This window comes from Sphingomonas sp. LaA6.9, assembly GCF_022601895.1.
GTDB lineage: Bacteria > Pseudomonadota > Alphaproteobacteria > Sphingomonadales > Sphingomonadaceae > Sphingobium_A.
Genome location: NZ_JAKVIO010000021.1, coordinates 1 through 56,403, shown reverse-complemented (window position 1 = coordinate 56,403; position 56,403 = coordinate 1). Strand labels below are relative to the sequence as shown.

Here is a 56,403-nt window from a genome sequence, read left to right as displayed (position 1 = left end):
GCCGCGCCGCACCTGAAGGCGCGCGGCGGCGGCGCGATCGTCAACACCAGTTCGGTTTCCGCCTTTCATTCGGGCTATGCGCCGACCACCTATTCGGTCGCCAAGGCGGGCGTGCTGCACCTGACGAAGATCGCGGCGGCCGACCTTGCGCAATACAGGATCCGCGTGAACGCGGTGGCGCCGGGCTTCATCCTGACCAACATCTTCACGGGCACGCTTGGCCTCAGCGGTGAGGACAAGGCAAAGGCCGACGCGATGATCGGGCAGATGTCGATGCACGCCCAGCCGGTGGCGCGTTCGGGAAGCCCGCGCGATATTGCCGAGGCGGTCGCCTATCTCGCCTCCGATGCCGCGGCGTTCGTGACGGGAACCGACCTGCTCGTCGACGGCGGGATGCTGATCGGTCCGCGACACAGCTGGGATCCGGCAACACCGGGCATGTTCGACCTGCTGGCACCCCAGCCGTGATCGCAGCCCGCGTCCCCTTTGCAACCAAGCTGAGCTACGGCTTTGGCGCGGTGGCCTATGGGATCAAGGACAACGGCTTTTCGGTCTTCCTGCTGCTCTTCTACAATCAGGTCGTCGGGCTGCCCGCCGAACGCGTAGGCCTTGCGATCATGATCGCGCTGCTCGTCGACGCGTTCATCGACCCCGTCGTCGGCCATCTGTCCGACCAGACGCATACGCGCTGGGGACGGCGGCATCCCTGGCTCTATCTCTCGGCGATCCCGATCGGGCTCGTCTGGCTGCTGCTCTGGAATCCACCCGAAGCCTCGCCCGACATGCAGTTCGCGTATCTTGTCGGCATCGCGATCCTCGTGCGGGCGGTCGTATCCTGCTACGAGGTGCCTTCGCTCGCGCTCGCGCCCGAGATCACGCGCGACTATCACGAGCGCACCGTCGTGCTGCGCTACCGCTTCCTGTTCGGCTGGGCGGGCGGGCTCATCATGCTGGTACTCGCCTTTGCGGTGCTGCTGGTGCCCGAGCCGGGCTATCCCGTCGGCCAGCTCAACCCCAATGGCTATCACCGCTTTGCGGTAGTGGGCGCCGGCATCATGATCTTCGCGGTGCTCGTCTCGGCGATTGGCACGCACCGCGCCTATGCGCGGCTGCAGGCGACCGCGCCCGAACGGCTGCCGCTCGTCCCGACCTTCCGCGCGATCATCACGACGCTGAAGAACCGCCCCTTCCTGATCCTGATGGGCGCGGCGGTCTTCGCGTTCGCCAATCAGGGGCTGGCGTTTGCGCTGAGCAACTATCTGCTGCTCTTTGTCTGGGAATTTCCGCAGATCGCATTCATCTTCTATGCGGTCGCGCTGTTCATGGGGGTGGTGCTCGCCTTTTTCTGCGTGCCCGCCATCTCGAAGCGGCTTGGCAAGAAGGAAGCCGCGGCGACGCTCGCGATCGTCACGCTCGTGCTGGGAACGCTGCCCTATTGGCTGCGGCTCGCCGGACTGTTTCCGGCCATTGGATCGCCGCTGCTGATGCCCGCCTTTCTGAGCTTTGCGGGCCTTTCGACCGCGGCGGCGGTATCGGTGATGATCCTGACCACATCGATGATGGCCGACGTGACCGAAGCCTCCGAGCTCGAGACGGGCAAGCGCACCGAAGGGCTGTTCTTTGCGGGCTTCTTCTTCACGCAGAAATGCGTGACGGGCATCGGCATCTTCCTGTCGGGCGCGATGCTGAGCGCGATCGGCTTTCCCGAGGGCGCACAGCCCGGCGCGGTCGCACCCGAAGTGGTCGACCGGCTCGCGCTTGCCTATGCGGTGCTCGGCGTGGTGCTCGGGCTGTGCGCGGCCTGGGCCTATACCCGATTTCCCTTCGGACGCGCTGAGCACGAAGCGCGGCTCGCCAGGCTCGCCGTAGCGTCCGCCGCAGAATCGCTTGAAAAAGCTGAGGTTTCACGTCCCGTCGGGCTGGCAAAATCCGATTTCGCCTGACACAATCGCATCAAAGATACGGAGAGAGCGCCATGGATTTCACCCTCAACGAACGCGAGACCTACTGGCGCGACCGGGTAAGGGACTTCATCGAGAAGCATGTGCGCCCCCGCGATCATGACTATCACGCGCAACAGGCCGAGGGTGGGCGCTGGAAGGTCCTTCCCGTCATCGAGGACGCCAAGCAGAAGGCGAAGGAAGCCGGCATCTGGAACCTGTTCATGCCGCCTTCGTCGGGCCGCGTTCCGGTGGACGACAGCTTCGCATTCGACGGCCCCGGGCTCACCAATCTCGAATATGCGCTGTGCGCCGAGGAAATGGGACGCATCGGCTGGGCGTCGGAGGTCTTCAACTGCTCCGCGCCCGACACGGGCAATATGGAGGTCTTCCACCGCTACGGCACGCGCGAACAGAAGGATCAGTGGCTCAGGCCGCTGATGGACGGCGAGATCCGCTCGGCCTTCCTGATGACCGAGCCCGCGGTCGCCTCGTCCGACGCGACCAACATCGAGACGCGGATCGAGCGCGATGGCGACCATTATGTCATCAACGGCACCAAATGGTGGTCGAGCGGAGCCGGCGATCCACGCTGCAAGATCGCGATCGTGATGGGCAAGACCGATTTCGAGGCCAAGCGCCACCAGCAGCAATCGATGATCCTGATGCCGCTCGACGCGCCCGGCGTGAACATCCTGCGCCACCTGCCCGTCTTCGGCTATGACGACGCCCCGCACGGCCATATGGAAATCGAGCTGAAGGACGTGCGCGTGCCGGTCGAGAACATGCTGCTCGGCGAAGGCCGCGGCTTCGAGATCGCGCAAGGGCGGCTCGGGCCCGGCCGCATCCATCACTGCATGCGCACCATAGGTGTCGCGGAGGAAGCGCTGGAGAAGATGGCGAAGCGGCTGCTCACGCGCGTCGCCTTCGGAAAGCGCATCGCCGACCACAGCATCTGGGAACAGCGCATCGCCGCCGCGCGCATCGATATCGAAATGAACCGTCTGCTCTGCCTGAAGGCCGCCGACATGATGGACAAGGCGGGCAACAAGGCAGCGCAGGGCGAGATCGCGATGATCAAGGTCTCGGCGCCCAACATGGCACTGCGCGTGATCGACGATGCGATCCAGGCACATGGCGGCGCGGGCGTGTCCGAGGATTTCGGGCTCGCAAAGGCCTATGCGGGCATTCGCACGCTGCGCCTCGCCGACGGTCCCGACGAGGTCCACAACCGCGCGATCGCACGGCTCGAGTTCGGCAAATATGGCAACCGGGAATCCGCCGCGATATCGAGCGGTGACGTGGGAGTGTCGCGATGAAGGCAGCCGTCCTCTATGAGACAAAGACCCCCCTCGTCATAGAAGACGTCACGGTCGACAAGCCCGGTCCGCGCGAGGTGCTGATCCGCACCGCCGCGGTGGGCGTGTGCCGTTCGGACCTGCATTTCATCGATGGTACCTATCCGCACGCGATGCCCTGCATCCCCGGCCATGAGGCCGCGGGGATTGTCGAGGCGGTGGGCGACGGCGTCACGATGGTGAAACCGGGCGATGCGGTCATCACCTGCCTGAGCGCCTTTTGCGGACACTGCGAGTTCTGCGTCACCGGACGCATGTCGCTCTGCATGGGCCGCGATACCAGGCGCCGGCCCGGCGAGCCGCCCCGCCTCCGCATGGGCGAAACCGTGGTCAACCAGATGCTCGACCTCTCGGCCTATGCCGAGCAGATGCTCGTGCACGAGCACGCCTGCGTCGCGATCAATCCCGAAATGCCGCTCGACCGGGCCTGCGTGATCGGCTGTGCGGTGACGACGGGTGCGGGCGCGGTGTTTCGCGCCGCCGATGTGACACCGGGCGATACGGTGGCGGTGATCGGCTGCGGCGGGGTCGGCCTTGCGGTGGTCAACGCCGCGAAAATCGCGGGCGCAGGCCGCATCATTGCGATCGATCCGGTGGCGGACAAACGGCGGCTCGCCGAGAAGCTCGGCGCAACCGATACCGTCGATCCGATGGTCGAGGGTGCGGCCGCCGGAGTGATCGAAATGACCAAGGGCGGTGTCGATCATGCGATCGAGGCGGTTGGACGCCCCGCATCGGGCGAAATGGCGGTCACGCTGCTTCGGCGCGGCGGCACCGCGACAATCCTCGGCATGATGCCCCTAACGGAAAAAGTGGGTCTGGGCGCAATAGACCTGCTTTCGGGCAAAAAGCTGCAGGGCGCCAAGATGGGGGCCAATTGCTTCCCCGTCGACATACCGCGGCTCGTCGATTTCTACATGCGCGGGCTGCTCGATCTGGACACACTGATCGCCGAGCGCATCCCGCTCGAGCAGATAAACCATGCCTTTGACGAGCTTCGCAAAGGTGACTCGGTTCGGTCGGTGGTGACGTTCGGATGACCGGGACAGGCGGCGCCGACACGACGATGGTGGGAACCACCGACGTACCCGAGAAGGACCGGCTCGACGAGGCCGCGCTGACCACGTGGATGCAGGCCAATGTCGCGGGCTTCAATGGGCCGATCCGGCTGTCAAAGTTCAAGGGCGGGCAATCCAACCCGACCTACCGGATCGACGCGACGAGCGGTGCCTATGTCCTGCGCCGCAAGCCCTTCGGTCCGCTGCTCCCCTCCGCGCACGCGGTCGACCGCGAATACCGGCTGATCGCGGCGCTCCATCCCACGGGCTTTCCCGTCGCGCAGCCTTACGGTCTGTGCGCCGATGACGGCGTCATCGGGTCGATGTTCTACATCATGGCGCTGGTCGAGGGGCGCAACCTGTGGGACGGATCACTCCCCGGCATGGCGCCCGCCGAGCGCACGGGCATCTACAATGCGATGATCGACACGCTCGCGGCGCTTCATAATGTGGATCACGAGACCGTGGGCCTTGGCGACTATGGCAAGCCCGGAAACTATTTCGAGCGGCAGGTTGGCCGCTGGACAAAGCAGTATCGCGCCGCCGAGACCGAGACGATCCCCGAGGTCGATCGGCTGATCGAATGGCTGCCCAGGACCGTGCCCCAGCAGGACCGCGTCTCGATCGTCCACGGCGATTTCCGTATCGACAACATGATCTTCGATGCGAACGAGCCAAAGGTGCTGGCCGTCCTCGACTGGGAACTCTCGACGCTCGGCGATCCGCTCGCCGACTTTTCCTATCTGCTGATGAACTGGGTGACCGAACCCGAGGGACGCTCGGGGATCGCGGGACTCGATCTCGATGCACTCGGCATTCCGACGATTGAGCAGGCGGTCGCGCGCTACTGCGCCGCGACAGGGCGCGACGGCGTTCCCGATCTCAACTGGTATTTCAGCTACAACCTCTTCCGGCTGACGGGCATCGTCCAGGGAATCAAGAAACGCATCATCGAGGGCACGGCATCGAGCGCGCAGGCCGAGGCCACCGCGGCGCGCGTGCCGGGACTCGCGAGGGCAGCATGGCATTTCGCCGAACTCGCCGGCGCGCGCTGACAGGAGAGGTTCAATGTCCCAGTTCGACATGACCGGTAAGGTCGCGGTCATCACCGGCTCGACGCGCGGCATCGGCAGGGCGATCGCCGAGGAAATGGCGGCGAACGGCGCCAGGGTCGTGATTTCCAGCCGCAAGCAGGATGCCTGCGACGAAACGGCGGCCGAGATCAACGCGCGGTTCGGCGAAGGCACCGCGATCGCCGTTGCCGCCAACATTTCGAGCAAGGAAGCCTTGCAGAACCTGGTCGATGAAAGTCGGAGCGCGTTTGGCCGTATCGACGTGCTCGTCTGCAACGCCGCGTCCAATCCCTATTACGGACCCATGGCGGGGATCGAGGACGATCAGTTCCGCAAGATCCTCGAAAACAACATCGTCGCCAATCACTGGCTGATCAACATGGTACTGCCCGAAATGATCGACCGCAGGGACGGCTCGATCATCATCATTTCGTCGATCGGCGGCATTCGCGGGTCCGAGGTGATCGGCGCCTATTGTATATCCAAGGCTGCGGACATGCAGCTCGCGCGCAACCTCGCGCGCGAGCATGGCCGCCACAATATCCGCGTCAACTGCATCGCGCCGGGTCTGATCCGCACCGATTTCGCGCGCGCGCTGTGGGAGGATCCCGACACGCTCAAGGCATCGACCTCGACCGCCGCGCTGAAGCGCATCGGCGAGCCGCACGAAATCGCGGGGACGGCGGTGTTCCTCGCCTCCCCCGCCTCGACATTCCTCACGGGCCAGACCATCGTCGTCGATGGCGGGCAGACGATCTAGGAGACCAGATATGGCCGGAAGGCTCGAGGGAAAAAGCGCGATCATCACGGGTGCGGGTTCGGGGATCGGCCGCGCCACGGCGCTGCTGTTCGCGCGCAACGGCGCGCGGCTCGTGATCGGCGACAAGGCCGAAAGCGTGCACGAAACCGCGAAGCTGATCCGCGACGAAGGCGGCGAGGTGAGCGCGCTGCAGATGAATGCGGGGAAGGAAGAGGACGTCCAGAAGCTCGTCGAAACGGCGCGGCTTTCCTATGGCGGGCTCGACATCGCCTATGCCAATGCCGGCATCTCCGGCGGCCTGACGGGCCTGTTCGAGCATACCGCCGACGACTGGCAGCAGATATTGCAGGTCAACCTGATCGGCCCGTTCCTGCTCATCAAGCATGCGGGCCAGCAGATCATGAAGAAGGGGTCGGGCTCGATCATCTGCACCGCGAGCGTCGCGGGGATCCGTTCGGGCGCGGGCTGCCCCGCCTATTCCGCGTCCAAGGCGGGCGTGATCAACCTCGTCCAGACCGCGGCACAGCAGCTTTCAGGCACGGGCGTGCGCGTCAATGCGATCTGCCCCGGACTGATCGAGACCGGGATGACCGAGCGCGCTTTCACCTATGCGCGCGAAAAGGGCGTCGAGGAAAAGATCGGCCGCCTCAATCCGCTGCGCCGCGCGGGACAGCCCCAGGAGATCGCCTTCGCGGCGCTCTTCCTCGCCTCGGACGAATCCTCCTATGTCAACGGGCAGGCGATCGTCGTAGACGGCGGCCTTTCGAGCTCGCACCCCGTGACTCGCCAGGAAACCGGAAAGACCGCTGCATGAACGAAATGGCGCCGCTCAAGGCAGAATTGAGCATTTCCGATCCGGCTGAACTCGGGTTCGATCCCGCGCGGCTCGCCCGTATCGACGCGCATCTCAAGGCCAGATATCTCGACACCGGGCGGCTGCCGCATACCGCCTTGCTGATCGGTCGTGGCGACGAGATCGCGCATCTGTCGCTGCAGGGCGACGCGCGCGCGGGCGAAGCACTCAGGGGCGACGCGATCTTCCGGATCGCCTCGATGTCCAAGCCGATCACCTCGATCGCGTTCATGCAGCTTGTCGAGGAAGGCAAGCTGGCGCTTGCCGATCCCGTGACGAAAGTGATCCCCGAATGGAAGGATCTGGGCGTGTTCGTCGCGGGCGGAGGCAACGTCCCCTTTGTCAGCCGCCCGGCCGCCACGCCGATGCGGATGATCGACCTGCTGCGCCACACCGCGGGGCTCACCTACAGCTTCCAGGAACGCACGCCGATCGACGCGGCCTACCGCAAGCTGAAGCTGGAGGCGTTCTCGGGCCCCGATCTGGAAGAGATGATCCGCATCCTCGCTGGCGTCCCGCTCCAGTTCGATCCGGGCACATCATGGAATTATTCGGTCGCGACCGACATCCTCGGCGCGATCATCCAGCGCGTCGACGACAAGCCTCTCGACGAGGCGATCGCGGACCGGGTCACGCGCCCGCTCGGCATGGCCGACACGCATTTCCAGGTGCCCGCCGACAAGCTCCACCGCTTGCCCGACTGCTATGCCTTCCACCCGAGCGAGGTGAAGAAGCTCTATGATCCGGGCGAAGGCAGCGCGTGGGGCCGCAAGCCCAACCAGCTTTCTGGCGGCGGCGGGCTCGCCTCGACGCTCGCCGACTATCACCGCTTCTGCCGGATGCTGATCAACGACGGTGAACTCGACGGCACGCGCATCATCAGCCGCAAGACGCTGGAACTGATGACCGCAAACCACCTGCCCGGCGGCGGCGACCTGACGCAACACTCGACCGCGCTGTTCAGCGAGGCGGAGAATGCCGGGGTCGGTTTCGGGCTCGGCTTTGCGACGACGCTCGATGCCGCCGCCACGATGATCCCCGGATCGAAGAGCGATTTCTACTGGGGCGGGATGTTCTCGACCGCCTTCTTCGTCGACCCCGTTGAAAACATCATCATGATCTTCATGACCCAGTTGATGCCGTCGAGCACATATCCCGTGCGGCGCGAGATCAAGACCATGCTTTATTCGGCGCTAGCCGACTGACCATCAGGAGGAACCAATGTCCGTCATCACCACCGAACGCCACGGCGACATCCTCGTCATCGTCTCCAACAACCCCCCGGTGAACGCGCTGGGCGCCGAGGTACGGGTCGGCATCGACAAGGCGATCAGGGAAGCCGCGGCCGATGACTCGATCAAGGCGGTGGTGATCCGCTGCGACGGCCGCACCTTCTTTGCGGGCGCCGACATCACCGAGTTCGGCAAGCCGCCCGTGGAGCCCTGGCTGCCCGCGCTGGTCGAATCGATCGAGCTGTCTGAAAAGCCCGTGATCGCCGCAGTCCACGGCACCGCGCTGGGCGGTGGCTGCGAGGTCGCGCTCGGGTGTCACTATCGCATCGCCGTCCCCTCGGCGCAGTTCGGCACGCCCGAGGTCAAGCTGGGCCTGCTTCCCGGCGCGGGCGGCACGCAGCGCCTGCCGCGCGTGGCGGGCGTGGAGCTGGCGCTCGAACTGACGTCCAAGGGCGATCCGATCCCCGCGACTAAGGCAAAGGAGGCCGGGCTGGTGGACCGGCTTGCGGGCGAGGACAGCCTCGTCGCCGACGCGATCGCCTTTGCGGGTGAGGTGAAGGATGTACGGCCGATCCCGCGGATCCGCGACAGGACCGCTACCGCCTCGCCCGAGCTGTTCGACGATTTCCGCAAGGCCAATGCCAAGCGCTTCCGCGGCTTCGACGCGCCCGAGGCGAACATCAAATGCGTCGAGGCGGCGACGAAGCTTCCCTTCTCCGAAGGCCTAGAGTTCGAACGTCAGGAATTCACGAAGCTGATGTTCGGCACGCAGTCCGCGGCGATGCGCCACATCTTCTTCGCTGAGCGCAAGGCCGCCAAGATCGACGGCATCGCCTCCGACATCGCGCTGCGCCCGATCAAAAAGGTCGGCATGATCGGCGCGGGCACGATGGGCGGCGGCATCTCGATGAACTTCCTGTCGGCGGGCATCCCCGTGACGATCGTCGAGATGAAGCAGGACGCGCTCGACCGCGGCACCGGCATCATCCGCAAGAATTACGAGGCGACCGCGGCCAAGGGCCGGATGAAGCCCGAGCAGGTCGAAAAGGCGATGGGGTTGCTCACCCCCACGCTCAGCCTTGAAGACCTGGCGGACTGCGACCTCATCATCGAGGCGGTGTTCGAGAATATGGACGTCAAGAAGGAGGTCTTCGGCAAGCTCGACAAGATCGCCAAGCCCGGCGCGATCCTCGCCTCCAACACCAGCTATCTCAACATCGACGAGATCGCCGCATCGACGAGCCGCCCGCAGGACGTTCTCGGCCTGCACTTCTTCTCGCCCGCCAATGTGATGAAGCTGCTCGAGGTCGTGCGCGGTGCGAAGACCGCCGACGACGTGCTCGCGACCGCGATGGACGTCGCCAAGAAGATCAAGAAGGTCGCGGTCGTGGCGGGCGTGTGCGACGGCTTTATCGGCAACCGCATGCTGAAGCCCCGCCAGTTCGAGGCGATGAAGCTGCTCATGGAAGGCGCGACGCCTGCCCAGATCGACAAGGTTCATGTCGATTTCGGGATGCCGATGGGTCCCTTCCAGATGAGCGATCTCGCGGGCGTCGACATCGGCTGGCACCGCGATCCCACGCGGATCGAGAACATCCGCGACGCGCTCGCCGCGATCGGCCGCTGGGGCCAGAAAACGGGCAAGGGCTTCTATGACTATGACGAGAAGCGCAATCCGAGCCCGTCTGCCGAGGTCCAGAAGATCATCGACGACTTCGCCGCCAAGTCGGGCGCAACCAAGCGCGAGATCAGCGACGAGGAAATCATCGAGCGCACGCTCTACACGATGGTCAACGAAGGCGCGCTGATCCTCGAGGAGAAGATGGCGCAGCGTGCGTCGGACATCGATGTCGTCTGGATCTACGGCTATGGCTGGCCGATCTATCGCGGCGGCCCGATGTTCTGGGCGGATCTCGAGGGCGCGGACAAGATCAAGGCCGGGCTGGACAAGCACGGCTTCGAAGTCGCGCCGCTGCTGGCCGAGAAAGCCGCGAGCAAGGGCCGCTTCAACTGAGCAGCTTCTCCGCGCGGGCGCGCCAGCTCGTTGCAAGCTGATCCATCAGGGCGAGTTCGCGCAAGGCCGCGGGCTCGCCCTTTCCCTTTCCGCCGATCAGCAGTCCGAAGACGCGCCCGACGCTCCATTGCGGCAGCGGACGCGCGACGAGCGCGAGCGTGTCGCCCGCGGCAACCTCGCCCTCCTCGATCACGCGGTAATACCAGCCACTGCGCCGCGTCTTCACCACCGTCGCGGGCACGCTCGCAATGCCGAAGCGGTGGCCGAGCTTCCAGCAGGGCTGGCGGCCCTGCGAAATCTCGACCAGCGCGCTGCCAAGCCGGTAGCGGTCGCCGATGCACGCCTCGGTCTCGATCAGCCCTGTGGTCGAGATATTCTCGCCAAAGGCGCCGGGCGTGCCGAGCAGCGCGTGCCCCTCAAGCCTTTCGGTCCAGAAGGGATAGTGATCGCGCGGATAATGGTGGATCGCCTTGTCCGGCCCGCCATGCACCGTCGGGTCGCCCTGCTCGTCGCCCTCGATGCCCAGCAAACCGACGCGACGGCCCCCGTCAACGCGGGTCTTGGCGATCGCGCTCGGCTCGCCCTTGTCGCCAAAGGCGCGCGCCTTGCCCGTCATCACCGCATCGATCGTGACACTCATCATCCAAGCCTTTCACGCAGCTCGCGCTTCAATATCTTGCCGATCTCGTTGCGCGGCATCGCATCGACCACATGCACCGCCGAGAGGCGCTGGGTCTTGCCGAGCTGTGCATTGGCGAACTGGCGCAGCGCCTCGGGGTCGGGGTTCGTGCCCGGAACCGCGACGACGAAGCCCACTGGCGTCTCGCCCCAATCCTCCGACGGCGCGCCCACGACCGCAGCCTCGGCGACATCGTCATGCGCCATTAGCGCATCTTCCAGGTCGCCCGGATAGATGTTGAAGCCGCCCGAAATGATCATGTCCTTGGCGCGGCCCAGCAAGGTGAGGAAGCCGTCCGCGTCGAACGCCCCGATGTCGCCCGTGCGGATGAAGCGGTTGCCCTCGGCGTCGAACCATTCGGCCTCGCGCGTCTTGCCGGGCTGGTTGTGATAGCCCGTCATCATCGCCTCCGACCGGCCGACGACCTCGCCCTTTTCGCCGGGCGGCAGCGGGTTGCCCGCCGCGTCGATCACGCGGACGTCATGCCCCGGTGCGGCGCGGCCGACGGTATCGAGCTTGTCGGGATGTTCATGCGCCAGCAGGATGCACGTCCCGCCACCCTCGGTCATGCCGTAATATTCGACGAGCCCGCCCGGCCAGCGCGCTAGGATATCTGCCTTGAGTGCAGCCGAAAAAGGCGCGCTCGTGCAGAATTTCACGCGGTACGCGCTCAAGTCGAAGTCGTCGAAATCGGAGCGCTCCATCAGTCGCTTGTACTGGACGGGCACCAGCATCGCGTGCGTGACCCGCTCGGCCTCGGACAATTCGAGGAAGCGCCGCGCGTCGAATTTGCGCATGATGACCGCGGTGCCGCCATGCGCGAGCGTCGGCACGAAGGCGACGAGCGTTGTGTTCGAATAGAGCGGGGTGGAGATCAGCGTCACCGCATCGCGACCATAGCCCGATGCGCCCGCGCGGCGGATATGCCCCCAGCGCATCCGGTGCGACTGGACGATTCCCTTGGGATTGCCCGTCGTCCCGCTCGAATAGATGATGTTGAAGGGGTCGTCGGGGCCGACCTCGACGCGCGCCGGCGTCGCGCCTTCATCCTCGATCCAGCCTTCCAGCGGCGTCCCGGCCGTATTCAGGTCGAGCGCGATCAGATCAATCCCCGCGGGCAGGTGGACGTCCTTCAGCGTCTCCGCCATCTCCGCATCGAGGAACAGATGCGCGGTGCCGCAATCGGCGATCATGTTGGCGAGCGCCGCGGGCGCCGCGGATGCGGTCAGCGGGGTCGCCGCCCCGCCCGCGCGGAGCGCCCCGAGGAAGACGAGCGCATAGTTGGCCGAGGGCATCGCCCCGATCGCGACCGCCTGCCCCCGCTTCAACCCGTCGCGCTGGAGCGCGGCGGCGATGCGGTCGACCATGGCATCGACGTCGGCATAGCTCAGCCGCTGGTCGTCATCGACCAGCGCGACCGCATCGGGGCGCTCTGCCGCATGGGCTGCAATAAGGTCGGAGAGCAGCGCGAAATCGCTGTCGAGCAATGCTTGTGCGGTGGTCATGGCTCAGGACTTATCTCAATGCGCCGCACGATCAACCCATGTGGGGGGCTGGCGGCTGCAACGGGCCTTCCTATATCCTCCGCCGGGTGTGGAGCGTAACCCGAGTGCGGAGAATGAAATGGCAATCGACCTTTACTACTGGCCGACCCCCAATGGCTGGAAGATCACCATCGCGCTTGAAGAGATGGCGCTCCCCTACAAGGTTCACACCGTCAATATCGGAGAGGGCGAACAGTTCGCGCCCGAATTCCTGAAGATCAGCCCCAATAACCGCATGCCCGCGATCGTCGATCCCAACGGCCCCGACGGGCATCCGATCTCGGTGTTCGAGTCGGGGGCGATCCTGCTCTATCTCTCGCGCAAGACAGGGCTGTTCGGCGGCGCGAACCTGCGCGAGCGCGCCGAGGTCGAGAGCTGGCTGATGTGGCAGATGGGTGGCCTCGGCCCGATGTCGGGCCAGGCGCACCATTTCCGCAACTATGCCCCCAGGATCGAACCCGACCCCAACCGGACCGAATATGGCGCGACGCGCTATACCAATGAGGTCAACCGGCTTTACGGCGTGCTCGACAAGCGCCTTGCCGATCGCGAATTCGTCGCGGGCGACCTCTCGATTGCCGATTTCGCGATCTGGCCGTGGATATTGCCCGAGGGACAGGGACAGAATCTCGACGATTTTCCGCATCTGAAGCGCTGGCACGAACTGTGCGGCGCGCGCGAAAGCTTCATCAAGGGCAAGGCAGTGTGCGAGGAATTGCGCAAGCCGCTCGAAGCCGACAGCGAGGAAGCGGAAAGGGCGCGGCAGGTGCTCTTCGGCCAGACCGCGCGCGCCTGATCGACGGACGCGGCACGGCGGGGCTTCCGCGGGGCTTTGACCGGCCTTACAGACCTGCCCCATGAGTGCCGCGCTACCCAACCCCCGCATCCCGCTTTCCTCGCTCTCGGCAGCCGCGATCGCCGCGCTGGTCGGCTTTGGTGGGACCGTCGTGCTCGTCGTGCAGGCGGGGCAGACGATTGGCGGTTCAGCCGCGCAGATCGGGTCGATGGTCACCGCGCTCTGCCTCGGCATCGCGATCGCGGGCGCTGGGCTCAGCTATCGGCTGAAAATGCCCGTCGTACTTGCCTGGTCGACCCCGGGCGCCGCGCTGATCGCGGCGAGCAGCACGGGCGCAAGCTGGCCCGTCGCGATCGGGGCGTTCATCGCCGCCGCCGCTATGATGGCGCTGCTCGGCCTCGTCCCCGCGCTCGGCCGGCTCGCCGCGCGGATTCCGCCTGCGGTCGCCTCGGCGATGCTCGCGGGGATCCTGCTGCCCTTCTGCCTCGCGCTGTTCCGCACCTTCCAGTCCGACGCGGTGCTCGCGGGGCTGCTGCTCGTCATCTTCGTCGTCGCGCGCCAGAAATTCCCTGCCTATGCGCTGCTGATCGTCCTCGTCGCCGCGATCGCGCTCGTGGTCGGGCGCGGCGACATCGCGCCGCATGACGGCGGCACGATGTTCGGCGGAATGAGCGCGACGCTGCCCGCGTTCGACTGGCGCGCTATCGTCAGCCTCGGCGTGCCGCTCTTCCTCGTCACGCTCGTCTCGCAGAACCTGCCCGGCTTCGTCGTGCTGCGCTCGGCCGGCTATCAGCCCCCTTCGCAGCCGATCCTGTTCGTCACCGGCATGGCCTCGCTGCTGCTCGCCCCCTTCGGCGCGCACAGCGTCAACCTCGCCGCGATCACCGCGGCGATCTGCACCGATACCGACGCACACCCCGACCCTGCGCGCCGCTGGCTGGTGGGGATTTTCTATGCCGGCTTCTATCTGCTGCTCGCGGCCTTCGCGGTGCCGCTGGTCGGGCTGTTCATGGCGATGCCGCACGAGACGGTCGCGGCGATCACCGGGATCGCGCTGATCGGCCCGCTGGTCAACGCGCTGGGTGGGATGCTTGCCGAATCCCACGACCGCGAGCCCGCGGTGCTGACCTTCGCGGCCACAGCGTCGGGGATGACGCTGCTCGGCGTCGGATCGGCATTCTGGGGTCTCGTCGCGGGCTTTCTCGCGCTCGGCGTCCGGCGGCTGTTTCAGGCGATGCCGTCGATCCAGTCCGCAAGCTCGCCCAGCGCCGACAGCTCCGCAAAGCGCGGGTGATCCGCGGGGGCGTCCGCCGCCTCATGCGCCCAGACCAGCGGATAGGGGATGAGCGCCGCCCAGCTTCCTGCTTCGAGCGCGGGGAGCACGTCCGAACGCACCGAATTGCCCGCCATCACCGCCTGCTCCGCCGCGCCGTGGTGCGCGAAGATGCGCGCATAGACGTCGGCGGTCTTCTCGCTGACGATCTCGACGCCCGAGAAGAACGAGCCCAGCCCCGAGGCGGCGAGCTTCTGTTCCTGGTGGAACAGATCGCCCTTGGTGATGAGCACCAGCTTCGCGCGGCCCGCGAGCGTCTCCAGCGCGTCCTCGACGCCGGGCAACGGCTCGATCGGGTGGTGCATCATCTCGCGCCCCGCCGACAATATCTCGGCCAGCACTTCGGCGGACACGCGCCGGTCGCTCACCTCCAATGCGGTCTCGATCATCGAGAGCGTGAAGCCCTTGGCGCCATAGCCATAGGTCACAAGGTTGCGCCGCTCGATCGCGGCAAGCTCGGCCTCGATCGCGTGCGGCTCCGCGAAGTCGCCGAGCAGCTCGTTGAACCGCGCATGGGTCATCCGGAAGATCGTCTCATTGTGCCAGAGCGTGTCGTCGGCATCGAGACCGATGATCGAGATGGGCATGACGCGACTCCTATTACGATGCGGCGCCGCGATAGCCGCCCGATCCGGCATGGAGCAAGCCGCCCTTTCCTCATCGGCGATCCTGTTCTAGCTTCCCGCCTATCCGAAGCGCCCGGTGCGGGCGCGCAGCACAGAGCCGATCGCTTCATGACCTTGCGTAAGATTGTGTCCACCACCCTGCTCGCCGCGCTTGCCGCATGCGGCTCCGCAAAGAACGAGAACACCGCCGCGCCGCAGGCCGCGCCCGTGCTGTTCACCGAGGATGCGAAGGACACGCACAGCTTCGCGCGACCCGAAGAGGCGCGCGTCAGGCATGTCTCGCTCGATCTCACGACCGATTTCGACACCAGGGTGGTGCAGGGCACCGCGACGCTCGACATCGAGACCGCGCCGGACGCGAAGGAGGTCGTGCTCGACAGCAAGAGCCTCAATATCAGCCGCGTCACCGATACCGAGGGACGCGCGCTGCCCTTCGCGCTCGGCAAGGGTGACGAGGTCCACGGCCAGCCACTTACCGTCCAGTTGGGCGGCGCAAAGAAGATCGTCGTGCATTACGCCTCGGCGCCCGGCGCTGCCGCACTGCAATGGCTTTCGCCGTCGCAGACCGCGGGCAAGAAGCTCCCCTATCTGTTCAGCCAGGGTCAGGCGATCCTCAACCGGACGTGGATCCCGACGCAGGACAGCCCCGGCATCCGCCAGAGCTGGGATGCGACGATCACCGTCCCCGAGGAACTGACCGCGGTGATGAGCGCCGAGATGCTGACGCCAGAGGGCGAGGAAACCGACGGCGGCCGCGTCTTCCGCTTCAAAATGGACAAGCCCGTCGCCCCCTATCTGATCGCGATCGCGGTGGGCGATCTCACCTTCAAGGAAATCGGCCCGCGGACCGGCGTGTGGACCGAACCCGCAATGCTCGAAAAGAGCGCGTGGGAGTTTGCCGATCTGGAGAAGATGGTTTCGGCCGCGGAGGGGCTTTACGGACCCTATCGCTGGGGCCGCTACGACCTGCTCGTGCTGCCGCCGAGCTTTCCCTTTGGCGGGATGGAAAATCCGCGGCTCACCTTCCTCACCCCGACCGTGATCGCGGGCGACCGCTCGCTCGTGTCGCTGATCGCGCACGAACTCGCGCATAGCTGGTCGGGCAATCTCGTCACGAACGCCACCTGGGACGATTTCTGGCTCAACGAGGGTTTCACGACCTATTTCGAGAACCGGATCATGGAGGCGATGGAGGGCAAGGAGCGCGCCGCGATGCTCGCCGATCTCGGCTGGTCGGACATGGAGCAGGCGTTCACCGATGTCGGCGGCTCGCGCTCCAAGGATACCCAGCTTCACCTGAACCTCGACGGCCGTGATCCCGACGACGGCATGACCAACGTCGCCTATGAAAAAGGCGCGGTGTTCCTGCGCACGATCGAACAGACCGTCGGCCGCGAAAAATGGGACGCGTATTTGAAGAGCTATTTCGACCGCTTCGCCTTCCAGCCCCAGACGAGCGCCGGCTTCATCGCCGATCTGCGCAAGAACCTGTTGGGCGGCGACGCGGCGCTGGAGAAGAAGATCGGCGTTGAAGAGTGGATCTATCAGCCCGGCGTTCCCGCCAATGCGGTCCATCTGAAGGCCGCGAGCTTCGCTGCGATCGACCAGGCGGCGAAGGCCTTCTCGGGCGGCCAGCCCGCCTCCTCGATCGATGCCTCGAAATGGTCGACGCAGGAGCGCGTGCGCTTCCTCAACGCGCTGCCGCGCAGGCTGACGCCAGCGCAGCTCGCCGATCTCGATGCGACATGGAAGCTGGGCAGCACGGGCAATGGCGAGATCCGCTTTGCCTGGCTGATGCTCGCGGTCGCCAACCGCTACGACCCCGCGGCGGCCTCTGCCGAACAGTTCCTGACCGCGCAGGGCCGCCGCAAGTTCGTCAGCCCCTTGTTCGAGGCGCTCGAGAAGCAGGGCGAATGGGGCAAGCCGATCGCCGCCAGAATCTACGCCAAGGCGCGCCCGGGCTATCATTCGGTGACCGCCGTGACCGTCGACAAGATGCTTGGCTGGAAAGCCTGAATTCGTGATCCCGGCCGCAATTGCGGCCGGGATCACCGTTCGTCGACACCTCATCGCGGAGTCGTAACAACTCGCCGCAAAGGTTGAGCTGCGTTAACCCGACCCTATTCCGCCTTGCACAAAACCCCTCCATGAGAAGGCCATAGGGGTCGCACAGGGGGTTTCATGATTTCGCGAGCGAAGCGCGCAGCAGCAGGCATTGCCATGCTGATCGGCATGACGATCGCCTCGATCGCCCCCGCCGCGGCCCAATACTGGCAGTGCGCACCCTATGCGCGTTCGATTTCGGGCATCGAGATCTACGGCAACGCACACACCTGGTGGGCGCAGGCCGAGGGCAAGTACGATCGCGGCAACGTGCCGCAGGTCGGCGCGGTGCTCGCAATGAAATCCTCGGGCAAGATGCGCCTCGGCCATGTCGCGATGGTTTCGAAGGTTCTCTCCGAGCGTGAAGTTCTCCTCATCCACGCCAACTGGTCGCGCGGCGGCCAGATCGAGCGCGATGTCCGCGCGATCGACGTTTCCGAAGCCGGCGACTGGAGCGAGGTGAAGGTCTGGTACGGCCCGATGGCCGATCTGGGCATGACCGAATATCCCGCCTATGGCTTTATCTACGCCAAGGCCAAGGCCGAGCCCGCAATCCAGATCGCCGACAGCCGCCTTGCCCGCATGCCCGCGGTGATGGCGGCATTCCGTGCACAATCGGGCGACTGAACGCCGCCGCGCAATTTTCCGGACGCCAGGACAAAAAAGGCCATCCAACCACACGGCTGGACGGCCTTTTTCGTATACAGAGACTGCCCGCGACGCGGACCTGGCCCCGGCAAGAGTCAGCCTTCCGGCGACGCCTCCCCGGCCTTCACATCCTCGTACCACGCCTCGACGGCGCCGCTCAGCTTGAGCGTCAGCGGCTTGCCCTTGCGGTCGAGCGTCTTGCCCGCCTGAACGCGGATCCAGCCTTCGGAGATGCAATATTCCTCGACATTGTGCTTCTCGACGCCCTTGAAGCGAATGCCGACACCGCGCGCGAGCAGTTCGGCATTGTGGAAGGGGCTTTCGGGATCGATTGCAAGGCGGTCGGGAGGCGTATCGCTCATCGGAACATCTTTCAGCTGGGATATGGCCGCGGCCCTAGCGAACCGCCACGCCCCGCGTCAATCGTCGATCAGCCCGTGACGTCGCAATAGACCGGCCGGATGGCGCCAGAGTCGGCATAGATCTGGAATCGCGCCAATGCACCCTGGACGCCCGCGATCGGAAGCGGCGCCGCACGGTCAGCAGCCAGCCGCGTTGCGTGGAGCAGGTTGATTGCGGCGTCGGGACGCGTCGTCAGCACGCGCCCGCGCCGTTCGCTCGCCGCCGAATTGATACCGACGACCGTCCCGGCGGCGTCGAGGGTCGGCCCGCCGCTGATCCCGCCAAGCGCATGATCGAACTCGGGAAAGCGCGCGACCTCGGCCCAGGCAAGCACGGGTTCGGTGCGCCCCGGCCCGCGCGCAGCGCTTCCCGGCCCGATCAGCCGGCTGTGCACGACCGCGGGCCGCCCCGAAGGAAAGCCCATGTGATAACCGTCGGCTCCCGCGACGGGCTCGTGTGCGGCAAGCGGCAGGATCTCCGGGCTTGGCAGACCATCGGTGATGATCGCGGCATCGCTCACGCGGCTCTGGAAGACGCCGCGAACACGCGCGGCCTGTGCGGGGCCTGTCGACAGACCGATCCGGTCACAGGCACGCACGACATGTTCGGCGGTCATCCACAGGCCATTCGCCGAGATCGCGAAGGCTGTACCCTGGCTGTCCTGCGGCCTGCCACTCTCGTCGATGCCATATTCGGGCGCGGGCAGTTGCCCGGGCAAGGGCATCTGCTCCTCGATCGGCGGGCGGCGCGGATTGCCGTCGGGCTCGCGCACCGGCCGCTCCTCGCGCCCGAAGAACAGCGTAACGAGCAAAAGGAACAAAAATGCCGGGAGGAGCGAACAGCCCTGGCGCGAGCCCATGAACTCAGCCCGACACCGCCGCCGCGGTCAGCATGGCGACGGAGATCTTGGTCATCGCAAGGAAGATCGCCGCTGACTTCTCGTCATGCTCGATGCGCTTGGGAAGGTGGTGAAGGATCAGGTCGACCCCGCGAAAGGCGATGACCTGGATGATGAGGATCACCGTGCCCCAGACCGCGACGTCCCAGACATTGACCGAGGCGCGCAGGCAGAAGGCCATCGGGATGGCGAGGCCGACCGCCGCGCCGCCGAGCGAGATCGCCGCCGCCTGATTGCCCTGGCGGATCAACTCCATCTCCTTGTGCGGTGTCAGCCAGAGATAGACGAATAGCGCGAGCAGGAAGACCGCGAGCGAGACGCCCAGATGCAGCAGCAACACGGGTAGGCCCGCAATCAGGCTTTGCAGAACGGGTTCCAAGCTTTCACTCCCCTTCGGATCGACGGGCTTGCCGCACCCATTTGGCCGGCCGGGCATTCGCGGTCAATCGGCCGGAAGCACCTGGTACGATTATCGCAACATATCCAGAAAGCGGTGAATCTGCTGGATCACGACCGATCCTTCGCCCACGCCCGAAGCGACGCGCTTCACCGAGCCCGAGCGGACATCGCCGACCGCGAATATCCCCGTCCTGCTAGTAGTGAAAGTTCCGCCGTCCCTTCCGGTGACGACGAACCCGGCGGCATCGAGATCGAGGCAGCCTTGAAGCCAAGCCGTGTTCGGCACGGCGCCGATCATGACGAACAGCGCGCCAACATCCTGCCGCGCTGCATCGCCCGTCAGCTGGTTGCGCCACGTCACCCCGTCCAGCGACTGATCACCATGCAGCTCCGAGATCTCCGAATGGCCATGAAGCGTGATCCTCGGCGACGCCGCGATCCGGTCGATCAGATAGCTCGACATGGTCGAGGCGAGCCCGGTGCCCCGCACGAGCATGTGCACATGCTGCGCCGTGCGTGAGAGGAACACCGCCGCCTGCCCCGCCGAATTGCCGCCGCCGATCACCACCACGGGCTGGTTGGCGCACAGATTGGCTTCCATCGCCGTCGCCGCATAGTGGATGCCCTGCCCTTCGAAGGCCTCGTAGCGAGGCAGATCGAGCTTGCGATAACTCGCGCCCGTCGCGACGACGACTGCACGGGTCTTCAGGGTGCTGCCATCTTCAAGCGCGATGACGAACGGCTGGCCGGAACAGTCCAGACTGTCGGCGCTGCGCGACACAGCCAGCCGCGCCCCGAACTTGAGCGCCTGCACCTGCGCGCGTCCCGCCAGTGCCTGCCCCGAGATTCCCGTCGGAAAACCGAGATAATTTTCGATCTTGGAGCTCGTTCCGGCCTGGCCACCCGGCGCGATCCCCTCGATCACGATGGTGTCGAGCCCTTCGGACGCCGCATAAACCGCGGCAGCGAGCCCCGCCGGCCCCGCACCCACCACGGCGAGGTCGTGGACATGCTCCGGATCGATGGTGATCGTCAGCCCGAGAACATCCGCGAGCGCGTGGTTGCTGGGGTTGCGAAGCGGCGCGCAGTCGGCGACCACGACCGGCAGATCGCCCTGCTCGAGATGGAACCATTCGAGCAGGCCCGCCGCGGCCGGATCGCGTTCGGTGTCGATCAGCCGGTGCGGATAGCCATTGCGCAGGAGGAAGGAGAGCAGCCGGACGGTATCCGCCGAATGCCCCGCACCGACGAGCGTCACCCCGCCGTGCCCATGCTGGAGAAGCGCTACGCGGCGGAGGATGAACGCACGCATCAATATCTCGCCGATATCGGGCTCGGCCGAAATCAGCTTGCGGAATGCCTCGCGCGCAACGCGTACGACGCGGGTCTCGCCGATCGCGCGCGCGCTCACGAGTATCTGCCGGTCGGTGAACAGGTCGATCTCGCCGGTAAACTGGCCTGGGCCGTGAACTGTGATGACATTGGGCGCGCAGCCCTGGCTGAACTCGAGCACCTCGACCCCGCCACTCTGCACGAGGAAGAAGTCCACGTGACGGTCGCCACGCGTGAAGAGCTTCGCGCCGTCGCAGACCGTCTCCGCGTTCCCGAATGCGGCGACGCGCATCGCCATATCTTGCGAAAGCACAGGGAATGTCTGCGCGAGACGCGCCATGGGGTCGCTGGGGTCAAGCTCCGAAACGCCGGGATTCGAGTCGCTCATCCCTCGAGCTTATGGTGTCCGCTGCCGGCATGCGAGCGGGATCGTGCCCCTGAAACGATCAAGTCTAGCGACAGTAACGTACCCGCACGCGCCGATCGATATAAGGATCGTACACCCACCGCGTCGCGCAGCGCGGACCGTAATAATAATAGGGATGGGGCCGCGGATAATAATAACGGTCGTAATCGTAATAATAGGGCGGCGGGTAATAACGGTAATAAGAGCGCGGATAATAGGGACGGCCATAATGATGGCCGTGATAATGGCGACGCGCGTCCGCCGAACCCGCGCTCCCCACAAGCATCGCGGCACCTATGCCAAGCGTTGCGGCCTTCCAGCCAGAACCGAGCATGCCAGCCTCCTGTCCCCCCGCGATGAGGGCGTCGGTCGACTCGCATGGTCGGCACGGCGTCCAGGCGGTGCAGAGACTAGAGGCAAGTGGCTGAACCCGCGAGGAACCCGAAATTCATCGGGGGTTCAGCCGGATTTTGACGTCAGGCCGCCTTGGCGCGGTTGGCCTTCTTGCGCTCATGCGGATCGAGGTGACGCTTGCGGAGACGGATCGACTTGGGAGTCACCTCCACGAGTTCATCATCGTCGATATAGGCGATCGCCTGCTCGAGCGTCATCTTCCAGGGCGGGGTCAGACGGATCGCATCATCCTTGCCGCTTGCTCGGAAGTTGGTGAGCTGCTTGGACTTCATCGGATTGACTTCGAGATCCTCGGTCTTGGCGTTCTGACCGATGATCATGCCTTCGTAGAGCGCCTCGCCGACGCCGACCATCAGCACGCCGCGCTCTTCGAGCGGGCCGAGCGCATAGGCATTCGCCTCGCCCGCACCGTTCGAGATCAGCACACCATTGGCGCGGCCCTCGATACTGCCCTTGTACGGCCCGTATTTCTCGAACAGCCGGTTCATGATGCCCGTGCCACGCGTGTCCGACAGGAACTCGCCATGATAGCCGATCAGCCCGCGCGAGGGTGCGGAGAAGGTGATGCGCGTCTTGCCGCCGCCCGAGGGACGCATGTCGGTCAGCTCAGCCTTGCGGATCGACATCTTCTCGACGACGGTGCCCGAATGCTCGTCGTCGACGTCGATCACGACGGTTTCATAGGGCTCCTCGCGGCCCGCGGGGCCATCCTGGAAGAGCACGCGCGGACGCGAGATGCCGAGTTCGAAGCCTTCGCGGCGCATCGTCTCGATGAGCACGCCCAGCTGGAGTTCGCCACGGCCAGCGACTTCGAACGAGTCCTTGTCCTCGCTCTCGGTGACGCGGATCGCGACGTTCGATTCGGCCTCGCGGAACAGCCGATCGCGGATCATGCGGCTGGTGACCTTGGTCCCCTCGCGGCCCGCCATCGGGCTGTCGTTGACCGCGAAGCGCATCGACAGCGTCGGCGGGTCGATCGGCTGCGCCTGGATCGCGTCAGTCACCGAGATGTCGGCGATCGTGTTGGCGACGGTCGCGACGGTCATGCCCGCGAGCGAGATGATGTCGCCCGCCCTGGCCTCTTCAACCGGCACCCGCTCAAGCCCGCGGAACGAGAAGATCTTGGACGCGCGGCCAGCTTCCATGACGTTGCCGTCCATGTCGAGCGCGTGGATCGCCTGGTTGACCTTGACGGTACCCGAGGCGACGCGGCCCGTAAGAATGCGGCCGAGGAAGTTGTCGCGATCGAGCAGCGTGACGAGGAACTTGAACGGACCGTCCTCGTTGAGCGCGGGCGCGGGCACATGGCTCACGATCTTCTCGAACAGCGGCTCCAGCGTGCCTTCGCGCGCCGTGGGATCGTCACTGGCATAGCCATTGCGGCCCGAGGCGAAGAGAACGGGGAAGTCGAGTTGCTCGTCGGTGGCGTCGAGGCTGACGAACAGGTCGAACACTTCGTCGAGCACTTCCTGCGTGCGCTCATCCGCACGGTCGATCTTGTTGACGACGACGATCGGCCTGAGGCCGAGCGCGAGCGCCTTGCCCGTCACGAACTTGGTCTGCGGCATCGCGCCTTCGGACGAATCGACCAGCAGGATAACGCCGTCGACCATCGAGAGGATGCGCTCCACCTCGCCGCCGAAATCGGCGTGACCGGGCGTATCGACGATGTTGATCCGCGTGCCCTGCCAGTCGACCGAGGTGCACTTGGCAAGAATCGTGATCCCGCGTTCTTTTTCGAGATCATTCGAGTCCATCGCGCGCTCTTCGACGCGCTGATTGTCGCGGAAGGTGCCCGACTGGCGGAAAAGCTGGTCAACGAGCGTGGTCTTGCCATGATCGACGTGCGCGATGATGGCCACATTGCGGAGGCTCATTCAGGAGTCCTGGTGCTTTGAGAAAAAGGGTCGGCCGCGCCCATAGCGCATTTGTTGCATCGCGGAAAGGGGTGGATCGACGCGCGCGGGGCAAGCGCGCGCCGCGAGCCGTCAAAGCGTCATGATGCCGCGCTGGGGCTGGCGGGAGACCACCGACTCCGCGACCAGCCGTGCGCCGGCATCGAGCAGCGCCTGTCGGCGCCCGACGATGGTGGTGCTGCGCTGGACATCCTCGAAGGGCACGAGGCATGCGAGCGCGGGATGGGCAAGGACGCGCCCGACATAGCCGGCGGTCAGTGGCCAGCGTGCCGCATCGGGCGTGAATTCGGCATAGGCAGCGTTGCGGAAGAAGGACGCAACCGAGATGTCGGCAAGGCCGATGTCGCCGAACAGGAAGCCATTGGCGGGTAGTTGGGTCTCGAGATAGTCGAGCGTTGTGGGTATGTCTTCGGCCAGCGTCTTTTCGACGCGCGCGACGTCGCCGGGTTCGCCCCAGACCGCGGGGTGGACAACGCGCTGGTAGAACAGCCCCCAGATGAAGACATCGCCCAGCCGCGTATCGGCAAATTCCTCGAACCAGCGCGCACGCGCACGGTCCTTTACATCCGCGGGCAGCAGGGGATGGCCAGGCCAGGCTTCATCCAGATATGCGCAGATAACCGAGGAGTCGCAGAGTGTCAGGTCGCCGTCGACCAGCACGGGAATGCGGCGCAACGGGCTCATGCAAGCGAAGTCATCATTGCCGAAAAAGGGGGTGATCGGATCGATCTCGTAATCGAGCCCCTTCAGGTTGAGGCAGGCAAGAACCTTGCGGACATAGGGACTGACATAGCTGCCGATGATCTTCATGCGTTGCTCCTGATTTCCCGCAGGATGGGACAGCGCGACCATGGGCGCAAGCGGGCTACGGTCGGCGCGCCGCTGCCTCGGGGGCGGAATAGAGCCGGCGCAGAACCGCGCTGTTATAGAGCGACCGGGGCTCATCGCGCACAAACGCCGCGGCCTCGGCGGGATTGCGCCAGCCACGGAGCTGCGACGCAGCATCGCCCTGACCGCGATGGAGTGCCTGCTGGATCGCAAGCAGCTCGCGATCGGCGGTGCGGAGCGCGTCGCGATGCGCGCCGAGCCCCTTGACCGCATAGCGCTCGTCGATCTGGCCAAGCGCGGTACGCATCGCGGCAATCATCAGCCGGGCGGTCGCGGCGTCATCAGCGGCCAGCGCGACAAGCGCCGCCGTACGCGCCCGCGCGATGTCGTCACGCTGATCGCGAAGCACGACGACAGCCGTTTGGTCCCGTCCGCACGCTGTCGTGTCGAGCGCGCGGACATAGGCGGCAAGCCCGTCAAGCACCCGCGAGGACGGCTCGGCCCCGTCGAACTCCTCGACGACAAGGCCGCGGATGAAGTTACGAAGCGCAGGATCGGCGGGCGCGCGCGACACCTTGCCGGGCATGGCGAGATCGGGGATCGGCCGCGGATCGAAGACCTGATTGCCACGATGCGAACTCATCAGCGACGAGGTGACGTCGGCGGTGCCGGGCGCACCCGACAGCCCGGCAAAGAGGAAATCGGGATTGCCCCGTCCTGCCCTGTGGCAGCTTTCGCATGACAATCCCGCGCGCGCCGCCTGCCCGCCGAGAAGCAGTGGCGTGCGAAAGGCCGCCCTGCCCGTCTCGGCACTTGCGCGTACCGCGGGATCGGCGGGCGGCATATAGCATTCGGCAGGACGCTCGCTAAGCGCGCGGGCACGCGTCTCCGGCGCGAGCCAGCGCGCCGCGCGCAATTCGGGAACGGGTGCGGCGGCAATGGCGGACTGGCACAGCGCGAGCGCCGCGCCGAGCCTCAGGATCCCGATGCGCGCGCGGTTGCAATCCAACGCCGCAGTTCCTCCGCCTCATAGCAGCCGAAATCGCAGCTCGCATCGAGCGCCGCGAGCTTCTGTTCGGCACCCGCCAGATCACCGCGTTCGACCATCAGTTCGCCATAATATTCGGTGGCCCCGCGATGCGTTGGCGCGATCGCGAGCGCCGCGAGATAATAGGCTTCGGCGATGTCGTAACGCCTGAGCTTGCGGTGGGCGAAGCCGAGATAGGTCAGAATATCGGGATGCGGGCCGAAGGCACGCTGCGACGCCTTGAGCGCGTCGATTGCGGCGTCATAGCGCTGCTCGTTGATGAGCGCCACCGCGCCCAGATATGCGCTATCCCCCGCCGCCGCGCTCGCGATTGCCGCGTCGGGTACGAGATCGAGCCGCGCCTGAGGCCCCGCGGCGAGCGCCGCGGTGACGTCGTCGACCGCCTTTTGCAGATCGGCCGCCTGCGCGCAGGCCGTGCCGCAAGCGCCCTGTTTCTGCTTGAGCAGGTCAAGCTGCGCCTGCGCCTTTGCCTGATCGCCGAGCTTCGCATAGGTGACACCCAGCTCGCCCTGTGCAGGGATCAGATTGGCGTCGTACTTCACCGCCTTTTCGAAGAGGCTGCGCGCGCCCTTCATATCGCCGTCGCCCGCATGCGCGAGCCCCGCGAGATAATTGGTGTTCGCATCCTTCGGCGCTGCCTTGAGAACGCGGTCGAGCGATTTGCGCGCCGTCTTGTAGTTCTTCTCGCCCAGTGCGGCGACGCCGTTGCGATAATCCTCCGCCGGGTCGTAGTTCGGCGCGCTCATGCTCGGCATCGATCCACCGCCACCCCCGCCGCCGCCGGCCGCCAGCACGGCGCTTCCCGAAGCTGCGAGCGCCGTCGCCAGCACAATGCTGCCCGCCATCCGGTAGCCAAGCATTGTCAGATCCTCTCCTGAAAGATCGCGATGCCTCCGAACTAGCACAAATCGCCTGTTGCGCCAATCGAACGCAGGCGACAGGGTCGCGCGCATGACCACCTTCGCCGGTGCGCTCAAGCGCCTGATTCCCGACCGATTCCTGCTCGTGCTGATCGCCACCGTGATCGCCGCCTCGCTGCTGCCCGCGCGCGGGCAGGCGCTGGAGGCGATCGGCACGATTTCCACCGCGGCGATCTTCACGCTGTTCTTCATGCACGGCGCGCGGCTGAGCCATGCAGCGGTGTTCGAGGGGCTGAAGCGCTGGCGGCTTCAGCTTGCGATCCTCGTCTTCGGCTATGGCATCATGCCATTGTTCGGGCTTGGTTTTTCGCAGCTGCTCGACGGCTGGCTGAGCCCCGGACTGGTGCTGGGGATCATCTTCCTGGCTGTGCTGCCGACAACGGTACAGTCCTCGATCGCCTATAGCTCGCTGGGCGGCGGTAATGTCGCGGGATCGGTGATCGCGGCGGCGGCGTCGAACCTGCTCGGCGTCGTGCTGACGCCGCTGCTGTTCGCAGCGCTCGCCAGCACACAGGGCGGCGATGCCGGCTTGTCGGCGATCGGCAAGATCATGCTGCTGCTCCTCCTGCCCTTCTGCCTCGGCCAGATCGCGCAGCGCTTCGTTTCGGGCTGGATCGGCCGGCACCGCGCGCTGGTCGGTTTTCTCGACAAGCTGACGATCGTGCTCGCGGTCTATGTCGCGTTCTCCGAGGCCGTGACGGGCGGAATCTGGCAGCGCGTCTCGGGCGAGGAACTGACGATTGTCGTGGCGGCGGTGACCGCGCTGCTGCTGCTGGCCTTCGCTGCCTCATGGGGCCTGGGTGCACTGCTCAAAAAGCCACGCGCGGACCGGATCACGCTGCTGTTCTCAGGCTCGCACAAGAGCCTCGCCACGGGCGCGCCGATGATCCGCATCCTGTTCGCGGGACCCGAGGCTGGCGCCATCCTGCTGCCGCTGATCCTCTACCATCAGTTGCAGTTGATGCTTTCGGCAGTGATCGCGGGCAGGCTGGCCCGTCATGCTTGAATAACACAGCATTTCCCTCCATCTTGGGGCGGCAAGGGCAGGAGGATATGAATGGCTGATCAGACCTTGGTTGCGGAAGAACTCAAATTGTCCGCGCCCGAGCCCGTTGCGCCGATTGCGCCCGAAAAGGCGGCGGGGCTCGTCCCGCTCGAAGAGGGCCAGAAGTCCAAGCTCGATGAGAAGGTCGACGCCTTCATCGCCGATCTCGTCGCGCAGGATGCAAACAGCCCGGAATTCGGCGCGCGCGTCGACCAGATCACCAATATGGGCCGCAAGGAAATCGCGGACGCCGCTGGCCAGTCCAACCGCTTCCTCGATCGGCCCGTGCGCGCGATGGATCAGGAATCGGGCGTCGGCAACGACCTTGCCGAGCTGCGCCGCACCGTCGAAGATCTCGATCCGGGCCGTCGCGGCAACCTGATGGCGCCGCGCAAGATCTTCGGGATCATCCCTTTCGGTTCGAAGCTGCGCAACTATTTCGACGGCTACAAATCCGCGCAGGGGCATATCTCCTCGATCCTTGCGCGCCTTGCCTCGGGCAAGGACGAACTGCTCAAGGACAATGCCGCGATCGCGGTCGAGCGCCAGAATCTCTGGGCCGCGATGGGCCGGCTCGAGCAGATGATCCATGTGTCCAAGGCGCTCGACGCAAAGCTCGAAGCCAAGGCGATGGAGCTGGAATCGACCGATCCTGCCAAGTCCAAGGCAATCAAGGAAACCGCGCTCTTCTATGTCCGGCAGCGCACGCAGGACCTGCTTACGCAGATGGCGGTCACGGTGCAGGGCTATCTCGCGCTCGATCTCGTCAAGAAGAACAATGTCGAGCTGGTGAAGGGTGTCGACCGCGCATCGACGACGACGGTGGGCGCGCTCAGGACCGCGGTGACCGTGGCGCAGGCGCTGACCAACCAGAAGCTCGTGCTCGAACAGATCACCTCACTCAACACGACGACCGCGAAGATCATCGACGGCACGGGCGAGCTGCTCAAGACGCAGACCGCCGCGATCCACGAGCAGGCCGCATCGAGCACGATCCCGCTCGAAACGCTGCAGCGCGCCTTCCAGAATATCTACGACACGATGGACAGCATCGACACCTTCAAGCTGAAGGCGCTCGATTCGATGAAGACCACGGTCAACACGCTGTCCAACGAGGTCGAGAAGTCGAAGGGCTATATCGCGCGCGCCGAGGGCGCCGCACAGAGCTCGGCCAGCGGCGGTTCGCCGCTGCTGAGCGCGATCGAGGCGTGATGCGATGGTCACTGATGTCGATCGCGCAATCGAGCGCGCCGGGGCGCTGATCGGACGGCTGTCGCCCCAGGCGCAGCGCCTCCAGCAACGCGTGCGACAGAAACGGCGCGCTCATTTCCTCAAGAAGCTCGGCCGCGTTGTCATCGCGGGCGGCGCGATCATGGTTGCCTCCGCACTGTTCGGTCTCTTCTTCGCGCCGATCGGCAGCACGGGCGTGATGCTCGCCTTTGGCCTGTGGATCCTCGCCGCCTGGGTGCTGATGGTCTATCCGAAATTCCCCGAGGCAAGCACCGAAACGCTCGTCCAGACAGACCTCAAATATCTGCCCGCGCAGACCGAGGTGTGGCTGGCCAATCAGCGCAAGGCACTCCCTGCCCCTTCGCAGCGACTGCTCGACGGCATCGGGGTCAGGCTGGAGACGCTCGCACCGCAGCTCCAGAGCATCGATCCGCGCGAGCCCGCGGCGGTCGAGGTGCGCAAGATCCTCGCCGACCACCTGCCCGAACTCGTCAACGGCTACCGGCGCGTCCCCGAAACGCTGCGCGGCGAGCGCCAGGCCAATGGCCAGACCCCCGACCAGCAGCTCGAGGCGGGGCTCAAGCTGATCGACGAGGAAATCGGCGAGATGACGCGCAACATCGCCGCGGGCGATCTCCACAGCCTCGCCACGCAGGGCAAGTTCCTCGAACTCAAATATCGCGGCGCCGAGGGAATAGAGAGCTAGTCCACAGGATTCGCTTGGAGAATCGCCCGGGCTCCGTCTAGCCTTCCCGCAAGGGGGAATAGATGGATTCGGCGTTTGCGTTCATGCTCGACGGCGACACGATTGTGTTCACCGTTGCGCTCGTACTCATGGCACTGATCGGGCTGGTCGAAGCGATTGGGCTTGGCGGTGCCGGATTGGGCCTCGACACCGACGCGCCGGACAACGACCTCCTGAGCTGGCTCGGAGTGGGCCAACTGCCCTTGCTCGTCCTGCTGGTCGTCGTCCTCACGCTGTTCGGCGTTATCGGCCTGTCTTTCCAGCAACTGATGGTCGAACTCACCGGCGAAACGATCACTCCATGGCTCGCGGGCCCTGCAGCGGCCGCGGCCGCCCTTCCTTTGACCGCTGTGCTCGCCCGGCCGCTCGCGCGCATCCTGCCCCGCGACGAGACCAGCGCGATCGACATCGACGATCTCGTCGGCCTCCGCGCAGTGATCGTGACGGGCCGCGCCACGTCCGGCTCCCCGGCGCGCGCGCGCGTGCGCGATCATCACGGCCAGAATCACTATGTGATGGCCGAGCCCGACAATGCCGGACAGAGCTTCGCCGAGGGCGAGGAAATCATCCTCGTCCGCCGCGAAGCACACCTGTTCAAAGCCATAACAGAAGGTCGCACCTTCATCCCTCAACTGGATAGCTGACAGACATGAACCAGATCGTCGAAAACGGCGGGGGCCTGCTCTCCGTCCTCATCATTCCCGCAGTGGGGCTTGTCCTGCTTATTACCCTGGGGGTCATCCTCGCCCGCCTCTACAAGCGCGCTTCCAAGGAGATCGGCTTCGTCCGCACGGGCTTTGGCGGCGAAAAAGTCGTCATGAACGGCGGCGCTCTGGTGCTTCCCGTCTTCCACGAGACCATGCCCGTCAACATGAACACCGTGCGGCTCGCGGTTGAACGCAAGAATGCCGATGCGCTCATCACGCTCGATCGGTTGCGCATCGACGTGAAGGCCGAATTCTATGTCCGCGTGAAGCCCGATGCGGGATCGATCGCGGTCGCCGCGCAGACGCTCGGCCTGCGCACAATGAACCCCGAGGCATTGAAGGAACTGGTCGAGGGAAAGTTCGTCGACGCACTGCGCTCGGTCGCAGCGGGCATGACGATGAACCAGCTCCACGAGCAACGCGCCGACTTCGTGCAGAAGGTGCAGCAGGTTTCTTCCGCTGATCTCGCGATGAACGGGCTCGAGCTCGAATCGGTTTCGCTGACCGGGCTCGACCAGACCTCGATCGAGCATTTCAACGCCAACAATGCCTTCGACGCCGAGGGCCTTACCAAGCTGACCGAGCAGATCGAGCTGCGCAAGAAGGCGCGCAACGACATCGAGCAGGACACGCGCGTCCAGATCGAGTCCAAGAATCTCGAAGCGGAGCGTCAATCTCTCATCATCGCCCGCGACAACGAGTTCGCCAAGCTGGAGCAGGAGCGCGAGGTCGAGATGCGCCGCGCCGAACAGATATCGGTGGTCGCGCGCCAGCAGGCCGAACGCCAGCGCGAGGCCGATCAGGCGCGGATCGAAGCCAAGCAGATGACCGACGCCAGCCAGATCGAAGCTGACCGCGCGGTGCAGCAGGCCAAGATCGCGCAGGAGCAGGCGATCGAGATCGCCCGTCAGGAGCAGCAGATTGCGGTCCAGAACAAGAGCCGCGAGGAAAGTCAGGCGCGTGCCGAAGCAGACAAGGCGCGTGCCGAAGCGGTTGCGGCCGAGGAACAGGTCTCGACCGCGCGCGAATCCGAGATTGCAGAGCGTGCAAAGAAGATCGAACTGATCGAGGCTTCGAAGGAAGCCGAGCGCCAGGCGATCGCGGTCAAGGTCGAGGCCGATGCGGAGAAGCAGGCCGCGGCCGATCGCGCGGAGGCGGTGCTCGAAGCCGCGCGCGGCGAAGCCGAAGCCGAAAAGCTCCGCGCCGAAGCCGCGCGTGTCCGCTTCGAGGTCGAGGCGGCTGGTCAGCGCGCGGTCAACGAGGCCGCAAACCTGCTATCGTCGGACCAGATCTCGCTCCAGACCAAGCTGGCCTTGCTCAAGGTGCTGCCCGAGGTGGTGCGCGAGGCCGCAAAGCCACTGGAAGCTATAGACAGCATCAAGATCGTGCAGGTCGACGGCATCACCGGAAAGGGCGGATCGGCGGGGGCCGCCAATGACGGCGACGGCGGGGGCGATCGCAACCTGGCGAACAGTGCGGTTGCCGCTGCGCTCCGATATCGCGCACAGGCACCGGTGATCGACGGATTGATGAAGGAACTGGGCTTCGATGGCTCGACACTCGATGGTCTCGTCGCGGGGGCGACCGGGTCGACGCGCGAGGCCAGTCTGTCAGACGCGTCGCCTGCTGTCCGGCGGGGCAAGGTGCGTGTGCGCCCGACCGAGACCCCGGAGGAATCCGAGGCAGCCGAGTAGATCCTTCAGGGACATCCCGCCACGCATGGCGCGGCCGGATGTCCCGCGCGATTATGACGCGCTGTTATGCCAAGCGCTCCAACCTCGCAGCAGGACTTATGCTTCAGCCGAAGCTGAAGTTGACGGGCATGGGTTCGCCCTGCCCGTCGAACGCCTGATCGCGATAGGGGCCTTCGCGGTCGATCCAGTGCAGGAAAAGGTGCGCCGACCATGCGTTGGGATTGGGCGTAGTGCGTCCGTGGCGGTGATGCACGCCCTGGTAGAGCACCGCGTCGCCGACCTCCATCGGGATCGCGACATGATCTTCGGGGCCGAAATCGGCGTCAACCTTCGCTGATGGTTCGCTGCGCCCGCGCTCGACCTCGAGCGGCCATATCTCGCCATCGCTGTAATCGAGCGTGAGCGACAGGCTGTGTTCGCAGGCGTGGCGATCCGAATGGACACGGCAGACGTCGCCTTCACGGTAGATGCGGAAATAGTCATAGGTCGGAAGCAGATCGCGGCCCGTGATCTCGCGCATGATCGGGGTCAGCCCCCACAGGAAGAAGCGCATCGGCTTGTAGTGATGGCCGTAAATCTCGAAGGCGGGCCGATCGAGCAGGTTTACATGCTCCGTCACGCGGCTGAGCGCGATCGCACCGGGTCCCAAATCCTGCTTCAGATCCTGGAGGAAGGCACGCGCGACTTCGGGCGAAATCAGGCCCTTGAGATGCGCATAGCCTTGTTGGTTATAGTCTCTGGCGTCCATTTCCGATCGCTAGAACGGACGCCGGCGCCGCGCAAGTTCAGCCAAACAGCCCGGCGAGCAGGTAGAAGCCCGCGCCGATCAGCGCGGCCGCTGGGAGCGTCACGACCCACGCCACGACGATGCTGCTCGCGACGTTCCAGCGCACCGCCGAAAGCCGCCGCGAGGCGCCAACGCCCACGATTGCGCCGGTGATGGTGTGCGTGGTCGACACGGGTACGCCCAGCCCCGTCGCCGCGAACAGCGTGATCGCGCCGCCCGTCTCCGCACAAAAGCCCTGCGCGGGCGTCAGGCGCGTGATCTTCGACCCCATGGTGTGAACGATCTTCCAGCCGCCGAACAACGTGCCCAGCCCCATCGCCGCCTGACACGAGATCACCACCCAGAAGGGCACGTGAAAGCTGCCGCCGAGCATGCCCTGCGAATAGAGCAGCACCGCGATGACCCCCATCGTCTTCTGCGCGTCATTGCCGCCATGGCCGAGCGAATAGAGCGAGGCCGAGACGAACTGGAGTTTGCGGAACCAGCGGTCGGCATATTGGGGCGTCGCGCGCAGAAATATCCAGGAGACGATCAGCACGAGCACGAGCGCCAGAAACAGACCCACCGCAGGCGAGAGCACGATCGCCGCCGTCGTCTTGAACACGCCGCTCCACACGACCGCCTCAAGCCCAGCCTTGGCAGTGCCCGCGCCCAGCAGACCGCCGATCAGCGCATGGCTGCTGCTCGAGGGGATGCCCAGCGCCCAGGTAATGAGGTTCCAGCATATCGCGCCCATCAGCGCACCGAAGATCACCGAAGCGTCGATCACATCGGCGCTGACGATCCCTTTGCCCACGGTCTCGGCGACGTGCAGCCCGAAGAAAAGAAAGGCGATGAAGTTGAAGAAGGCTGCCCAGGCCACCGCATAATGCGGGCGCAGTACGCGCGTCGACACGATCGTCGCGATCGAGTTCGCAGCGTCGTGCAGGCCGTTCAGAAAGTCGAACAGCAGCGCCACGCCGATAAGCGCGACGAGCAGCGGAAAAGCCAGAGTTGCGTCCATGGTGAAGCGCCGGTCGAATCAGGCGTGGTCGATGACGAGACCCTGGATCTCGTTTGCGACGTCCTCGAACCGGTCGGTGATCTTTTCCAGATGGCTGTAGAGCTCGCGCCCGACGATGAAGGCCATCGGATGCGCCTGGCTTTGCGCCTTGAACAGCGCCTTCAGCCCCGCCTCGTGGATCTCGTCGGCATGCCCTTCGAGCTTGACCAGGCGGTCGGTGAGTTCGTGCAGCCGCACGGCATTGGTGTTGAGCGAGCGCAGCAGCGGCATCGCCTCGGCCGTGATACGCGCGGCCTCGACGATGATCGCGCTCATGTCCTGCATCTGCGGCGTGAACTCGGTGACCTCGTAAAGCTGGGTGGCCTTGGCGGTCTGGTTCATCTGGTCGATCGCATCGTCCATCACGCCGATCAGCCCGGTGATGGCGCTGCGGTCGAAGGGCGTGATGAAGGTGCGGCGGACGTCCTGCAGCACCTCTCGGATGATGTCGTCGGCCTCGTGCTCGCGGTCGAAGATCTCGCGGCAATGGTCGGCCATGTCGGGGCCGCCCTTGAGCAGCCGCGCAAGCGCGTCGGCGCCCGCCACCAGAGTCGCAGCATGTTCCTCGAACTGCTCGAAGAACCGCCCCTGCTTGGGCATCATTGCCTGAAACCAGCGCAGCATCGGAATTCTTTCTCCCCCCTGGAGGCGCAGCCATAGGATCGCACGCGTGAACGCACCGGGCTCTTCGGGTGGCTCCCGAAAAGCCGCAATCATCAATTTCAGATCGGGCTCGTCGACCGCATTTGCGGCATCGGGCACCGAGAACCATTGCTGGTCGCGCTCCCCGCGTTCGGGCCAGTCGACCGACTGATGCGTTACCGCGAGCGGGAAGACGTCGACGGTCGCGGTGCGCGCGGTGCCGTCGCGCCGGCGCTTGCGATAGCGATAGCTGCCCAGCGGCGCAGGACAGGCTATGCCGGCGATCCCGGCTTCCTCGAAAGCCTCGTGCTCGGCCGCGCGATGCGCCGCCAGCCCCTTGATCCGGTTCCCCTTGGGAATCACCCATCTGCGCGTTTCGCGCGAGGTGATCAGCAGGATGCGCATGCTCCCGCTTTCGTCCATGGTATAGGGAAGGGCGGCGATCTGCCGAATGATCTTGGCTCCCGTGCTGTAACGAAACTGTTATAATTCCGTCACGCGATTGCAGCATGTGCATCGCAGCGTGCGTGTCCGCAAGGGGCAAGTTCGTATACGCAAACGCCCGCCGCCATCAGTGTTGTGATTAAGTGAGGCTATCGTTTCGAAGCCGTCACGCAGATGCCCATGCCGCTTTTCGGGAAAGCTGTGCAGGGCGTGCCGATCGTCCAGGCGATCGACTCCTGAACCCATTGTTCGACCTTTTTGCCCGATGCGTCACGCGCCGGCTTGTAGCGGAACCCGATCCAGATCGCGCAACTTTTCTGGTCGAGCAGCGCCGAGCCGCTCGATCGTGCGATCTGGCACTCGGTCACTTCGCCCTTCGACGAAACAAGCAGACGCATGATCGTTGCGCCCTCCACGCCCGCATCACGCGCGGCCTTGGGATAATCACTGTCCGAAATGCCCCCTGAGATCAGCATCGTCGGCGTGGCGATCTCCGCCGCTATCGCTCCGTTCGTCGCCGAAGCACCGACGAGCGCCAGTGCCATGATCATCAAGCCCATATATGCCCCCTCCGAAGCTTCAGTCGCTCCGCCCCTTGAAGCCCTGCGCGATCACATACCATTCGGACGAATCCTTGCGGCTGGCGGGCGGCTTGGCGTGCTTGACCGTGGTGAAATTGCGCTTGAGCATCGCGAGCAATTCATGGTCGGTGCCGCCCGCAAAGACCTTTGCGACATAGGCGCCGCCGGGCTCGAGCACGTCGACCGCGAAATATGCCCCCGCCTCGACCAGCGCCATCGTGCGCAGGTGATCGGTTTGTGTGTGGCCGACCGTGTTCGCGGCCATATCGGACATCACCAGGTCGGCGGGACCGCCCAGCGCCTCGTTGAGCCTCTCGGGGGCGCGTTCGTCCATGAAATCCATCTGGAAGATCGTGACGCCATCGATCGGGTCGGTCGGCAGCAGGTCGATGCCGACGATTGCGGCACCGGGCACCTTCTTGCGCGCCACCTGACTCCAGCCGCCCGGTGCGATGCCGAGATCGACGATACGCTTCGCGCCCCTGAGCAGGCCGAACTTCTCGTCGAGCTCGATCAGCTTGTAGGCGGCGCGGCTGCGATAGCCCTCGGCCCTGGCCTTGCGCACATAGGGATCGTTGAGCTGGCGTTCGAGCCAGCGCGTCGAGGCGGCGGTGCGCCCCTTGGCGGTGCGCACGCGCTGCCGTCCGCCGATTCCTCCGCGACTCATACCGATTTCCCGTCGCGCGCCATCAGCCTTCGCAATATGCCCTCTCGAATCCCGCGGTCCGCGACGCCTAGCCGCTCGGCGGGCCAGATGTCGATGATCGATTCGAGGATTGCGCAGCCCGCAACCACGAGATCGGCGCGTTCGGTGCCGATACAGGGCTGCCCCTGCCGCTCCGCGAGCGTCATGCGCGACAGCCGGTCGCTGATCTTACGCATCGCGGATGCAGGGACGATCAGCCCGTCGATCGCGCTGCGGTCGTACGAACTGAGCTCGAGATAAAGGCTCGCGAGCGTGGTGACCGTGCCGCTTGTGCCGAGCAAACGGATCGCGCCCGCGGGATGCACGGGCAGCCGCGCGGCAAAGGACGCGAAGCTCTCATGTGCCCGCTGTTTCATCCGCTCATATGCCGCAAGTCGCGTCGCGAGATCGGGATGGCTCGCCTCGGGCTCGCTTTCGGTCAGCGAGACGACCCCCCAGGGGGCACTCAGCCAGTCGACGATATGCGGCGCGCCCTGCTCGGTGTCGACGAGCACGAGTTCGGTCGAGCCGCCGCCGATATCGAACACGAGCGCGGGTCCGTCGCCGGGCTCGAGCAGCGCGTGGCACCCCATCACGGCGAGTTTGGCCTCTTCCTCGGCGGTGATGATGTCGAGCGCGATTCCCGTCTCGCGATAGACGCGCTCGATGAACTCGCGGCCGTTGGACGCGCGCCGGCACGCCTCGGTCGCGACCGAGCGCGCAAGCGTCACGTGCCGCCGCTTCAGCTTTTCGGCGCAGACCGAGAGCGCGGCAATCGCGCGTTCGATCGCCGCATCGCTCAGTCGGCCCGACGCGGCCAGCCCCTCGCCCAACCGGACGATTCGCGAAAAGGCATCGATCACGACGAAGCCGTCGCCTTCAGGCTTGGCGATCAGCAGCCTGCAATTGTTGGTGCCGAGATCGAGGGCCGCATATGCGCGGCGTTGTGGCCAGCGCGCTGTCGCGGGTCGTCTCAATGCCGCACCGCCCGTCGAAAAACTGTCGGGCTGTCGCGGCGATGGCATGGAACGCTCACCCATTGCCGTCAGTCACTCTTATGTTCTCCGGCAGGGATACCGCCGGTACTTGCCCGCGAGAGTATCGAGAGGTTGGATTAACTGCAAGGCGGCGTTGACAGCTTCGCCCGACCCGCCTATTTCGCGCCTCCGCACTGCCCCGTCGTCTAAAGGTAAGACTACGGACTCTGACTCCGTCAATCGAGGTTCGAATCCTCGCGGGGCATCCAGCGGACTCACCTAAATCGTCAGAACTGCTCGGGATTTATCCCGATATCCAAGCGCGTCCCAAATGGCCATTTTTTGCCAAGGGCCGGCCGAGTCCGGGCTGGCAATCAGGCATGCGGGCGACGGCACGATGAGCAAACACTTCAACGGCGCTTCGCGATGGGCGCTGGTCGCCATGGGCGCAGCATGTGCGCTCGGCGCCACTCCGGCGCGCGCTTCGGAAGGCGGAGCGAGTTTCTATCTGCTGGGATCAGGCGGCCCCGGGGCTGCGGTGATGCCGCCGGTGGAAGGCGTTTTCCTCGACAACACGATCTACATCTACGACGCGAGCGCGGGGGCGGACCGCCAGTTCGTCATTGGCGGCAACGTCGTGGCGGGTCTCGACGTAACCGTCGCCGCAGAATTCCTGACGCTGCTCTGGGTGCCGAGCACCGACGTGCTCGGTGGCACGTTGAGCGTGGGCGCGGCGCTTCCCGTGGGTGCACCGATCGTCGACGTCAATGCGGTTATTACGGGCCCGCGCGGCAACCAGTTCCAGATCTCAGCGCACGATTCGGCACTGGTGGTCGCGGATCCGATCGCGACGATGGCGCTAGGCTGGAAGACAGGAAAGGTCAGCCTGCAAACAGGTGCGACGCTCAACATCCCGATCGGGAGATATCGCGAGGACCAGCTCGCGAATCTCGCCTTTCATCGCTGGGTGCTGGACACCTCCTTCGCGGCGAGCTGGATCGATCCCAAGGCCGGCTGGGACGTTTCGGGCAAGCTCGGCTTCACCTTCAACGGGCGCAACGATTTCACCGATTACGACACGGGCAATGAATTCCACGCCGAAGCGTCGGTGGAAAAGACCTTTTCACCGGTATTTTCGGCGGGGCTTCAGGGATTTTATTACAAGCAGATCTCGGGTGACACGGGCAGCGGCGCCCGTCTCGGTCCCAACAAGGGCGAAATTGCCGGTCTGGGCGCCACCGCCGCCACGCATCTCATGCTGGGGCGATCGCCCGCCACTTTCCGTATTCGCGCATTCAAGGAGTTCGCCGCGGAAAACCGGCCCGAAGGGGCCTCCGTATGGGTCAGCCTCACCCTGCCGCTCAGCATGAAGCTGCCCAAAGGCGCGGCACCGCAATAGCCTGAAACGATCAGGGTCTGACCCGAGGAAGGAGAGACCGTGGAACTGCTCAAGCAGCTCATACCGATATTGTTGACCATAAGCCTCGGGCTCGTCGTCATCTCGGTAGGCATGGCTTCGGTGCGCGACGATCTGCTGTCCGTATTAGAGCGGCCCAGGGCGCTGGCACGCGCGACACTCGCAGTGATCATCATCCCGCCGATCACCGCACTCATCATCACCACATTGTTCGAGATGCCGCACGCTGCGGAAGCGGCGCTGCTCCTTATGGCGATTTCCCCGGTGCCGCCGCTCGTCCCCGGCAAGGAGCTTCATGTCGGCGCGCGCAGAAACTATGTCTACGGGCTTTATGTCGCGATGGCGCTGCTATCGGTCGTGACCGTGCCCCTGCTCGGTGCGCTGGTGGGCGCGCTATACGACAACACAGCCGAGTTTCCTCCGGGTATCGTCGCGAAAAACGTATTCGTCGGCGTGATTATACCGCTGGCGATTGGTCTCATCATTGGTCGCTGGCTCGCCCCGGCGTTCGCAAAGCGCGTGGCTCCCATGGTCGGCAATATCGGCATGGGGCTGGTCGTGCTTGCATTCATTCCCGTCCTCGTCGGAAGCTGGCACGATATGCTCAGCCTGATCCGCGATGGCACGGTCGTGGCAGTCATTCTCTTCACAATTGTGGCCATCGCGGGTGGGGAGTTGCTTGGGGATCCCAAGGAGCGGGGCCGCAGGACGCTGGCGGTCGCGGCGGCAATGCGGCATCCCGGCATCGCACTGGCACTGGCGAGCGCGAACCATGCCGACAAGACGGTTTCAGCCGCGGTGCTGCTGATACTGCTCGTCGCGATGATTACGCTCATTCCCTATCAGATATTGGTCAAGCGCCGCAGGACGCCGTCCAAATCTACGGCCTGATCACGCAACGGAAGCCGACATGCGACGTCGAGGTGTCGACGGGGTGCGCGTGGCGCGCAGCGGGGCGATAGCGCCGGCAATAGCACGGTGCGCACAGGTGCGACCCGCCCTTGAGCACGCGACGCGGAATATGGAGCGGATCGTTGCGATCGGCGCTTGATCCCTCATTTCCGCCCCGCGGGTTGCGAGCACCGCAACATGCCTTGCTCTGCCCCGCGACCGCGGCCGCCGAGTCCGCCCACCAGTCGGCGGTCCACTCCCAGACATTGCCGATCATGTCATACAGGCCATAGCCGTTTGCCGGATAATGGCCGACGGGAGAGGTGCGCAGCCAGCCATCGTCGAGATCGTTCCCCGTCGGGAACTGCCCCTGCCAGGTATTGGCCATATGGACGCCGCCGGGCGCCAGTTCGTCACCCCAGGCAAATTCGGTGTCCTCCATGCCGCCCCGCGCGGCATATTCCCATTCGGCCTCGGTGGGCAGGCTGGCGCCCGCCCAGGCGACATAGGCCTCGATATCGGCGAGCGCGACATGAACTACCGGGTGATCATCGAGCCCGTCGAGCGAACTGTCAGGGCCCCAGGGATGCCGCCAGTCGGTGCCCGGCACATAGGACCACCACTGCGTCACCGGCCCGGCGAGCGCCACTGGCCCCTCGGGCTGGACGAACAGCAGCGAGGCGGGGACCAGATATTCGGGGAGCGCCCCCGGATAGTCGGCGGGATCGGGCGCGATCTCCGCGATCGTCACATGACCGGTCGCCTCCACGAAGCGCGCAAATTCGCGATTGGTGACGGGGGTCCGGTCGATCCAGAAACCGTCGACCGAAACGCGCCGGCTTGGCCGTTCCTCGGGATAGTGATGATCGGATCCCATGGTGAAGCTGCCGCCGGGGATCCAGATCATGTCTGCGCGCGCGGGCGGACTGGCTTCGATCGCTCGTGAACTATCCGTCATCGACACCCGTTTTCCCTGAAGTGGCCGGCGCTGCGCATATGGCTAGCCGAACATGTTGAAACCGAAAGCTATGCTCAAGATCGCAGCGATACCGACAAGCATCAAGCCAATAGCCACGATCAACGTGACCGAAACGGGATAGCTTCGCTTTCCAGTGATCAGGCCCTGCCCGATCATGAGTTCGCGATGCTGCCGCATTTCGCGCGCGAACTGGACGTGCCGCCAGATGCCACCGACCAGGATCACTATTCCAAGCAGGATCAGCGACAGTCCGAAATTGCGGGGCGCGGCGCCGGCGACGATCACATCGGCCTCATGCAGCTTTTGAAAGACCTGATAGAGCGTAAAGCCGAACGCGATCATCGACAGCGATGTACGAATGACCGACATCAGCGTGCGATCGGCGCTCATGCGCGTGCGCTGGATCGACATGCCGGTCCGGTTCATCGACATCTCGGTGCGCTCGGACGACAGATCGGTCCGGAAACCGGAGAGGTCGGTCCGATACTCGGACAGGTCGGTGCGATGCTCGGAAATCTCGGTTCTGTGGTGTGAAAGTCCGGTGCGATAGCGCGAATATTCGACCGAGGCCGCCCCCTCGCTTTGCCCACTGACATCGGGGATCCGCGGCAAGGGCTTTGCGGCAAACCGCTCAGGTCTCTCGGGGCGCTTTGGAGGCGGTATGCCGGGCTCACGGTCAGTCATTGCGCACGCTCGCCAGGCGGGAAGTTCGCATTCGACATCGCTCAACCTTCCAGAACATCAGGAGGGGCCAATATCGTCGATTTCGGCATCGTGACCTATCGGGGTTATCCCGGAAAAGCTCAGAGACAGACCCGAGTGGCGGCTCGCCACGGTTCGTTGCCAGTCGCCCCGCCGGATCGGGATTTCACCCGATATGCCCGCGCGATAGCTGTGCGATGATAGGCCCTTCCAGGCTATCCGATGGTGACTGACATGGCCAACCGATTCAAGACGATACTCTGCGGCGCAGCGATGATCTCAATTGCGATGCCGCCGCTCGCAGCCAAGGCCCCCGACACCTGGGACAGTCTGCACCGGGTCAAGGGCAAGCGCATGGACGAGGTCTATCTTTTGCCGGGCGCCGATTTCCGCGCCTACACCAAGGTGATGATGGACCCGACCGAGGTCGCCTTCCAGAAGAACTGGCTGAGGGACTATAACAGCTCGACGATGACGCTGTCGCAGCGCATCAGCGACAAGGACGCGCAGGAAATCCTCCAGAACGCCAAGACCGGCTTCGAGAGCATCTTTGCCAAAGCCTATACCGGCGCAGGCTATCAGATGGTCACCGAGCCCGGTCCTGACGTGCTCAGACTGAGGACGGCGGTGATCAACCTCTCGGTCTCCGCACCCGACATGATGACGGCTGGGCGGAGCCGGACCTATTCGCGCGAAGCCGGCGAGGCGACGGTCGTGATCGAGGTCCGCGACTCGGTGACGGGCGCGATACTGGGGCGCGCGATCGACCGGCAGGACATTGGCGACAATTCCTTCATGCTGCGACGGACCAGCGTCAGCAATCGTGCCGATTTCGAACAAGCCTTTGGCAGCTGGGCAAAGGCAAGCGCCAACGGCCTCACCGAGCTCAAGGCGCTGTCTCCCATCGACGCTGAGGCGCAGCCGTTGAAGAAATAACGCGAGCGTTGCGGCCGCGAGTTGACCGGAGGCGCCGGGCCGCCGCTCCTCGGCCCGGCGCCGTTGCGATGGAGGAAAGTCATGCGACGAGGGAGCATTGCAACATGTGCCGCGGCATTTCTGGCGCTGCAGGGCGCCTCATCCGCGCAGGAACAGGGGGGCTCCGCCGCCAATCCGACCGCCGTCGACAAGATGAAGCTGCCGCCGGGCTATCTGCCGCGCGCGGCGCTGCCGGACAGCCTCGCTTTGCTGCCGCCCCCGCCGGCGCCGGGATCGGCCGCGATGCAGCGCGACGAGGAAGCCCGGCGTGCTGCGATCAAACTACGCGGAACGCCGCGCTTTGCGCGCGCCGCAAGCGACGCTGTGATCGGCTTCCCCGAGATCCCCGACGACTTCTCCTGCGCGATGGGTTTTGCGATCACGAAAGCGGCGACGCCCAGGCTCTACTCGCTCATGGGCCGGATGCTGATCGACGTTGGCCTGTCCACCTACGGCGCCAAGAACAAATATAATCGCACGCGGCCCTTCGTCGTGCACAAGGCGGTCACGTGTTACCCCAAGGACGAGGCGCTGCTGCGCGGCGACGGATCCTATCCGTCGGGGCACAGCGCGCTCGGCTGGGGCTTCGCGCTGGTGCTCGCGGAGCTCAATCCCGACCGCGCCGACGCGCTCTACCAGCGCGGACGCGATTTCGGGCTGAGCCGCGTGGTCTGTGACGCGCATTGGCAGAGCGACGTCGAGGCGGGCCGCGCCATCGCATCAGCCACGGTCTCCCGCCTGCACGCCGATCCCGCCTTCCGCGCCGATCTCGACGCCGCCCGCACCGAAGTCGCGGCGGCGAAACAGGCAGGCAGCAAACCGACCACGGATTGCGTGGCGGAAACGGCCTCGCTCGCCACACCATGACCGGCGATGTACTTCCTTCCTGGAACGACGGTCCGGCGCGCGCCGCGATCCTCGATTTCGTTGCGCGCGTTACAACAGAAGGCGGCGCTGATTTCATGCCGCCCGCCGAACGCATCGCCACATTCGATAACGACGGCACGCTCTGGTGCGAACAGCCTGTGCAGATCCAGGTCTTTTTCGCGCAGGCCCGGCTCGCCGAGCTTGCGGAGAAGGATCCGGGCATGCGTGAACGCCAGCCCTTCAAGGCGTTTCTCGAGCACGACTTCAAGACGATCCACGATCTGGGCAAGCAGGCGGTGTTCGAAATGGCTTTCGCCACGCACGCCGGGGTCACGACCGAGGAGTTCGCGCGGATCGCGACGGACTGGTTTGCCACTGCCAGGCATCCCAGGCTCGACCGGCTGTTCGCGCACTGCACCTATCAGCCCCAGATCGAGTTGCTCGACTATCTGCGTGCCAACCGATTCAAGACCTTCATCGTCTCGGGCGGCGGCATCGATCTCATGCGCAACGTTACTGAGCGGATCTACGGCATCCCGCCCGAGCAAGTGATCGGATCGAGCGTCAAGCTGCGCTTCGAGATGCGGGACGGGCGCGCAGTGCTTGTGAAGGAATCGGAACTCAACAGTTTCGACGATCGCGAGGTCAAGCCCGCCAATATTGGCCTGCATATAGGGCGTCGCCCGATCCTTGCCTTCGGAAATTCCGACGGCGACCTCGCCATGCTGCGCTATGCGAAGACGGGAGAAGGCCCGCGGCTCGCGCTGCTCATCCATCACGACGATGCCGAGCGAGAATTCGCCTATGACCGCGATTTCCGCCTGAGCCCGCTCGCCGAAGCACTCGACAAAGCGGATGAATATGGCATCACGCTGGTCAGCATGAAGCGCGACTGGAAGACGGTCTTCGTCAATTAGCGCTCCCCCTGCTACCGGGTCGCGCTCCATCGGAATATCGGGAATTATCCGGGCGAGGCGTCAAGGAACCTGCCGGCCCGCACTGCGAAGGACGTGGATTTCGGGCGCCAGACCCCCGTACTTGTCCGCGATCCCCCTCAGGGTTTACCCGGATGGGATTGTCGGAGGGAGGCGTTATGATGCCTCGTGTCGCGGTTCGAGGCGGCGGATCATGTTGGGGAAATGCATGGCGACGCCACAACGCCGCATACTCATCGCCGACGATCACGAAGTGATGCGGCGGGGGGTCAGGAACCTGATCGAAAGCCGCGCCGACTGGCAGGTGGTGGCCGAGGCGGCCGACGGTCATGAAGCTCTGGATCTCGCACGCAAGACCAAGCCGGACATAGCGGTGCTCGATTACTCGCTGCCGGCGCTGAACGGCCTTGACCTCACTCGTGCGTTGAAGCGCGAGATGCCGCGCACCGAGATTCTCGTCTACACCATGCATGACCGGGAGGACGTCATCGCAGAGGTGCTGCGCGCAGGCGCACGCGGCTACGTGCTGAAATCTGATGCCGGGCGCCATCTGCTCGCGGCGATCGATGCACTGGCTATCCGCAGGCCCTATTTCTCCGGAGCCATTTCCGAAACCCTGCTTCATCGCTTCCTCGAGGCGAATGGCCTGTCGGATGGCACCACGCTGACGCAGCGCGAGCGCGAAGTCGTCCAGTTGATTGCCGAAGGCCGGATCAACAAGGAAATCGGCCACATCCTCAGTATCAGCGTCAAGACCGTCGAAACGCACCGCGCGGCATCGATGAACAAGCTCAAGCTCAAGACCACCGCCGAGCTCGTCCGCTATGCGGTCAGGAACAATATCGTCCAGGCCTGACGGCGCGGTTATTGCGGCGGATTCACGACTACATATTGTACCGTGGTCCCCGCATATTGCGGCTGATACCAGGTGCTCCCGCACTGATAATAGCTGAGGCCGTTGACGACGACGGTACCGCAGCTGGGAGGGATCGTCCGCGTTACCGACCCGATCACCGCCGCGGTGACCGCAACCCCGGCCGTCACGGCCGCCGCGGTCGCAAAGGGATGATCATCCCAGTCATTGCCCCAGTCATTGTCGACATCGACATTGACGTTGCGATTCACGTTGGTGTTGCGATTCACATTGGTGTTGCGGTTGACGTTGCGGTTCGCGTTGGTGCTGTGATTGATGCTCGAGCTTGAGCCGCTCCGAACCTGTCGGTTCTGGGCGCCGCCACCGGCTGCGCGAGGCGTCGCATGCGTCTGTGCGCTTCCGCTGGTCCGGGCACCCTGGGCCCCGCCGCTGGGCTTGGTCCGTGTGCCGCCACCACCGCGCTGCTGGAATGCCAAGACAGCATACGGGTCAGCGCCCGCTACCGACTGGTCGATTGGCGGTGCGCCCGCGAAGTCGGCGGCCGACGCCGCGATCGGCGTCAACGACAGAGCCAGGCCGCTCACGAAGCCAAGCGTCGAGCTTGTGAATTTGCTGATCATCGCCCCGTCCTCACCTGGGATTCACGCTGCCGATCACGATCTTGCGCGCCGATTCCGGCGGCTTGAACGCGAAGTCGGTATCGGCGATCGGCGCGGTGGTGTTCCACTTCATCGTCGCGATATATTGCGGCATGCTGGGATCCTCGGTCGAGGTGATCACCATCTTGCACGGCAGTGCGTCCGCGCCCTCGCGGATCCAGATCTGCCAGTCGACATTGGGCTGGCGCATCGCATACTGCTCGCAAGGCAAGCCGCCGATATGTTCGACGCCGACCTTGAACGCCGAGGTCAGTTTGGCCGTCAGCGTGGGATCCTGACCGAGATCGAAGAGATCGGCGAGCGGCAGCTCGATATCATGCCTTTCCTTCGCGCGCGTCAGCATCTCCCGGATCGTCGGGGGCGCCTCGACAGTGGCCCAGTAGCCGAGGCTGGGCGCGAAGACCGTGAGCGATTTTCCATCATAGAAAAAGTCGCGCTTCTTGCGGTCGGTATTGGATATCAGTCGCAGGCGATCCGGCTTGCGCGCCTTGATCTCGACGGTGCCCGCATATTGGATCTTCTGCCCCGTATCGAGCACCTCTTCGGTCGTCACGTCGCCGGTCACGGTGAAGCTGGTCAACTTGCGCAAGGACGCGCCCATGCGCTCTAGCGCCGCAATCGCTTCGGGATCCCGTTCGGGCGCGGCGGCAGTCGCGGCTGGTGACGGCGCGGTCTGGGCCCACAGGGCTGCGGGCAGCAGCGCGCTTACGAGCCCCAACGCTATCCCGGATCCCCGATATTTCGACTGTTGCATTATGTCCTCCAGCGTGAAGCCGCTTCACGAACGGCGACAGACTGGAGCAATTGACGCGCGATGCTATCGGGATTGTTCCCGATATCGCTTGGCGCAAATCCCCATGGGCGCTCGGATGGTCGCGACTCTCACGGATCCTTCAGCGTCTCGGCTTCCTCGACATCGCGCCCCAGAAAAAAGCTGAGGCCCGTGCGGATCGTTGCGATGGCGGCAAGCTTGCCGATATCGTCCCATGTCGGCGCTACCGCCGTACGAATGATGTCGGCCCCCAGCGCAAATTCGAGCGCGAGCAGGATCCAGCTGGCAAAACGCAGCCAGATCGCGCGGCGCGACCATGATGCCGCGGACCGGCTCGCTAGCCGGACGATCACCCTGATCAGCGCCTCGGCCGCGCCATAGACGACGATCACGACAACCGTGAACTCGAGCATAAGTGCTGCATTTGACGCGATAAGCTTGAGTATTTCCTCCATTGATAGCTACCTCCCTTTGCGTAGAGCTTGCCCCGATTCGGGCATCGCGCACATCGGGCATTGTCTGGAGAGCCGGCGACAGAGGGGACCTCCCCTATACGACCAGCCGGTGTTTTAGGATCATGTTCGGGTATTCCCCGATTGCGCATTCGCAGCGGTCAGCAATGATTGGCCAGATACCGCGCCGCGTCGTGTCCGGGCGCTAAAGGCGAAATGATGGGCAATGTGCTGCGCAGGATATTGATCGCAGACGATCATGACGCGATGCGCCAGGGCGTGCGCAGCTTTCTGGACGCGCGCCCGGAATGGCGAGTCGTGGCCGAGGCAGCCGATGGCCATTCCGCGCTCGAACTGGCGCTTCAGATGCGGCCTGACATCGCGATCCTCGACTATTCGCTACCCCTGATGAATGGCCTCGACCTCACGCGTGTGCTCAAGCGCGAACTGCCCGAGATCGAAATCCTGATCTACACGATGCACGATCGCGACGATATTCTTGTCGATGTGCTGCACGCGGGCGCGCGCGGTTACGTGCTGAAATCCGACCCCGGCGCACATCTGATCGCCGCGGTCGATGCATTGGTAACCCACAAACCCTATTTCTCGAGCGCTATTTCAGAAACGCTGCTCGATCATTTTTTGCAACGCGATACGGCGTCCTTCGATACCGCCGTTTTGACACCGCGCGAGCGCGAAGTCGTTCAGCTCATTGCGGAAGGCAAGATCAACAAGGAGATCGCAAGTCTTCTATCGATCAGCGTGAAGACCGTGGAGACCCACCGCGCAGCGACGATGCACAAGCTCAAGCTGAAGACCGCAGCGGAACTGGTCCGCTATGCGGTGCGCAACAGTATCGTCCAGCCCTGATCGGGTCGTTCAGCCGGTGGCGCGACTCCGGCACGGAACGCGCGCCGTCACCATCGTTCCCAGCGGCAGCCTGCAGATGTCGAGCCGGCCTGCCAGCGCCTGCAAGCGCTCGCGCATCCCGACCAGGCCGACGCCCAGCCCTTCGCGGCGCTGTGCCGATACGATTTCCGCGCTGATGCCAACCCCATTGTCGCTGATCTCCATGACGAGATCGCCCGATTCCTTTTTGAGGGCGACGCGAACACGCGACGCCGCTGCATGGCGCTGCACATTGGCAAGGGCTTCCTGCGCCACGCGGTAGAAGGCGATCTCGATGTCGCGCGACAGGTTGAGCGGACTGGCAATGCCCTCGAACTCGGCGAGCAAACCCGATCTGCGCGCGAAGCCGAGGACGAACGTCCGAAGCGCGGACTCGATGCCGCCGTGCTCCAGTTCGGGAGGGTGCAACACATAGCTGAGCGTGCGCAATTGAAGCTGCACGGCGCCCAGCGCCTCCTCGATCCCCAAACAGGCCCGCTCGACACCGGCACCGTTGCCGGCATCCTTCAGCGACGTGAGCGCGAACTGCATCAGTGCAAGCTGCTGGGCGGTCTCGTCATGCAACTCGAGCGCGATCCGCTTGCGTTCCTCCTCTTCGGCGCGCAGCAGCGACAGGCAATAGTGCCGGCGCTCCGTCACGCGCCGCTTGTTGTCCGTCACGTCAACATAGGACGCCAGCAATAGCCGGCCAAAACGCCAGAGCGGCGCGGTCCGCACGACGAAGAGCCGAGCCTCGCCGTTCAGGACGACAGTCTGTCGATGCGAGAATTGTGCAATCCTGTGCGACTGCAACCGCCTGAGGCCGCTGCGGACACGGACGGCGCGCCGGGTTTCGCCAACGCCGGCCGCGCTCGCCGTCACGAAGTCGCCGCCAATGATATTCCGCCCCGTTGTATCGGCAGTTCCAGGCGCAAATGATCCGAGCCAGGCATCGTTGACCGCCGCGATGCGGAGTTCCTCGTCGATCACCGCGGCGGGCATCGGCATCGCGTCGATCACGCCCTGCAATGAACCGGGCATGCGCCGCGCACGCCAACCCATGCCCGGCGGGTCGATCCCCGCCTTGACCGTGAGAACTGGCGGACCGAACGCATCTGCGGACGCGTCGCTGGCTCCGGTGAGGCTCTGCTGCAGGGTATTTTCGTACGCCACGTCCGACATTGCCAACTCCATGATCGTGTGGATCAGGGCTTTGTCGTTCCCAATCGCGTCGGCGCCCCGCACGCCTGGCCTTTCGGAAACTTGGGCACTCTCCTTGAAAGTCCGATTTCGGCAATTGTCCTGAGTTTCAGGATCTGTTTCTGCATGAAGTACCGTACGTATTATGCATTAGGTATCTGTTCCGTGGCAATGCCAATATGCCCTTAGGGGCGCTGGAAAAAATACTATACGACGGATTCGGTAACTGGCGGCACCTCATCGTCCATCAAGTTTATAAATTCTTAACAATCAATACTGTTAGCAACGGCGCGCCGGCTCGACGCATCGTGCAACTGACTTTGGCAAATCGTGAGGTAACATCATCGCATCCCGATGAACTGCGGCGCTACATCTGTCCGGGTTTGTCCCGATAGCCGCGTATTTCAGGCGGTCGCCACCTTGCTCGTGATTGTGCAAAACTACCCGTGCCGCATGGGCTCTGCAGCGGGCCGTATGGACATGCCGCAGCCCCTTGAGGACGATGCGGCTTCAGGGTTGATCGCGTGACCGCCTCAGATCACGGAAATCGATATGGTCAGCGTATCCGAATAGGTTCCCGCCCGCTTTTGGGCGGGATCGCCGATGACGAACGATATCGGCAGGTTGTCGCGCCGCTGCGCCATGCCCGAGGGAGAGGCATAGCTCCCGCCCCCCGTCAATGGGACGACCTTGTCGTTGATCGCGACCTGATAAGGGATCGACCAGTCGGTCCCGGCCAGCTGCAACGTGCCGCGATTGGTCGATTCCACGGCGAGACGATAGGCGCGGGTGCTGCGGATATGGAGCTGCAGGGGCAGCTTCGCGGTCCCCTCCTTCAACTCGCCGAGGTCGACCAGCGCCTGGCCATTGCTACGACGAAACGCACCGGACAGCCCCATGATCGCCGAAGGAAGCACGTCGATGCCGAGCACCAGCCGACGGCCGGCAATCGTCCGCCCATCCCGGTCTTCCGCCTCGACGAACACGTTCTGGCTGAAGAGGCCGTCACTCGTGATCGCTTCCGGCGGGATCTGCAGCATATAGCGGACGGCCTGCTGCCCGTGGGGATTGACCACCACCGGACGCCAGGATGGTTTTCGCATTGCGCGCCCGCCAAGCGGCGTAGCGTCCTGATCGCCATACAGGTCGAGCAGGGAATAAGGGATATGCGGCCCCGACGCCGCGCGCAGCCCGAACCCTTCCTTGTCGAGCGCGAAGACCGGAAAAACCTCGCAGGGCTGGTCGCCCTCATTGGTCAGGATCAGGTCGAAGGTTCCGGAGGGTTGCGCCCCGCCATAGGGGTCGTGGCCGCGAATGACCCAGCTCGTCGCGTTGGTGTCGATCCTCAATCGGCACCCTGTGCTCCTCTGCTCCTGCGCGGCGGCTGGCGCCGAAGCCGCGGTCAGGGCAAGTGCGATCAGAAAGCTGTTCTTCGGTGTCATGGTGCACCCGCTGGTTCGGTGGAGCCGGTCACAGCCTCCAGGTCGACTAGTCCGTCGCTATCCTGAGGCACGGTAAATTCGAATGCAATCGGCCGCTGGTTGAGAATGACGCGATAACGCACACCGGGACGGAGATTCTGGATAGCGAATCGACCGATCGAGTTAGTGAAGAACGGCAGCATGGCGCCATCCTTCCCATCGAGCGCAGCCACGCGGCCGCCGGCCAGCGAGACAGGCTTGCCGTCGGGGGCCAGCAGCGTACCGGTCGCGCTGACAAAGGCGTCGGTCCCGATCTTGAGCTTGTAGCCGCTATGATAGGGCGGTTTGACCCTCGCGACGCCCGCACCGACGTCATAGCCCGCTGGCGGGTTCTCCACGTCATACTGGATCGACTGGGTGACGTAGGAGGTGAGATAGCCGTTGACCGCGCCGCCGAGCGTCCCGCTCTTGCTCATATAGTCGTTTTCAGCCAGCGACTGCCCCGCAACCACTCTGCGCCCCTTGAGATTGGCGTGCGGGTAGAGAATGGCGAAGCTGTCGTTGATCCGTCGGCCAACGCCAAAGGCGCCATCGGCAAAGGCCAGCGCGGTGCCGACGCGCACCGAAGTGACCTGCTGATCGGTGATCGAGCTGAGTCCGTCGCCATAGCTCGCGTGGTTCAGTGAGGCATCGAAGCGGTTGCCGGTATAGTCGAGATAGGCTTGTGCGCTCGTCGACCCCGTCTCGCGCGCCAGGACGCCGCCATAGCCGACGCTGCCGATGCGGTTGTCGCTCGATCGCGAATAGGACAGTGCCGTGGACCGGGTATTGCTGTCGTGTCGAGCCTCGGCGCGTTGACGGTAATCGGGCTGGAACAGCAACGATATGCCGAACCCGATTCCGTTGCGTGCCCCGGACCCGCTGCCAAATTCGGAATAATCGACCCCCGCGCGCAGGCTCCACTTTGGAGAGAAGCGATAGGCGGCGACCGCGCCGAGCCGGTACCGATCCGGTTCGTTATCGCGGCTCTTGTAGTAACTCGCGTCGAAAAGGACGGTCAGCCGCTCGTCAAAGGCGCGCGCATAGGACGCGCTGAGGCTGAAGGCGTTGATATTGTCTGGATCGGCGTTGCCCAGCGAGGTGAAGCGCCGCGACAGATAATCGGCCCGTATGGTGAAGGTGTCGATCAGGCCTGCCCGGTCGAACGCCTGTTCATAGGATGCGCCAAGGCTGTACCCCTCGCCCGCGCGCTTGTTGTTGCTGAGGCCGGCATCGATCTGGATGCGACTGCCATTGCCGACCACGAACTGGGTTTGCCCGGTCAGGAGCTGCGTCTTCGAACTCGCCTGCACGCCCACGCCGATCGACGGCGCGTCAAGAAAGGCCTTCCGGAAAAAGCCCGTAAAGGCGACCTCGTCGCCATAATCCGGCGTCCCGCCGATACGATTGCTCAGCGCGCCCACATAGGCCGCATATTCATAGTCGCCCGGCGCGAGGTCGATCGGATCGAGATAAGCCCGGTACGAAATGTCCTGAACGCGGCCGGCATCGTCGCGCACCTGGATCTGGACGTCGTTGCTGCCCGAAACCAGCGGCAGGGAGCTCAGATCATAGGAGCCGGGCTCGAGCCGCAGTTCGCGATAGAGCACGCCGTTGCGCAGAACGCGCACGGTGGAGTCGCGCTGGACCACCAGTTGCCGATTGCCCTGCAACACCGATGAGCGGAACTGATCGAAACGTCGACGCTGACGCGACACGCCGATGCCGCCGAGCTGGACGAAGCCCTGCTGGCCGCGAACTTCGGGAGAAAGGTCGCCCAGATACCATCTGCGAAACTGTTCGGGTTCGTCGTAAACACCGCGCACGAAATTGCGCTCGACGCCATAGTCCTGCGAGCCGGTGAAACCCTGCTCGCCCGCCTCGATATCGGCTTCGACGACAAAACGCCCGATCCGGGCAGCGCCGTTGAGGAAGATCGAGGGGAGCGGCGTATCGCCTTCCCAATATTGGGTCTGGACCGCATTGATATTCAGGAAGGCGGAAAACCCTGCGGGCAGCAAATCGGGCTGCTCATTCTCGGGAACTGGCGCGTCGAACAATGCCTCCATCGCACGCTGCTCGGGCGCAATCCGGAGCACGACGACCGACAGCGTACCCGGATCATATTCGAGCGTGATGCCGATCGCGCCCAGATCGTCGGGGACGAACGCGTCACGCTGGCCCAATTGCGCCGCGATCCTTGTGCGCGCCTCGGCATTCAGCAGCGGATCGATGAGCGTCAGGAATGCACGGGTGTTGACGACGAAGCGGTCGTCATGCGTCAACAGCACGGGTATCTCGCCGAGCGGGCGGCTGCGATAGGTCAGCGGCACCGTCATTTCGATGTCGCGATCATAGGGATTGATATCGAGGCGGCGCGATACCGGCGCTGCTTCGGGAGCAGCCGCTTCCACCTTGTCCGGCCGCGCGGCCGCGGCTTGCGGCTCTGAGCCCGGATCGGGATCTTCGGGCGCGGACACGCCCTGACGTGGCAAGGGCACAGACACCTGAGCGGCGGCCGTGCCGCCGCACGCCGCTGACAGCGCGGCTATGCAGGCAATCCGAATACGCATCAGCGGGCGAAGCGCACCGTGATCGGTCCGGAACCGAATGCGACGCCGGTGGGAACGCGGAAGGTGCGCTGGCCATTGAGCGCGGCCAGATAGCCTACACCGATGTCACGGTTGAGCGCGGCCTGATCGAGTTCGACAGTGACCGGCTTGCCGTCGATACCGCGTCCCTCGATCGTCCATTTGGCGCCCGACATCATCGCATGACGGCTTCCGGTGTTGCGCACGGTCACCTCGACGCCGGGCAGCTTCGCGCCGGCAGCGGCGCCATCAGCGGCGGGCGGTGGATCGATCTCGGTCGGCGTGGCCGAAACGAGTTCCACCTTGGGCAGCGCTCCCGGAGGCGCGACCGTGATCAGCGCCTTCATGTGATAGACGATCTGCACCTGTGCGCCGGCGGTTGCGGGAGCCTGCGGGTCGAGCGCGACCGGCAATTGATTGACCGACATGTAATAGCCGCGCGAGGCGGGAATATCCCCTGCGCCGACCCATTGGAGGCGCACGACCTGGCGGGCATTGGCGGGCAGCACGCCTTGCGGCGGAAAGACCAGAAAATCCCCGTCGGCGGGCGTTTCGGTCATATTGCCCTTGTCATCATAGTCGATCCGCGTGATCCGCGTTTCGAACGGCAGATTGGTCGGGTTGAGATTCTGGACCTCGATACGCGCCACCGCGCCGCTGCCCTTGCTCGACATCTCCGCCACCATCGGTGACACGCGCATTGCATGCGCGGGCATGGAAACTGCAAGAATCGACAGTGCAATGTTACGCACCCAAGCGACGGGCGCTGGGCTGTGAAGGCGCGGCATCTGGATTTTCCCCCGGGAATCGTGAGGTCAGTTTAGAACAGCAAAGGGTTAGGAAAGAATTGAAGGGAGGAAGGCGTGCGCCTCCCTCCCTCCGATACGCCTTGCTCCTGCGATCAGATCGCCGAGAGCGTGACCGTCAGCACGTCGCTGTAGGTGCCGGCGACGAGGCCCTTGGCGGGGGTCGGGATGAGGACATTCATCACGAAACCCGAGCGCCATGCGCCACCAGCCTTGCTGTCGGCGGCTTCGTTGGTGTCGACCGAGAGGGTCTTGATCGTGCCAGCGCCGACCTGACCGACTTCAACGCCCGTCCAGGCCGCATCGACGCGATAGGGCAGCTTGTTGGTGAACTCGTCGCTGTCATAGCCACCGGTAGCCGCCGCGTTGTTGCGCAGGCCGTCGGTACCGTTCTGCTTCGAGATACGAACCTCGTTCTTGGTGTTGCAGCCAGCGGTGCCCGTCGTGATCGCGACATCGGCCGCTGCGCGCATGTCGAACGCGTCGTTCACATTTTCACCGCTGCCCGTGCGCACGCCGATCGTGCCGAAGTTGATCGTGCGACCTTCAGCCGAACCCGCGTAGAACGAGCAATCGCGGCTGACTTCGCCGGTCAGCGTGAAGGCAGTTGCGAGCGTCGGCGATGCGGTTTCAGTGTTGCCCAGCGAACCGCCGAGATAGCCCCATGCCGTGCCGATGCCGAAAGCTCCACCGAGGCCCGTGAACGAACCACCAGCGGTCGCATCGGCATGCGCCACGCCCGGAAGAGCAGCCAGCGCAAGAGCTGCAATCGCGGAACCAATGATCTTCTTAGTCATGACAAACTTTCCTCCATTATAGACACACTCAAGATTGATACTTTAATCAACACAAACGAACCCGAGGGCATTAAGCCGCATTATTGATATTCTTTTGCGACATTTTCATGAATTACATAAGCTATTGCGGCGCTATTGTTATTTCTATTGTTTCACCATAGCGCCCGGCCAGAAGGCCGGCCTCTCCCGAAGGGCGTCCGAGCGAAACGGTGAGCGCCATGCCGTCCATGGCGATGCCCCCTTCACTGGATATCGTTCTGCCAGCGAGCAGTTCGTGGCTTTCGAAACTGCGACCCACCATCGCCGCCTGCGGCTTGCGGACGGGCATCTCGATGCCGATCGTGTAGGGAAGCGTTCCCGAATAAGGCCCCTGCCCCGTCGGCATCGCGTCGTGCGCCAGTCCGCCCCGCGCAGCCTTGACCGTCATCTGGAACGGAATGTTGCAGTCCAGCGCCACACGTGCGGCAGCGCTGAGATTGGGCCGGGAGATATCGCCGAAATGCACGTCGCGGATCGACCCCAGCGCGCAATGCTCTGAAACCCGGCCGCTCACCTGAAGCGTCAGGTTGCGAACCCCGTCGATCTCATCCGCATGGGCGACCGACGGCACCAGCGATGCCGCCGCGCCTGCACCGATCAGCACGCGCTTCAGCCTGCGGCCAAATCCCTCTCGGACGGTCATATCCCCCACAACGTCCCTCTCATTCGCCCCACCGAATAGTTAACAAATTATTACCATATGCCCAAAGATATAGTCCAGACGATTTTATGCTTAACGCCAAAGCCTTAGCTCCAGACGGCCAAAGCCCGCGAAAGGCTCGCATTTGCGCGGGTGAGCGCGCGCGTTAACAATATTAGGACCGCGTCAGGCTGTGTCGAAACGGGACGCGACCGGCGGAGATGCCGGGACGAGCAGCACTTGACGCATCTCATGCGCGCTGAATCGCGAATCTGTTAAGTCCGCGTTAGCCATGTTCGAACACCACAAGTTCACCGCCCCGGGGGCAGAAGCCGTGGCATGTTGAAACGGGCAGGTGCTCCGATGCTCAAGAAATGCTTTGCAACAATGCTGGGATTTGCAGCGATCTGCACCGCGGCGGATGCGCAGGACACGTTCGGCGTCAGGCTTGAACTGTCGGTGCCCGTCATGTGCAAGCTGACATACCGGCCTGCGGTTTCGACCGATGGCGGCGGGCGAGTCGAACTTGGCGAACTGCGTGAGTATTGCAACGCGCCTCAGGGCTATCAGGTGATCCTGAACTACACCCCCGGCGCCTTGAAGGGCGCGGTGCTGCTGGCTGGCGAAGAGCGCATCGTTCTGGACGGATCGGGTCAGGCGGTGCTCGCCACGATGCACGGTCCGCGCAATCGCAGCCGGACCCTGGCCGCGATCCCGTCGGGCCTCGGCTTCGATGCCGACCGTCTCGATTTCCAGATCGTCGCGCGCTGAAGCAGCCGCGTCGGGCGCAATCTGACAGCGGATAGACAGAACACCGAACAGACGCACATGCGTGTTCTCCGATCCACAGGTCAGGAGAATGCCAATTGGACATTCCGGATGTGCCCGCCCGTGATGGGGTAAAGGTGCCGCGTGACCACGACGCACAGCGCGACGCCGAGCGCAAAGATGCTGCCATTGATCCCATATCGCGCGACGAGCGCCATAACGATGTCGGTCTTGACGCGCACCAGGAAGAGCCAGCTCAGCATCGGGGCCACCCAACTCTCTGCCAGATCCACGCTCAGATAGGATTGCACCGGACGTCTCCCGCGATGTCGTGTTGACACTGCGGTTGTACGAAGCCGGGCGTGGCAGCGCCGTCCGGGGCGTTCGGTTAGTGTCGCTGGATTGCGGTCGGGAAATCAGCAGGCCGATTCAGCCTGAATCGGTCAGTAGCTAGATGTGGAGCCTCAAGAGGTTGTTCATCGGTTGAGCCAGTCGGCTGATGGGCGGCATGGATTGTAGGCTGCCGTGCGGG

General features: G+C 64.5%; 56 protein-coding genes and 1 tRNA gene (1 of these 57 only partly in view). 27 read left to right on the top strand and 30 right to left on the bottom strand.

Annotation, left to right across the window (positions count from 1 at the left end; translation table 11 throughout):
• The 9 genes in view from MKI88_RS11990 to MKI88_RS11950 are tightly spaced (at most 32 nt apart) and all read left to right on the top strand, a layout consistent with a single transcriptional unit that may run on beyond the window.
• Nucleotides 1-468 carry the 3' portion of an SDR family NAD(P)-dependent oxidoreductase gene (locus MKI88_RS11990; RefSeq protein ID WP_241631618.1) on the top strand. It extends 360 nt beyond the left edge of the window, so the window shows 468 of its 828 coding nt (coding positions 361-828); its start codon lies beyond the left edge, outside the window; it ends in the stop codon at nt 466-468.
• Nucleotides 465-1,943, top strand: a complete 1,479-nt coding sequence (locus MKI88_RS11985; protein ID WP_241631617.1) for an MFS transporter — start codon at nt 465-467, stop codon at nt 1,941-1,943. Before MKI88_RS11990 ends, MKI88_RS11985 begins: the two co-directional genes overlap by 4 nt.
• A 32-nt stretch (nt 1,944-1,975) precedes the next feature.
• On the top strand, nt 1,976-3,259 hold the full coding sequence (locus MKI88_RS11980) for an acyl-CoA dehydrogenase family protein (RefSeq protein ID WP_241631616.1): 1,284 nt from the start codon (nt 1,976-1,978) through the stop codon (nt 3,257-3,259).
• A complete protein-coding gene (locus MKI88_RS11975; protein WP_241631615.1) occupies nt 3,256-4,338 on the top strand; it encodes a Zn-dependent alcohol dehydrogenase in 1,083 nt (360 codons plus the stop codon). Before MKI88_RS11980 ends, MKI88_RS11975 begins: the two co-directional genes overlap by 4 nt.
• Nucleotides 4,335-5,411, top strand: a complete 1,077-nt coding sequence (locus MKI88_RS11970; RefSeq protein WP_241631614.1) for a phosphotransferase family protein — start codon at nt 4,335-4,337, stop codon at nt 5,409-5,411. Before MKI88_RS11975 ends, MKI88_RS11970 begins: the two co-directional genes overlap by 4 nt.
• 13 nt (nt 5,412-5,424) lie before the next feature.
• A complete protein-coding gene (locus tag MKI88_RS11965) occupies nt 5,425-6,189 on the top strand; it encodes an SDR family NAD(P)-dependent oxidoreductase (RefSeq protein ID WP_241631613.1) in 765 nt (254 codons plus the stop codon).
• Between the two features lie 10 nt (nt 6,190-6,199).
• Nucleotides 6,200-7,003 carry an SDR family NAD(P)-dependent oxidoreductase gene (locus MKI88_RS11960; protein WP_241631612.1) on the top strand — a complete coding sequence of 268 codons (804 nt, stop codon included), beginning with the start codon at nt 6,200-6,202 and terminating at the stop codon, nt 7,001-7,003.
• Entirely contained in the window at nt 7,000-8,247 is a 1,248-nt protein-coding gene (locus MKI88_RS11955) for a serine hydrolase (RefSeq protein ID WP_241631611.1), read from the top strand. Before MKI88_RS11960 ends, MKI88_RS11955 begins: the two co-directional genes overlap by 4 nt.
• A gap of 16 nt (nt 8,248-8,263) precedes the next feature.
• Nucleotides 8,264-10,288, top strand: coding sequence for a 3-hydroxyacyl-CoA dehydrogenase NAD-binding domain-containing protein (locus tag MKI88_RS11950; RefSeq protein ID WP_241631610.1), 2,025 nt, complete (start codon nt 8,264-8,266; stop codon nt 10,286-10,288).
• Here the strand turns inward: MKI88_RS11950 and MKI88_RS11945 are convergent.
• Together MKI88_RS11945 and MKI88_RS11940 are read right to left on the bottom strand one after the other, a co-directional pair.
• The gene (locus MKI88_RS11945) at nt 10,281-10,928 is read right to left on the bottom strand and encodes an MOSC domain-containing protein (protein WP_407073349.1); all 648 of its coding nucleotides are present in this window, start codon (nt 10,926-10,928) and stop codon (nt 10,281-10,283) included. The two genes, MKI88_RS11950 and MKI88_RS11945, sit on opposite strands and share 8 nt — an antisense overlap.
• Nucleotides 10,928-12,472 carry a class I adenylate-forming enzyme family protein gene (locus MKI88_RS11940; RefSeq protein WP_241631608.1) on the bottom strand — a complete coding sequence of 515 codons (1,545 nt, stop codon included), beginning with the start codon at nt 12,470-12,472 and terminating at the stop codon, nt 10,928-10,930. The genes MKI88_RS11945 and MKI88_RS11940 overlap by 1 nt, the downstream gene beginning before the upstream one ends.
• 118 nt (nt 12,473-12,590) lie before the next feature.
• On the opposite strand from MKI88_RS11940, the gene MKI88_RS11935 reads away from it, so the two are divergent.
• The gene (locus MKI88_RS11935) at nt 12,591-13,307 is read left to right on the top strand and encodes a glutathione S-transferase N-terminal domain-containing protein (RefSeq protein WP_241631607.1); all 717 of its coding nucleotides are present in this window, start codon (nt 12,591-12,593) and stop codon (nt 13,305-13,307) included.
• Nucleotides 13,308-13,368: 61 nt separating this feature from the next.
• Entirely contained in the window at nt 13,369-14,601 is a 1,233-nt protein-coding gene (locus tag MKI88_RS11930; protein WP_241631606.1) for a benzoate/H(+) symporter BenE family transporter, read from the top strand.
• Here MKI88_RS11930 and MKI88_RS11925 read toward each other — a convergent pair.
• Nucleotides 14,535-15,227: an HAD family hydrolase gene (locus tag MKI88_RS11925; RefSeq protein ID WP_241631605.1), complete on the bottom strand. Its 693-nt coding sequence runs from the start codon at nt 15,225-15,227 to the stop codon at nt 14,535-14,537. The genes MKI88_RS11930 and MKI88_RS11925 overlap by 67 nt on opposite strands.
• Before the next feature lie 147 nt (nt 15,228-15,374).
• Here MKI88_RS11925 and MKI88_RS11920 point away from each other — a divergent pair, with 147 nt between their 5' ends.
• Both MKI88_RS11920 and MKI88_RS11915 read left to right on the top strand, forming a co-directional pair.
• On the top strand, nt 15,375-17,282 hold the full coding sequence (locus MKI88_RS11920; RefSeq protein ID WP_241631604.1) for a M1 family metallopeptidase: 1,908 nt from the start codon (nt 15,375-15,377) through the stop codon (nt 17,280-17,282).
• Nucleotides 17,283-17,447: 165 nt separating this feature from the next.
• Nucleotides 17,448-17,996: a CHAP domain-containing protein gene (locus MKI88_RS11915; RefSeq protein ID WP_407073347.1), complete on the top strand. Its 549-nt coding sequence runs from the start codon at nt 17,448-17,450 to the stop codon at nt 17,994-17,996.
• Between the two features lie 116 nt (nt 17,997-18,112).
• Here the strand turns inward: MKI88_RS11915 and MKI88_RS11910 are convergent, their stop codons facing one another.
• From MKI88_RS11910 to MKI88_RS11870, 9 genes are all read right to left on the bottom strand, one after another.
• Nucleotides 18,113-18,379, bottom strand: coding sequence for a DUF3297 family protein (locus MKI88_RS11910; RefSeq protein ID WP_241631603.1), 267 nt, complete (start codon nt 18,377-18,379; stop codon nt 18,113-18,115).
• A 68-nt stretch (nt 18,380-18,447) separates the two neighbouring features.
• Complete coding sequence (locus MKI88_RS11905) at nt 18,448-19,278, bottom strand: serine protease (RefSeq protein ID WP_241631602.1); 831 nt, start codon at nt 19,276-19,278, stop codon at nt 18,448-18,450.
• A 4-nt stretch (nt 19,279-19,282) separates the two neighbouring features.
• Nucleotides 19,283-19,696: a DUF350 domain-containing protein gene (locus MKI88_RS11900; RefSeq protein WP_241631601.1), complete on the bottom strand. Its 414-nt coding sequence runs from the start codon at nt 19,694-19,696 to the stop codon at nt 19,283-19,285.
• A gap of 90 nt (nt 19,697-19,786) precedes the next feature.
• Complete coding sequence (locus tag MKI88_RS11895) at nt 19,787-21,436, bottom strand: FAD-dependent oxidoreductase (protein WP_241631600.1); 1,650 nt, start codon at nt 21,434-21,436, stop codon at nt 19,787-19,789.
• Nucleotides 21,437-21,500: 64 nt separating this feature from the next.
• On the bottom strand, nt 21,501-21,788 hold the full coding sequence (locus MKI88_RS11890) for a hypothetical protein (RefSeq protein WP_241631599.1): 288 nt from the start codon (nt 21,786-21,788) through the stop codon (nt 21,501-21,503).
• A gap of 142 nt (nt 21,789-21,930) precedes the next feature.
• Nucleotides 21,931-23,745: a translational GTPase TypA gene (gene typA / locus MKI88_RS11885; protein WP_241631598.1), complete on the bottom strand. Its 1,815-nt coding sequence runs from the start codon at nt 23,743-23,745 to the stop codon at nt 21,931-21,933.
• Nucleotides 23,746-23,856: 111 nt separating this feature from the next.
• Nucleotides 23,857-24,594 (bottom strand): glutathione S-transferase family protein, encoded by a 738-nt coding sequence (locus MKI88_RS11880; protein WP_241631597.1) that lies wholly within the window; start codon nt 24,592-24,594, stop codon nt 23,857-23,859.
• Nucleotides 24,595-24,649: 55 nt separating this feature from the next.
• Nucleotides 24,650-25,621 (bottom strand): hypothetical protein, encoded by a 972-nt coding sequence (locus MKI88_RS11875; RefSeq protein ID WP_241631596.1) that lies wholly within the window; start codon nt 25,619-25,621, stop codon nt 24,650-24,652.
• Complete coding sequence (locus MKI88_RS11870) at nt 25,588-26,520, bottom strand: lipopolysaccharide assembly protein LapB (RefSeq protein ID WP_241631595.1); 933 nt, start codon at nt 26,518-26,520, stop codon at nt 25,588-25,590. The genes MKI88_RS11875 and MKI88_RS11870 overlap by 34 nt, the downstream gene beginning before the upstream one ends.
• A 91-nt stretch (nt 26,521-26,611) precedes the next feature.
• Between MKI88_RS11870 and MKI88_RS11865 the strand changes: the two genes are divergently transcribed.
• The 5 genes from MKI88_RS11865 to MKI88_RS11845 all read left to right on the top strand — a co-directional run bounded on the left by MKI88_RS11865 (nt 26,612) and on the right by MKI88_RS11845 (nt 32,001).
• Nucleotides 26,612-27,586, top strand: coding sequence for a bile acid:sodium symporter family protein (locus MKI88_RS11865; protein ID WP_241631594.1), 975 nt, complete (start codon nt 26,612-26,614; stop codon nt 27,584-27,586).
• 51 nt (nt 27,587-27,637) lie between these two features.
• Nucleotides 27,638-28,837: a toxic anion resistance protein gene (locus MKI88_RS11860; protein WP_241631593.1), complete on the top strand. Its 1,200-nt coding sequence runs from the start codon at nt 27,638-27,640 to the stop codon at nt 28,835-28,837.
• A 4-nt stretch (nt 28,838-28,841) separates the two neighbouring features.
• Nucleotides 28,842-29,561 (top strand): hypothetical protein, encoded by a 720-nt coding sequence (locus MKI88_RS11855; protein WP_241631592.1) that lies wholly within the window; start codon nt 28,842-28,844, stop codon nt 29,559-29,561.
• 62 nt (nt 29,562-29,623) lie between these two features.
• The gene (locus MKI88_RS11850; protein ID WP_241631591.1) at nt 29,624-30,244 is read left to right on the top strand and encodes an OB-fold-containig protein; all 621 of its coding nucleotides are present in this window, start codon (nt 29,624-29,626) and stop codon (nt 30,242-30,244) included.
• A 5-nt stretch (nt 30,245-30,249) separates the two neighbouring features.
• Nucleotides 30,250-32,001 (top strand): flotillin family protein, encoded by a 1,752-nt coding sequence (locus tag MKI88_RS11845; protein ID WP_241631590.1) that lies wholly within the window; start codon nt 30,250-30,252, stop codon nt 31,999-32,001.
• A gap of 103 nt (nt 32,002-32,104) precedes the next feature.
• On the opposite strand, the gene MKI88_RS11840 is transcribed toward MKI88_RS11845, so the two are convergent.
• The 6 genes from MKI88_RS11840 to MKI88_RS11815 form a co-directional block, all read right to left on the bottom strand.
• Nucleotides 32,105-32,749 carry a hypothetical protein gene (locus tag MKI88_RS11840; protein WP_241631589.1) on the bottom strand — a complete coding sequence of 215 codons (645 nt, stop codon included), beginning with the start codon at nt 32,747-32,749 and terminating at the stop codon, nt 32,105-32,107.
• Between the two features lie 37 nt (nt 32,750-32,786).
• A complete protein-coding gene (locus MKI88_RS11835; RefSeq protein ID WP_241631588.1) occupies nt 32,787-33,791 on the bottom strand; it encodes an inorganic phosphate transporter in 1,005 nt (334 codons plus the stop codon).
• An 18-nt stretch (nt 33,792-33,809) separates the two neighbouring features.
• Entirely contained in the window at nt 33,810-34,925 is a 1,116-nt protein-coding gene (locus MKI88_RS11830; protein WP_241631645.1) for a DUF47 family protein, read from the bottom strand.
• A gap of 140 nt (nt 34,926-35,065) precedes the next feature.
• Nucleotides 35,066-35,476 carry an energy transducer TonB gene (locus MKI88_RS11825; RefSeq protein ID WP_241631587.1) on the bottom strand — a complete coding sequence of 137 codons (411 nt, stop codon included), beginning with the start codon at nt 35,474-35,476 and terminating at the stop codon, nt 35,066-35,068.
• A gap of 19 nt (nt 35,477-35,495) precedes the next feature.
• The gene (locus tag MKI88_RS11820) at nt 35,496-36,164 is read right to left on the bottom strand and encodes an RlmE family RNA methyltransferase (RefSeq protein ID WP_241631586.1); all 669 of its coding nucleotides are present in this window, start codon (nt 36,162-36,164) and stop codon (nt 35,496-35,498) included.
• On the bottom strand, nt 36,161-37,207 hold the full coding sequence (locus MKI88_RS11815; RefSeq protein ID WP_241631585.1) for a Ppx/GppA phosphatase family protein: 1,047 nt from the start codon (nt 37,205-37,207) through the stop codon (nt 36,161-36,163). The genes MKI88_RS11820 and MKI88_RS11815 overlap by 4 nt, the downstream gene beginning before the upstream one ends.
• Nucleotides 37,208-37,354: 147 nt before the next feature.
• Here MKI88_RS11815 and MKI88_RS11810 point away from each other — a divergent pair.
• The 3 genes from MKI88_RS11810 (at nt 37,355) to MKI88_RS11800 (ending at nt 39,467) form a co-directional block, all read left to right on the top strand.
• Nucleotides 37,355-37,428: transfer RNA gene (locus MKI88_RS11810), tRNA-Gln, on the top strand.
• 128 nt (nt 37,429-37,556) lie between these two features.
• On the top strand, nt 37,557-38,558 hold the full coding sequence (locus MKI88_RS11805; protein ID WP_241631584.1) for a transporter: 1,002 nt from the start codon (nt 37,557-37,559) through the stop codon (nt 38,556-38,558).
• A 39-nt stretch (nt 38,559-38,597) separates the two neighbouring features.
• A complete protein-coding gene (locus MKI88_RS11800; RefSeq protein WP_241631583.1) occupies nt 38,598-39,467 on the top strand; it encodes a Na+-dependent transporter in 870 nt (289 codons plus the stop codon).
• Here the strand turns inward: MKI88_RS11800 and MKI88_RS11795 are convergent.
• Nucleotides 39,457-40,374: a formylglycine-generating enzyme family protein gene (locus tag MKI88_RS11795; RefSeq protein WP_241631644.1), complete on the bottom strand. Its 918-nt coding sequence runs from the start codon at nt 40,372-40,374 to the stop codon at nt 39,457-39,459. The genes MKI88_RS11800 and MKI88_RS11795 overlap by 11 nt on opposite strands.
• Before the next feature lie 93 nt (nt 40,375-40,467).
• Nucleotides 40,468-41,130, bottom strand: a complete 663-nt coding sequence (locus MKI88_RS11790; protein WP_241631582.1) for a YidH family protein — start codon at nt 41,128-41,130, stop codon at nt 40,468-40,470.
• A gap of 252 nt (nt 41,131-41,382) precedes the next feature.
• Between MKI88_RS11790 and MKI88_RS11785 the strand changes: the two genes are divergently transcribed.
• The 4 genes from MKI88_RS11785 to MKI88_RS11770 all read left to right on the top strand — a co-directional run bounded on the left by MKI88_RS11785 (nt 41,383) and on the right by MKI88_RS11770 (nt 44,781).
• A complete protein-coding gene (locus MKI88_RS11785; protein ID WP_241631581.1) occupies nt 41,383-42,084 on the top strand; it encodes a DUF3313 family protein in 702 nt (233 codons plus the stop codon).
• An 81-nt stretch (nt 42,085-42,165) separates the two neighbouring features.
• Nucleotides 42,166-42,990 (top strand): phosphatase PAP2 family protein, encoded by an 825-nt coding sequence (locus MKI88_RS11780; protein ID WP_241631580.1) that lies wholly within the window; start codon nt 42,166-42,168, stop codon nt 42,988-42,990.
• Nucleotides 42,987-43,907: an HAD family phosphatase gene (locus tag MKI88_RS11775; RefSeq protein ID WP_241631579.1), complete on the top strand. Its 921-nt coding sequence runs from the start codon at nt 42,987-42,989 to the stop codon at nt 43,905-43,907. Before MKI88_RS11780 ends, MKI88_RS11775 begins: the two co-directional genes overlap by 4 nt.
• Nucleotides 43,908-44,133: 226 nt before the next feature.
• Nucleotides 44,134-44,781, top strand: coding sequence for a response regulator transcription factor (locus MKI88_RS11770; RefSeq protein ID WP_241631578.1), 648 nt, complete (start codon nt 44,134-44,136; stop codon nt 44,779-44,781).
• Between the two features lie 8 nt (nt 44,782-44,789).
• On the opposite strand, the gene MKI88_RS11765 is transcribed toward MKI88_RS11770, so the two are convergent.
• The 3 genes from MKI88_RS11765 to MKI88_RS11755 all read right to left on the bottom strand — a co-directional run bounded on the left by MKI88_RS11765 (nt 44,790) and on the right by MKI88_RS11755 (nt 46,685).
• Nucleotides 44,790-45,419 (bottom strand): hypothetical protein, encoded by a 630-nt coding sequence (locus tag MKI88_RS11765; RefSeq protein WP_241631577.1) that lies wholly within the window; start codon nt 45,417-45,419, stop codon nt 44,790-44,792.
• A 10-nt stretch (nt 45,420-45,429) separates the two neighbouring features.
• Nucleotides 45,430-46,212 carry a DUF2092 domain-containing protein gene (locus tag MKI88_RS11760; RefSeq protein ID WP_241631576.1) on the bottom strand — a complete coding sequence of 261 codons (783 nt, stop codon included), beginning with the start codon at nt 46,210-46,212 and terminating at the stop codon, nt 45,430-45,432.
• A gap of 128 nt (nt 46,213-46,340) precedes the next feature.
• A complete protein-coding gene (locus MKI88_RS11755) occupies nt 46,341-46,685 on the bottom strand; it encodes a DUF1622 domain-containing protein (RefSeq protein WP_241631575.1) in 345 nt (114 codons plus the stop codon).
• 216 nt (nt 46,686-46,901) lie between these two features.
• Between MKI88_RS11755 and MKI88_RS11750 the strand changes: the two genes are divergently transcribed.
• Nucleotides 46,902-47,552, top strand: coding sequence for a response regulator transcription factor (locus MKI88_RS11750; protein ID WP_241631643.1), 651 nt, complete (start codon nt 46,902-46,904; stop codon nt 47,550-47,552).
• 9 nt (nt 47,553-47,561) lie between these two features.
• Here MKI88_RS11750 and MKI88_RS11745 read toward each other — a convergent pair whose 3' ends face one another.
• From MKI88_RS11745 to MKI88_RS11720, 6 genes are all read right to left on the bottom strand, one after another.
• Nucleotides 47,562-48,815: a sensor histidine kinase gene (locus MKI88_RS11745; protein WP_241631574.1), complete on the bottom strand. Its 1,254-nt coding sequence runs from the start codon at nt 48,813-48,815 to the stop codon at nt 47,562-47,564.
• Nucleotides 48,816-49,303: 488 nt separating this feature from the next.
• On the bottom strand, nt 49,304-50,212 hold the full coding sequence (locus MKI88_RS11740; protein WP_241631573.1) for a hypothetical protein: 909 nt from the start codon (nt 50,210-50,212) through the stop codon (nt 49,304-49,306).
• A complete protein-coding gene (locus MKI88_RS11735; RefSeq protein WP_241631572.1) occupies nt 50,209-52,803 on the bottom strand; it encodes a fimbria/pilus outer membrane usher protein in 2,595 nt (864 codons plus the stop codon). Before MKI88_RS11735 ends, MKI88_RS11740 begins: the two co-directional genes overlap by 4 nt.
• The gene (locus MKI88_RS11730; protein ID WP_241631571.1) at nt 52,803-53,537 is read right to left on the bottom strand and encodes a molecular chaperone; all 735 of its coding nucleotides are present in this window, start codon (nt 53,535-53,537) and stop codon (nt 52,803-52,805) included. The genes MKI88_RS11735 and MKI88_RS11730 overlap by 1 nt, the downstream gene beginning before the upstream one ends.
• A gap of 185 nt (nt 53,538-53,722) precedes the next feature.
• On the bottom strand, nt 53,723-54,424 hold the full coding sequence (locus MKI88_RS11725) for a hypothetical protein (protein ID WP_241631570.1): 702 nt from the start codon (nt 54,422-54,424) through the stop codon (nt 53,723-53,725).
• 121 nt (nt 54,425-54,545) lie between these two features.
• Nucleotides 54,546-55,106, bottom strand: coding sequence for a hypothetical protein (locus tag MKI88_RS11720; RefSeq protein WP_241631569.1), 561 nt, complete (start codon nt 55,104-55,106; stop codon nt 54,546-54,548).
• 384 nt (nt 55,107-55,490) lie between these two features.
• Between MKI88_RS11720 and MKI88_RS11715 the strand changes: the two genes are divergently transcribed.
• A complete protein-coding gene (locus tag MKI88_RS11715) occupies nt 55,491-55,874 on the top strand; it encodes a hypothetical protein (protein ID WP_241631568.1) in 384 nt (127 codons plus the stop codon).
• Nucleotides 55,875-55,954: 80 nt separating this feature from the next.
• Here the strand turns inward: MKI88_RS11715 and MKI88_RS11710 are convergent, their stop codons facing one another.
• A complete protein-coding gene (locus tag MKI88_RS11710; RefSeq protein WP_241631567.1) occupies nt 55,955-56,182 on the bottom strand; it encodes a hypothetical protein in 228 nt (75 codons plus the stop codon).
• Nucleotides 56,183-56,403 lie beyond the last annotated feature (221 nt).

Coding starts and splice junctions, on each gene's coding strand:
- MKI88_RS11770 (WP_241631578.1), top strand. CDS start 44,134: ATGGCGACGCCACAACGCCGCATACTCATCGCCGACGATCACGAAGTG.
- MKI88_RS11780 (WP_241631580.1), top strand. CDS start 42,166: ATGCGACGAGGGAGCATTGCAACATGTGCCGCGGCATTTCTGGCGCTG.
- MKI88_RS11765 (WP_241631577.1), bottom strand. CDS start 45,419: ATGATCAGCAAATTCACAAGCTCGACGCTTGGCTTCGTGAGCGGCCTG.
- MKI88_RS11855 (WP_241631592.1), top strand. CDS start 28,842: ATGGTCACTGATGTCGATCGCGCAATCGAGCGCGCCGGGGCGCTGATC.
- MKI88_RS11760 (WP_241631576.1), bottom strand. CDS start 46,212: ATGCAACAGTCGAAATATCGGGGATCCGGGATAGCGTTGGGGCTCGTA.
- MKI88_RS11860 (WP_241631593.1), top strand. CDS start 27,638: ATGGCTGATCAGACCTTGGTTGCGGAAGAACTCAAATTGTCCGCGCCC.
- MKI88_RS11975 (WP_241631615.1), top strand. CDS start 3,256: ATGAAGGCAGCCGTCCTCTATGAGACAAAGACCCCCCTCGTCATAGAA.
- MKI88_RS11925 (WP_241631605.1), bottom strand. CDS start 15,227: ATGCCCATCTCGATCATCGGTCTCGATGCCGACGACACGCTCTGGCAC.
- MKI88_RS11725 (WP_241631570.1), bottom strand. CDS start 54,424: ATGACTAAGAAGATCATTGGTTCCGCGATTGCAGCTCTTGCGCTGGCT.
- MKI88_RS11840 (WP_241631589.1), bottom strand. CDS start 32,749: ATGGACGCCAGAGACTATAACCAACAAGGCTATGCGCATCTCAAGGGC.
- MKI88_RS11920 (WP_241631604.1), top strand. CDS start 15,375: ATGACCTTGCGTAAGATTGTGTCCACCACCCTGCTCGCCGCGCTTGCC.
- MKI88_RS11735 (WP_241631572.1), bottom strand. CDS start 52,803: ATGCGTATTCGGATTGCCTGCATAGCCGCGCTGTCAGCGGCGTGCGGC.
- MKI88_RS11880 (WP_241631597.1), bottom strand. CDS start 24,594: ATGAAGATCATCGGCAGCTATGTCAGTCCCTATGTCCGCAAGGTTCTT.
- MKI88_RS11750 (WP_241631643.1), top strand. CDS start 46,902: ATGGGCAATGTGCTGCGCAGGATATTGATCGCAGACGATCATGACGCG.
- MKI88_RS11955 (WP_241631611.1), top strand. CDS start 7,000: ATGAACGAAATGGCGCCGCTCAAGGCAGAATTGAGCATTTCCGATCCG.
- MKI88_RS11775 (WP_241631579.1), top strand. CDS start 42,987: ATGACCGGCGATGTACTTCCTTCCTGGAACGACGGTCCGGCGCGCGCC.
- MKI88_RS11965 (WP_241631613.1), top strand. CDS start 5,425: ATGTCCCAGTTCGACATGACCGGTAAGGTCGCGGTCATCACCGGCTCG.
- MKI88_RS11945 (WP_407073349.1), bottom strand. CDS start 10,928: ATGAGTGTCACGATCGATGCGGTGATGACGGGCAAGGCGCGCGCCTTT.
- MKI88_RS11715 (WP_241631568.1), top strand. CDS start 55,491: ATGCTGGGATTTGCAGCGATCTGCACCGCGGCGGATGCGCAGGACACG.
- MKI88_RS11720 (WP_241631569.1), bottom strand. CDS start 55,106: ATGACCGTCCGAGAGGGATTTGGCCGCAGGCTGAAGCGCGTGCTGATC.
- MKI88_RS11895 (WP_241631600.1), bottom strand. CDS start 21,436: ATGAGCGACTCGAATCCCGGCGTTTCGGAGCTTGACCCCAGCGACCCC.
- MKI88_RS11835 (WP_241631588.1), bottom strand. CDS start 33,791: ATGGACGCAACTCTGGCTTTTCCGCTGCTCGTCGCGCTTATCGGCGTG.
- MKI88_RS11850 (WP_241631591.1), top strand. CDS start 29,624: ATGGATTCGGCGTTTGCGTTCATGCTCGACGGCGACACGATTGTGTTC.
- MKI88_RS11905 (WP_241631602.1), bottom strand. CDS start 19,278: ATGGGCTCGCGCCAGGGCTGTTCGCTCCTCCCGGCATTTTTGTTCCTT.
- MKI88_RS11785 (WP_241631581.1), top strand. CDS start 41,383: ATGGCCAACCGATTCAAGACGATACTCTGCGGCGCAGCGATGATCTCA.
- MKI88_RS11980 (WP_241631616.1), top strand. CDS start 1,976: ATGGATTTCACCCTCAACGAACGCGAGACCTACTGGCGCGACCGGGTA.
- MKI88_RS11805 (WP_241631584.1), top strand. CDS start 37,557: ATGAGCAAACACTTCAACGGCGCTTCGCGATGGGCGCTGGTCGCCATG.
- MKI88_RS11815 (WP_241631585.1), bottom strand. CDS start 37,207: ATGCCATCGCCGCGACAGCCCGACAGTTTTTCGACGGGCGGTGCGGCA.
- MKI88_RS11790 (WP_241631582.1), bottom strand. CDS start 41,130: ATGACTGACCGTGAGCCCGGCATACCGCCTCCAAAGCGCCCCGAGAGA.
- MKI88_RS11910 (WP_241631603.1), bottom strand. CDS start 18,379: ATGAGCGATACGCCTCCCGACCGCCTTGCAATCGATCCCGAAAGCCCC.
- MKI88_RS11740 (WP_241631573.1), bottom strand. CDS start 50,212: ATGACACCGAAGAACAGCTTTCTGATCGCACTTGCCCTGACCGCGGCT.
- MKI88_RS11930 (WP_241631606.1), top strand. CDS start 13,369: ATGAGTGCCGCGCTACCCAACCCCCGCATCCCGCTTTCCTCGCTCTCG.
- MKI88_RS11825 (WP_241631587.1), bottom strand. CDS start 35,476: ATGGGCTTGATGATCATGGCACTGGCGCTCGTCGGTGCTTCGGCGACG.
- MKI88_RS11820 (WP_241631586.1), bottom strand. CDS start 36,164: ATGAGTCGCGGAGGAATCGGCGGACGGCAGCGCGTGCGCACCGCCAAG.
- MKI88_RS11730 (WP_241631571.1), bottom strand. CDS start 53,537: ATGCCCGCGCATGCAATGCGCGTGTCACCGATGGTGGCGGAGATGTCG.
- MKI88_RS11865 (WP_241631594.1), top strand. CDS start 26,612: ATGACCACCTTCGCCGGTGCGCTCAAGCGCCTGATTCCCGACCGATTC.
- typA (WP_241631598.1), bottom strand. CDS start 23,745: ATGAGCCTCCGCAATGTGGCCATCATCGCGCACGTCGATCATGGCAAG.
- MKI88_RS11960 (WP_241631612.1), top strand. CDS start 6,200: ATGGCCGGAAGGCTCGAGGGAAAAAGCGCGATCATCACGGGTGCGGGT.
- MKI88_RS11845 (WP_241631590.1), top strand. CDS start 30,250: ATGAACCAGATCGTCGAAAACGGCGGGGGCCTGCTCTCCGTCCTCATC.
- MKI88_RS11795 (WP_241631644.1), bottom strand. CDS start 40,374: ATGATCTGGATCCCCGGCGGCAGCTTCACCATGGGATCCGATCATCAC.
- MKI88_RS11870 (WP_241631595.1), bottom strand. CDS start 26,520: ATGCTTGGCTACCGGATGGCGGGCAGCATTGTGCTGGCGACGGCGCTC.
- MKI88_RS11935 (WP_241631607.1), top strand. CDS start 12,591: ATGGCAATCGACCTTTACTACTGGCCGACCCCCAATGGCTGGAAGATC.
- MKI88_RS11950 (WP_241631610.1), top strand. CDS start 8,264: ATGTCCGTCATCACCACCGAACGCCACGGCGACATCCTCGTCATCGTC.
- MKI88_RS11890 (WP_241631599.1), bottom strand. CDS start 21,788: ATGCTCGGTTCTGGCTGGAAGGCCGCAACGCTTGGCATAGGTGCCGCG.
- MKI88_RS11970 (WP_241631614.1), top strand. CDS start 4,335: ATGACCGGGACAGGCGGCGCCGACACGACGATGGTGGGAACCACCGAC.
- MKI88_RS11755 (WP_241631575.1), bottom strand. CDS start 46,685: ATGGAGGAAATACTCAAGCTTATCGCGTCAAATGCAGCACTTATGCTC.
- MKI88_RS11915 (WP_407073347.1), top strand. CDS start 17,448: ATGATTTCGCGAGCGAAGCGCGCAGCAGCAGGCATTGCCATGCTGATC.
- MKI88_RS11940 (WP_241631608.1), bottom strand. CDS start 12,472: ATGACCACCGCACAAGCATTGCTCGACAGCGATTTCGCGCTGCTCTCC.